The following is a 45,848-nucleotide window of genomic DNA, read 5'->3' on the forward strand; positions in this document are numbered from 1 at the left end:
TTTTATGCGACCTTCCAATTGTCGCGACATCTTTCGTTTTCTCAGGCGCATCGAGCGCCTTCTAAAACGAGCCTCCGACAACCCTACAGCGTTATTTGAGTTACGCGGGTTGTCTGCGGCTTACAGCGCCAAGACAGTTAGCCATATAATTGTTGAAACGCCATTGTGGTTTCGTGCGGCGCATCGAGCGCCTTACGAAACAGACCTCCGCCAGCCCTACAGCGTTATTTGAGTTACGCGGGCTGTCTCCGGTCAGGCAGCGCTCTATTCTTCGACCTCACCAAACTCGTCAATCGTCCTTAAAAAATTCGCGGATTGTCACAAGTCTGGCTCAAGGGTGTTTGACGCAATTCGGTTCGGCATAACCCGCTTCTACCCTTCATTTTTCTTTGCTTTGGCGCCCTTTTGCTGATAGGAGGAGTAAGTCCTTTAATGTCTGTGAAGCAGGAAATGTAACTTGTCGTTGTTACACAACACCAACCGCCGCGGAACTGCCTTTAGCCAGGAGCTGGCGAAGGCTGTTCTTGATGATTTGCGGGCAGGGATGGACAAGGTTTCGATAGCTCGAAAGTACGGTATATCCCGCATGTCCGTTTATCGGCTCATTGAGCGTGGATTGCCCTCAGAAGCGGGCGCTTCTGTTGACAAGCGGGTCTATGTGCGGCTGGCGGTTTCGGATTATGACGCGCTTGCGAAGGTGGCGGCAGAACGGGGGGAGACAATTTCAGCGGTGTCGAGAAGAGTGTTGCGTCGCGCAAGCGGCTTCTTCGATGCGGATCATGAAATCGCGGCAGCAGCTCTGAAGCTTTCCAAGGAGCTGAAAAAGATCGGTACCAACCTCAATCAGGTTGTTTATCAGATTAATCGTGAAGCTGTTCTTCAGGGGAGGGGAGCGCCGAGCAACAAGCACCTTCAGGCAATTACGGATATGCAGACAGCGATTGTTCGAAAGGCGCGGGAGGTCGATCATCTTTTTGTTCGTGCTGGCCGTGTTCGCCTAACTACGGTCAATGAACTGATGGCCAAGGACGAAATCTAATGGCTTCCGTCTACGGCTCTAACCGATATGAGTTTTACAAAAACGTTGGCGGCTTGAGCCACGATATCGGACGCGTTCGAAATAATGTCGGCCAATATGCTCGCAACGTTCGCCGGTTGCCACAAGTGATGTTCAAGGCCGTGAAGACCGGATACGCGAGCGGGTTCATCGGCTTGTCTGCGCAAATGAATTATGTTCTGGGCAAGGCATCGAAAATCATCGATCCATCGGGCGAGGTCGATGGTCTGGACAAGCTGGACAGCAAGAAGACGAACGAGATTGCATCGCAGTGGGTCGATGGATGGAAGAAGTCGGCCAAGGATAATCGCCATTCGATGCACCTTGTCGCCAGTTTTCCGGCTGGCTCACACCCCGGCGCGGTGGAGTACATCGTCCGTGACACTTGCGAGGAATTGCTTTCGCAAGGTCGCGGTCGTTTTGAGTATGTGGCGGCAATCCATACCGATACTGCAAATCCGCACGGCCATATCCTCGTCAATCGCCGTAATGCCGAGGGCGAATGGTTCTATTTGGCTCGCGATCATGAGTTTTCCTATGACGTTTTCAAGGACGCCCTGGTCAAGCACGCCCGGAACTACGGGATCGAGCTAAACAATTCATCGCGGTTCTCACGAGGACTGGCCGACTATCCAGCTGACAAGCGCAATTTCGCGATGCGCGGGCTTGAAGGGAAGATCGTTGATTACGGCCATGCCCCCTATCGCAACCAGAAGAAGGGTTCGGACAGCTTCTATATCACGCTCGCGACGGAACGTTTCGGAGAGCGTACCTTGTGGGGCGTGGGCCTGAAGTCGGTTCTTGAATCGAGCGGCGCTGAAGCAGGCGACACAATCAACATCAAACATGCCGGTAAGCGCGCTGTGACCGTTCCGACCAATGACGGCCAGACGATAACAACGCACCGGAATGACTGGCGCATTGCGTTCAACGGCCTTGAGTTTGGCACGTTCGATGACGTGGATACCGTAACTGATAACGAACGGTCGGTAGCCGACGAGCGCCGGGAAATTGTCTTGTCTGAAGCCGGAAAATATCGTCGGTTCTCGGACGTGATGAGGGGGAGCTATCTCGCATTGGGATTGGCTTTCTCTGCGGCTGCGGAAACATTGCGCAGCGGCAGGAGCGTGGACGTACTTAAAAACTTTATGGAGACAAGCATGAGTGAAGCAGCTGCAATTTCCGATGATGAGATCCGTTCTGACAGTGACGATCTATTTGAAACGATAGCGAAGGCCCGCACCCAACTGGATGCCGTGTGGCAGCGCATTCCTGAAATGAATGCGCTGGACAGACCGCGCATCGAGCAGAGTTATTTCAATGCCGTTGGCGATATGGACCGTCTGCTTGTGGGCGAGCGTCGGCGTGAATTTGAAGAACACGCCACAGGTTCGGTATATTCGGACGAGCACCGCAAAAGACTGTCGCAGCGTTTGTCACCAGTGACAACGCAACGTCTGGAACAGTACGGCATCAACAAGGACGAATTTGCTGCGCGTATGAATGTTGAAAATTGTTCCTTTGCATTGGAATCACATTGGATCGAGCGTGATGCTGAAGCTATTGCACGTCAGAGCGGCCTTGACTTTGAAACCACACAGGGGAGGGGGCAAGCCCTTGAACGGGCCGCTGCGCTCCACGCAGCTATAATTTCGGAACTCGACCAGAAGGAAGAATTGAGCCTTCAGGACTGGAACGAGTTTGCTGACATGCAGGCGATTATAGACCGCGCCGACTGGAACCGCGATTATGACGACGCTGCGAAGGCTTTCGAACAATTTGCTGCGAAATCTCCACTTCATGCCGAAATGGCGTCAACAGTTCTGGATAATCACATTGACCGCATCCCGGCCAATCTGGATGCGCTTTACGTCAGAGCGGATCGCCGCGACACGATGAATGCGATTGTTGAGCCTATGGGTATCACTCTGGACACACCGAAAGGCCGGGCGGATGCGCTGGACACGCTGGAAGCACGCTATCTAGGCGTCGGCAGCGATACCGACACCATCAATGAAATTCGCGATCTTGCCAAAAAGGACATTCTGACTTTCGAGGACAGCAAGCGTCTCACGGAAGGTTTGAACCTTGTTCTTGGCAGGAATGGCATGGACCGGCTGAATGGAGCTGATAGCAGTGTCTTCAAGGATGCTGGAATAGACATTGATCGAGACGAAGCGCTTAGAATTACAGAAAGCTATTCGGCTGCTTTGCAGAAGCAGGGCATCAACACCGAAAGTCTTGATCGCGCCATTGTGGCTGAAAAAGAGCTCGTGCAAACCGACAAGGAAATTCGCCAGCTGCACGACGAACGGGAAAAAGGCAATCTCACACGGACCCGCGACCTGAAGGATGACGAGTCATACGGCCTATAATTAATGGTGTTTTGATATGAATTTAGCTCAAGAGAATAAGAAGCAGATTATTTCCGGCTCCGTTCTCTGCGTAATCGGATTGTTATTCGGTTATGTGATCGCAACCATGATACTTACGGTCTGGCATTCTGAGTGGCGCGTTGATTCACTCTTTCTGCTGAAGAATTATGATATGCTATACAGGCTTCATTACCGCGAGTTTGTCATATCGGCCCTGTTGATTGCGTTGCCGGCTGTTGGTGGGCTGTTACTCAGCACACGCATTGTAGAGCCGTCACTGACCGCTTTTGGGACCACTCATTGGCAAACGAAGGCAGAAATGAAGCGGAAGCATTTCTTTGCCAATCCCGCCACCGGCTTTCTGCTTGGAAAGACTGGAAAGCCGGATGCACAGGGTCAGCATATAGTTTCCGCCAAATTTCCTCATTGTCTACTAGTTGCGCCGACCGGAGCCGGTAAAACAGTCGGTTTTGTAATCCCGAACCTTTTGACGTATCTGGGCAGCGCTGTTGTGCTTGATGTTAAGGGGGAGTGTTTCGAGAAGACGGCCAGATACCGCGAAAGCCTTGGTCATAAAGTATTCCGCTTTGGTCCTCGTGATTTTGATATGCCGAGCCATCGGTTTAATCCCCTGCATCGCATCGCGGCTTATACAAACCCGGCAAAACGAATGGCGGAAATCGACAAGCTGGCGACTCTGTTCCTTCAGGCCGAAAGCTCACAGGCCGCTAGTTTCCTGCCAAATAGCAAGGATGTCTTCATAGCCTGTGCAATCCTGGCCTATGAACAGGGCAACTTTACATTGGGCCACGTCTACAAACTCGCCTACGGAGGCGAGCTGGACAACAACAGCAAGTTCGCAAACTATGGCCGGATCGTAAAAGATGCCAGCGCAAGAGTCCTTTTCCAGAAACTGGCCAACACGGCCAAGGACACATTGAGCGCTTATCTCTCGGTGTTGAGTTCCAGCGGATTTGCGCCATGGGCAAATCCGCATACGTGCGCAGTGACAGCGGCCCACGACTTCGATTTCTCGCAATTTCGCCGTTCGCCCAATACCGTCTATTTCACCGTGCCATATGATGACCTTCGCACCATATCGCCACTCGTGAGAATGTTTTTTTCCGAGTTGATTGCATCCCTTCAGGCCAAAGAGCCGGGACCGGACGAGCCGTTTCCCGTAATGATCCTTCTTGATGAGTTTCAACGGATTGGGAAAATGCCAATTCTTGTCGATAGTCTTTCGCTTCTGCGTTCTTATGGCGGGAATGTCGCTATCGTCACTCAATCAATTCCAGACCTTGACCGCGTTTACGGAACCGATGATCGCAAGGCTATTCAAGCAAACAGTGGCATCAAGCTTTATCTGACACCAAGCGAGGAAGACACTATCGGGGAGCTGTCCGAATCCGTAGGCACGACTACGAAGAAGGTCACAACCAGATCGCGTTCCATAAAGGATGGTGTTTTCGGCTCCAACGTTACCGAACGATCGGAGGAATATCCGCTTCTTACGAAGGACGACGCCCGACGATTGCCTTCCGACGAGATTGTTATCGTAATCAACGGTGACATGCCCATACGGGCAAAACGACTTCAATATTACGCGGATCGCAAGCTAAAGCCGCTTTATGACTCGCAGGATATGAAGAAGCCCGCACCGATCCCAACGCATATCATAACCGAGGCAGATTATGACAGCGCGCCGAATCTGGAGCAGCTCGAACAGGATCGAGCAGACGTTGCAGCCAAGAACGAAGAAAACCGAGCCGAAGCACGAGCCAGCGTTTCAGAGCAGTTAAACCAGCAGAATGTCACGCGTCGCGTTCGCAAGGCTCATACGCCGCGTCCCACTGAAGCAAATCCCGTTGCAGGGTTATTGCCCAATGGGGATGAGGTGAAGCGTATCAGCACCAATATTAGCGATCTATTCGCCGAGGTAAGTTAGAGATATGCCGGGAGGGATTAGTTTCGCTCCCGGCAACGAAGTATGGTTTGACGGCTAGTTCCGTATCTTCTCGCCAACGCAGACACCGTTTCTGTTCCAGCTGATAGAGCTTGGCGAACTTCCTCTTTTTTATCGACGCTTAGGGACGGACGACGCCCCAATGTCTGGCCGTTGAGCTTGGCGCGCAGCAGTCCAGCCGTAGTCCGTTCCACAATCAAATCACGCTCGAATTGAGCAACAGCGTTCAACACTTGCATTGTCATCATTCCGGCCGAGCTGGTGAGGTCTACGCCGCCGAGCGCGAGACAATGGACTCGCACACCCATTTGGGCAAGTTGTTTGACTGTATTCGTCACATCGAGTGCGTCCCGACCCAAACGATCCAGTTTGGTCACAATGAGCACATCGCCTTCTTCCAGCCGATCCATCAGCCGGTTAAATTCGCGCCGCTGAATGATCGGAGTGCTGCCGGAAACGGTTTCGGAGACAACGCGTCTAGGCTCCACTTTGAAGCCAGCTGCGTTGATTTCCTGAATCTGGTTTTCAGTGGTTTGGTCGGTTGTTGAAACGCGGACATAGGCAAAAGTGCGTGGCATGGGGAATTTAAAGCCCAAAATAACCAGTGCGGTCAAATAAAAACGGCGAGCCAAGGCTCGCCGTTTTCGCCCAAATTCTTTCGACTGGAGGTCTAATCGCAAGCAGTCCTTCTACTTGCTCAGTGGGCGTTATCTATTCGTGCCACAGCATCTAAAATTTGTCAAAAGCAAAATCAAACGCCGAAGGAATAAAAAAAGAGGGCCGAAGCCCTCTTTCTTAGCTCAATCCCGTTGGGATTAGAACGAACGCTGGAAGCGAACCATGCCCTGGAATGCATCTTCACCGTCGAGAACGGAGTTTTCGTCATCCCACTTGGTATAGGAAACTTCCGGGGTGATCGTGAAGCCCGGAACCAGTTCGTAAGCAACGTTTGCGGTTGCTGCGAAGGTGCCAGCATCTTCATAAGCGAGCTGCAGGTTGAAGGCAGCCTTTTCGGTTGCCTGGAACTTAGCGCCACCCCAGACAGCCCAATCGCCGCCCCAAGTGCCGTAGAAGCTGTCGTAAAGGCGGATACCGCGATCACGACCATTGGCATCCGTGTAAGCGTATTCGTAGGTGTCGTCGTTAGACTTGTAGCCACCCATTACCCAAACCGAGAAACGGTCGGTAATGTTTACGTCACCGCGAAGCTTACCGGCCCATTCTTCGTTACGAGCGTCGTAAGCTGCAACGGCAGCGATGGAACCCCAACCGCCAGCGTACTTCAGACCGCCAACAACGTGCGGCATGTAGTCCTTGATGGTGACGTCAACGTCGGAATCGCCATTGCCGCCTTCTTCGAACGACAGGATGGCCGAGAAGCCGTTGCCGCCGGTGAAGGTGTAGCTGATGAGGTTGGTGCGGTAGCCGCCAGCTGCGATCACGTCATCGTTGATGACTTCGCCGAGGTAACCGGGGAAGGTTACGAAAGCCGATTCATCGAGACCAACGCGGAAGCCGCCGAGCTGGATGTAGGCGTAACGGAGCGAGCTGTTTTCGTTAGCCGAACCGGTATGGTCTTCTGCGCCGTCGCTACCGCCGGTCCAGTTGTAACGCAGTTCGGTGAACGTCTTCAGAGTACCGAGTTCGGTTTCCGAAGCGGTCGAGAAGCGGAGCGTTGCACGGGCATTCTTGCCCCAAGTGTCACGGTCCAGATCGTTTACACGATATACGCCATCTGCACCCAGAACGCCTGCACCACGTGCATAAACGCGGTCACCGCCCTTTGCGTCGTAACGGACATAGCCATGTACGCGCAGGCAGGTTTCGGTGCCCGGAATGTAGAAGTAGCCAGCGCCGTATGCATCGCAAACGCGGACGTATTCAACGGCTTCTGGTTCTGGTGCAATAATCGCGTCGGCAGCCTGTGCGCCCGAAGCGGCGACCAGAGCAGCAGCGGAGCCGAGAAGAAGGCTCTTGATGTTCATTTCTGACCTCCAGTTAGGTGTTTGTTATTCACACGTAATGTTTATTCGCGTTTGTGAAACATCTGCAACGATTAAAGCGCGGGACAGAATTTTCCAGATAGGCAGTGTGGCGGAATAAACACAGTTTTGGTCCACTTGCGGCAAATGTGGCCGCAATTTGCCCGATAAGCTGTGGAAATATTAACGAGACGTTAATGGCTATTTCGCTGAAATACGGGCGGTTTTGTTCATTATCATTAGTGGATAAACAGCAAAATGTGGCTGTTTTGCCTTTTTTATGAGTTGGCTCACGCGCTCATAAGCATCTCGATTCAACCCGATTTCAGTGCTGTATTCAGTGTCGAACGCATCTGCCCAATTGCATCTTCAACAGCGTTCATGCGGTCATCCAGTTGATGGAGTGTAACCGAACTCACATCGTCGAGGTTCAATCTTCGACGGTCAATTTCTCGCTGGATTGCATCGCGGATCATATCGAGGCGCTTCTCGTCCGTGGACAATACGCCATCGACTGCTTGCAGCAGCTCATCTGTCATCGGCACCGTCACACGGTGCAGAAATTCTTTTTTACGTCCCATGGTTTGCAATGAATGCCTTAGAAAAAATTGCAGTCAATATCGATTATAAAAAAACACGCTGGACCAACCAACGTTAATACGATATATAAATAAACGTATTACCGCAAAACATTTTTTTAAATCGTTATTTCAAGGTGGATACCATGAATAGATCCTTCACCCAGACTTTGATCGTTTCAGCTCTTACAATCGTCGCCTGTAACGCTGCGAATGCCGGTGCACTTGATGCGCCGGAACCAGTCGTCCGTGATTATTCCAAGCCGATGAAGATCGAACCGGGCTATATGACCCGCGAGGAAATTGCTCGGGATATTCGCGGAATCCGATAAGCGCTTGATGCGGTAATACGGATGCAGTTGCTTGGTATGGCTCTTATGGCTATATCGAGCTTGGGCACAACGTGAACGCAACACAATCCCCCCCCAAGCCCGTTCCGGGATCGTTGTGCCCATCATTTTACGACTTTCTATAAGCTTCCAAAGCATCGGTGCAGAGGTCGAAATTATCGGATTTGGCAAGTTGCTCATATCGTAGCATGGCCTTGTAATTCCGGATGCCAAGCCAGCGCTGAACAATATGTAAGTTAAGACCGCTCATAACCAATCTGCTTGCGCATGTGTGACGAAGCACTTGAGGTACAATTGCGGCCTCACCTTGCCATCCAAGTTCATCTTTCACGGCGTTCCAAGCAAGCCTGAACCGGTGTTGATCGACACGGAAAAACGGGCCGCGCGCTTCATGTTCCATGGCTAGGATTGTCTGGTGGGCGCGCTTGGTTAAAGGAATGGTACGGCCTGCTCCCATACTGGTTTCAGGAATATGAAGACGGCCAGCAATCACACTTTCCCATCTTATAGCTATAGCTTCGCCCGGTTTCATGCCCGTATCGACTAAAAAACTCGCGAACTGGCCATAGATTGGATCATGATCGATCAGGCCGGTTACGATATGGCGTTCTTCAGTCAGACTCAAATAGCGTAGACTGTCGTCAGCCTCTTTAATCCGTCGATAGACGGGTACATTAGGAATCAAATTGTCCTTTTGGGCTTTGCGTAGCAGTTTGGTGAGCGCGACCATCTTGCGATTAATGGTGGCGTCAGAATTACCCTGTAAATGCAATTTTTCGACAATGACGCTGAAATCTTCTTCAGTTATGGCGCTGAAGCGGGCCGGAAAGATGCGTCCAATGTCGTTAACATACCCGATGGAGCTTTCTCGATGCCTTCCGGGTTTCCAAAGCTCAGATACATATCTGGCAAGTAATTCGCTTACTGTTACGGTCATTCATGCCCCCTTTATTTTTGCCCACCATTAAGCGGGCAATTGGACGTTTGCAACGTCTATGGGGGAGCCAGTCATTAGTCTTCGATTGCTTTTTCAGTGCGCCAAAAACCATCGGTCATTTCTTCACCTACCAAATGTCGGCAATGCGGGCAATAAATTGGCTCCCGATCCTGCCCACCTGGAACGCCCATTGAATGCTCAGTTATGGTATAGTGGCCGTTGCAACTTGGACACTCGTGAACACCGTTCATATTGCTATCCTTACTGTCACTCATCAATTCCCGTAATGCCGCGATACATACCAGCTGCTACTAGCTTTATCGCGTTCTCGGTTTCATCGACTGACCAACCAGCTTTCGCGGCCTCGTGCAAGATAGATTGGACTCCGGGTATGCCGGTATCCGCGATTGCCGACGCCGCGTCAGCTTCCGACGCTCCCGATAGGGAAGCTTGTTCTATGAGGTCTGCGACTTCCTGCGAGACTGCTTCTTGACAATCAATGTCGCGATCAGGGTAAGCGCCTTCATGTTTCGGTCGCCTCATTTCAGATTCTCCTAGCTATGTGTTGTGCTTCAGACAAGACAATTGCTCGATAATGCCAAGGTCGCGCATCGCGCACTATATCGCGTTCGTTTATGCCAGTCCTCCGACAAATCCGCTCATTTCATCCAACCGTACCTTAGCCAGCCGCACCCGGCCCATGCATCCACGCGCACGACATTTTTCTCGTGTTTCAACCTCATCGATGTAGCGCTGGCTGGCTTCAGCATCGGTGCAAAGGATATGACGTGTGAGATAATGTACGTGCCCACAGCTGCTGCAACGTGCTTCCAGTTTGTCGGTTTCGCTTAAGTCACTGGCGCGCAGTTGTTGTTTCCATCCCATAATATCACCAAAAATCTTCTGCTGAAGGAATACGCGTAAAGCTGATCTTTCCGCCTGCGTGACCGCCTTGTGGCGGACGCCATTCGCCGATGCTGACAACTGTGCTGGCATAGCGGGTATTCAGGCGATCAATAGCCATCGAGGCAGATTCCCATCGTCGGCGCTGTCGGTCATCGTTGTTCAGCAAATCCAGCTGGCGTTCGTTGGCATCTGAAAGGTCATAAAGAGTTACGCCAACCCGGAACACAGTAAGTCCACGCGGATAGGTTTTAGTTACCTCGCCCCACAGTTCCGTCAGAGCTGACAATATCGCCTGGTCGTCATTGACAACTGGCAAGTGTCGCTTGCCCATCCACGATCCGTCCCTGATCGAAAGCCAGAGCCACAGCCCAGATGCATAGAAATTCTCACGGCGCATCCGTCGCGCAGCTTTCGTCAAAAGCAGACGCGAGATTTCCGATGCACCAGACACCGTTCGGCTTTGAGGTGGAAGGACGCGCCCATGACCGAACATGCCCCGCTTAGATGCGGGAGCCTGTATGTCGTAACCATGTAGCGCGTACCACATACGCTCACCGGTAACGTTGCCCCACAGTTTGCGCATATGCTTGGGCTGGATGCTGTAAAGCTGTTCAGTCGTGTAGATTCCGGCCTTGTAGAGACGCTTAGCCATGTTGCCGCCTACGCCGGGGATATCTTCCATATTCACAGCAAACAATGGTGCTGGCATCATGTCTGGACGCCAGATCGAAAGGCCATTGCCGTATCCGCTGCCACTTCGCTTGCTTTCCTTGCATGCCATTTTGGCAAGCTGTCGATTGGCCGCAAAACCCATGCTGCATGTGATCCATGGGCCGACCAGTTCAAAGATCGCATCCTTTACATTCCGGGCCAGTGTCTCCGGGTCCGCACGTGCTTTTTCATCGAGCCGACACGTCAGCTCGTCAATGGATTTTGCCGTATCAATCGGAATGACGGCTTCAATTTCGGAAAGCAAAGCGTTATGGGCACGGCGATACAGGTCTGGCTTTTGAGGCACTAAAATGATGTCCGGACACAAGCGCCTTGCTTCTTCAACCGGCATCACATTCTTGACCCCATGCATCTTCGCCTCACGCGAACATGCGATGATGGCCGTGCGTGTGGTTCCTTCAAAGGGAACAACGCCGACCGGGCGACCACGCAAGCGCTTATCAGCCAGACACTCGACCGATGCAAAAAATCCGTCGAAATCCATATAGACACGTTCAATAGTTTCCGGCTTACGCATTGTTGGCTCCATTATAGGACGAACGGAACCACCCCACCCGCACGGCGAGCAGGAATGAATTCTTTGATTGGGACGATGTTCCTATTATGTTCTCATGTGCGCTGGAGTCAACAGGCAAACGAAAATTCTAATCGTCGGTCGTTTTGGTCCGGTGCAAAAAATTACCGGCTATGGTGACGGGCGCTGTATTTCTGGAAATGGCCCGTAAGTGTGTTGCGACCGGCTATGTGTTGCGCTTCAGCCATGACAATTGCTCGCCAATTCCAAGGCCACGCATTGGCACTATCGCTCTTTCGCCCAACCATTTCGCCAAAGGTTGTCGATACTTTTCACCGGCAAGAATGACAATTTCGCCATTGCCCGGAAGCTGGCGCTCTTGAAATTGCGCTATAACGCGTTGACCCCATGCAACGCGTTCGTGCGATGACATGCCAATCAGGGTCACATCGTATGGCGCAATGACCTCAGTTGGATCGACAAGGCCGTGCAGCGCAGATAGCACGAACCACGGAGCATTCCTCGCTTCAACATAAGCACGCGCTTTTTTAAACCATGCGGATTGATAGAGATCGGCAGCGGGCATTGGCCGATTTGCTTTCGCTTTCACGCAGGCCACCAAGTGCAATGGTGCACCCATTGATTATGCTCCTTTGTTGGAACTCTATCGGTCAAACGCTTGATAAAAGGACGCCAAACAGGCGGAAGCAGCCCCGACGATATTAAAAATTCGCCCGAATATTTCAATTTGCTCTGGTGGATCGAATAATTGGAAAATGGCCGACAAAAACCAAGCTAATCCCGACACTAACCAGCACCCAAATGTCATTATTTTCATTAGGTCCATGCTCTCCTTTTGTGGAATCCGACTACGCATGTGTTGGGGCTTACGCCTTGCGCCGAAGCCCCAGAGCATGACTTAGTATTCCTTTGGGAAGGAAGCTTCTATCTGACGGATGCGAGTAAGAACCTGTTCGGGGTCCGTGATGACGCCATTGTTTATAGCAACGATCAAATCGCCATAATGATTATGAAGCGCGTCTAATCTCTGGGCGTGTTTAGCAAAAGGTACGTTCTCAGGGCCATCATCCAAAGCATAGTGATTTATACTGCTTTGTGCGCTCTGAATTTCCTTTGAAATAAATTTCAGATGTTCTTTCAGCTCGTTCAACATATTATTTCTCTCCATTGTTGGAATTGTCAGGCTTTCTTCCGCTCTGTATCCCGATTGGGCTATCGACTATCCAATCGATAACGTCGTATCTGAATTCTTGGCGCGCATGATCAATGAGCGCGGCATAGATTGTGGAGATTGCGGCTAGGGCCATGACTTCATTCATCTGAATAACGTCAACGTCTTCCCAACCACACTGTTCGATCGAAGTAGCAACTTTTTCCAGAAGATCTTGGGCGGGCACGTGAAGTCCTCCCTTATCGGAATCTTGTCTCCTTTCGTCGGCGCCTTATGTGTTCCAGAACCACCGAGCCTCGATAACAACGATCAGGAACGGTGTTGAAACCCCGACTTTGGAAACAATGTCGGGGTTTAAGTTATTTCTGCCCTTTAAGGTGGCTGAGTTCGGTTTTTAATTCCTCAATCGACGTCTGAAGGCTTTTTATCTCACCGACAAAGTGAATTAGGAGCCTACCAGTAGCAAGCCGCAGATTTGAATCGCGGATTTTGCCTAGTATCAAATTGACTTCTTTCTCAAGGCTGCTCACCATCATTTCCCCCTCCCTTGTTGGAATGCACTCGCAGAAATTGCCGCCAGTCAGCTAGAACAGATTCGCATAAATGAAGCGGTGGCCTTCTTCGGTGATGAGGTAGTACATAAGGGCGGGAGCTTCGCATTGAATTAGGATGCCGCCCTTGACTAATTCATCAACGATTAGCTCTGTCTGTTCTACTTCGATGCCGTATCGATCAAGAATATCAGCGTCTATGGCGCTGTTGAATGCAATTTCACCTATCCTGATATTGGGATAATTCGCCCGAATATAGTTAAGCACAACGGCCTTATCCGATGCTGCAATCATGCTGCCCCTCGCTCCTTAATTGTCATCCAGTTTTGACACGTTTTCTACGGCCAACGCAGCTCGCAACGTGTCCGCGTGGTTGTATAGCGTTGATTTGCTGATACCGACGCGGGGGGCTATTTCCTCAAAGGATAAGCCGCCTTTCATGAGGTCGATGATTTCGGCCCGTTTTTCTGGCGTCATTTGGGACCGTCTACCTGGTCGTCGTCCACGCTCGGCAGCAGCCGCTTGACCGGCCAAAGTACGCTCAACGATCATGTCTCGTTCCAATTGAGCAAAGACGCCGATCATATGGAACATTGCCTTTCCGAAAGCAGACGAAGTGTCAATTTTCTCCGTAAGCGACACTAATTCTGCGTCCTTCTTTCGGATCGTGTCGGCGGTCTGGATCAGTTCGGATAGATTTCTTCCGAGGCGATCAATCTTCCAGACGACAAGCATTGAGTTTGGCCGCAAGGCTTTGAGAGCTTGTTTCAGGCCTTCTCTACCGGCGATGCGCCCGCCGCTTGCTCGATCAGTGAATATTCGATCAGGGGCAACGCCAAACCGCTTGAGAGCGTCAAACTGAAGATCAAGGTTCTGATCCTCGGTCGATACGCGAGCGTAGCCCCATTTAATGATTTCATCGTGTGCCATAACTCAGGTCATAGCATCAAAAATCGGAATCCAAAATCGATTTCTGGATTATATTTCTGGAATTTTTGTTGACCTCAATTAATTGTTGGAATATATTATTGGAAACAACGCAATGAGGTCATAATGCCAACGCCGACAGATTATAAGCGCGCTGCCGAAATGAATTTATGGGCTGCGAAAATGATGCGTCGGCAAGGTGACGATCGTTCGGCAGACAATCATCTCAATATGGCCGATTTTTATATCAAGCAGGAATTGCGCCGTGAGAAGGAAGGGGCGGGCAAATGAATTACAGCTCATGGCTTCAGAAAATTAGGGATGACGCGCAAGCTACGATTGCCGGTCAGTGTTTTTTGGATGCCGGATTTCAAGTAGTAACTACAGGCGGAACTTGCACGGCGTGGTCTAAGCCGCTGGAAAATGGTTGTTATCTGCTTGTTACCGATTGCGATGGCCTTGATCATCGGCTTTCGGATGATGATGCAGGGTGGCTAGTCGGCATATACGGAAATGACGAGCTGGCCGAGCTAGAGCCGGTTGAGGCCCAGAGCGTAGAGGAAGCGATTGAACGTGCCCACCAGTTCAGGAGTAAATATTCTCCATTCGGGGAGCAGACGCCTTGAAAGCTATTAGTCCGAATGAATTGCCTACGCTCCCCCAAGGTGCGACAGGTTGGGCCAGATCAACGAAGCGAGCGGGCAGCATGTTTCATGCGCACGTCCTGGGAAGTCCCTCTTGCGGTGCGCGGCTCCTGCTTGATCGGTATGCATCCGAGGAACCCAACGGCTTAGGCTCTTTCCAGTATTGGGGCGTTTGTCCGCGCTGCTATCGATTGACTAAACTTGATGAGCAACCCACAGGAGGCAAATATGCCGCTGTCTGAAAAGCAAATGAACCATCCTCGTTTTATGGCGTTCTCCGACATTGCCAATGAAGCAATTGCCGAAGCCGTGAAGCGCGCTTCACTCAATCCAGCAAAGCTACAAGAACTTGATGTTCATGCTGGCCGTGTTGTTGATGAAATCACGGCACTTCTAATGCGTGTCGATAAAATTAGCTAATTCCATTAAAAGCCGGAGCCGCTGAACAATGACCACTTTCGCAATTGGTGTAGGCGTAGATCAGGATGAACTCTACGTCATGGAAACAGAAGACAATTTCGGAGCTTTTGTAACCAAAGAAGCGGCAGCAATACGGGTTATCGAAATGGTTGATGCACGAATGGAGGCGCTGCGCAGCTCGAAGGCAAAGGCTCGCCGGATTGTCCGTTCGGCCAACACTTCGAAATAAGGCCGAGGACCGAATGTCATATCTGGACCGCTTAAAAAAGCATAGGCGAGTGGAGATAGTGAGCGACGAACGCCGGATCGGGAATGGCGTAATCGTTACACTTAAGCGCGGCTGGAGCTTTGATCCATTGGCCGACAATCGAGTTACCGGGGAAGATACGCCTTCAGTTGCGCTAGCCTCTGTCCGGCGGGCATCAGTTTACACCGGTCCCTTTGATGATTAAATCCAACACCGGAGGAACAATGGCGAACCTGGCCGACTATGACACGCTGGAATGTCTTCGTTGCGGTAAACCGACGATGCCAACTAAGGTGAATGCTGGCGGATCGGTACGCTACCGCTGCGACTGTGGCGACGGTATCCAATATCGCTGGACGATAAATCGTGCGGGCGAGGTCGTGCGCGAAACGCAAACACTAAGCTCCAAATAGCGCCGGAAAACAACCAAATATTAGAGGATTGCTGGAATGCAGTTGCAATACAATAAACAGACTTTCTCGAAAGGCTTTCTAGCGATATTGGCGGCAGCATTGGCTTTCTTAGTCTTTGTTGTCATGTACTCGGATCATATAAAGACTGACGTTAGGATTACGTTCTTTTGCACCCTTTTCGCTACTGGTTTGTGGACACTAACGCGCAGGGATGAACATGGAGCACTTTCAAGCCGCATTTTTGTAGTAGTGTTATGCACGTTGATCGCGGAAATTGTTCTACTTCAGGTCGCTTAAGGCCACGGCGCGCCCGGAGGACGACTATCATGAAAATGCCCTCGCCTTACTGGTCAATGAGCTATTCTGCCTCGCGCCGTGCGCATAATCATCGCTGCCGCGCTTGTAGCAAAATTATAAAGGATGACGAGCCTGTTTTGATGGCGCGTGTTGTCGGAAGGGCTACCAAGTGCATTCATGCAGCTTGCGCCGACCGGCTGAGCTTCAACGGTTTCAACGAGCGGGAATATTTGGAAGCGCACGGCATGGCCTATCTCGCCGCTTGTGGCTGGAAGGATGCTCAGCGTTTCATGGAAACGGCTCCCATCTGCCGCGCCTTTGCCAATTCCAAATAATGCCGGATTGATATCATGAAGCTCACCGCAATAATTTAAGCCGAGGAAACTCGATGAAAGATGAACAGCAGCGGTTCGCAATAGTTAGTAGAGTCTGCAATTTTTTTATTATCGTGGGCGCAGTGGTCGCCATCTTTGCTTCGTTTAAAGGCGCTTTGATTTTAGCTGGGGTGGCCATAGCCGTGTCAGTTGCCGGGATGACGTATCGTGCAATTGCCTCAAGAAGATTTATGAACAGTGTCCCGGACAGCGTTATCGAATCTTTCCGCCAGTCGGAATATGGAGCGCAGGATTGGGTTAATGACGAGCTTGATCGTCGCAAAAGCAACCACAAACGACCTGAATAAAAATGCCACCCATCGCAATAAACCGGGGCGAACAATGACCAAAGTGGGTGATGTTTTTCTTCAAGTGGGTGACGATGATACCGGCAAAGTTTCCTGGAACGAGTATCATGTGAGAACTATTCGGAAAGGCCGTGTGTATGCAACACTGAAGGCGAAATTTACGTGGGGCAAGGTGTCAACCAAGAATGGCGATTTCGGTTGGCTTGATCCCGTCCCGACATGGTGTCGCGAGAGCTGGCAGGATGGCAGCGAACCTCCTATGGATTTGGCCAGAACCCGTATCGCGGCGCTTAAGAAGGCTATTGCGTCTCATGAGAAGTTCTCGGAACCAGACAACTACCCTGATCCTGCTTTATACGACAAGACTTTGACTACCTTAAGAAAGATGCTCGTTCGTGAGCAAAACGCAGCCAAAACCAAACGCACCAGTTCCAAGAAGCGTGCCTAACATACAAGGAAATCGTGTGATCTTGTTCCACAGCGGGAATCTCGTTGATAGCACATCGTTTTGGCCGCTTACCCATTTTGGCACCCGAAAAGCGGCGACGGCGCGCGCCCACAAACGCTGCACAGACAGCTTGAAAAAGAATCTGCCTCCACCGGCCACTTATATGTATGAATGCGAAGTGGATTTAAGCACTTGCAGGATAATTCATACAGATCATGATTGGCTATGGCCTAACGGCCTAGCCCTAGTAGTCGAACTGTTCCGGCTGAAGCATCTTCCGAGCGACGATGAAGGCGTAAAAGCTACACGCCATATTCGTTTAGGTCGGGGAGATGCACGGCGAGAGCGCGAATTATGTTTCGACTTATTGCGAGATTTTGAGATTGGGGCGATTAGCTATGTGAACGATGTAGAGGATCGTGGTGCCATTTCCTATTGCGTCATCAATCCCGCGCTTATCACGGTTCTGAATCGCGAGGAATTATTAAATTGTCCGTAATTGTGTCCGAAACTGGAGGCTGTCCGAAATGTGGCTTCTGTTAATATTCGGACAGGCTGCTAAAGACTGTCCGTAATCGACCATTAACGGACACTAACCCGTCAGCTCCAAATTGGTGCCTGAACATTAATGGGCCACAGATATACGGTAGATAGTTCATGGGGGAATTGAATTGCGTGGAAGGCGATTGGGGCGGGGCCGAATCCTACGTTATGCTCGTTCGGCATAAACGTACGATTCTGAACTAATCTTGTTCTGCCCTCTGATACGCGGCTCGATTTTCGCTTAGGGTATCATTACGCCGCACGCCGGAACCAACATCACGTCGCGTTCTCAGTCCGTTCGTTGAGTTGGCCAAAATCGCAGCTTCGGGCCGACTAGGCCAATTACCAGCCAATCGGACGATAAGAATTACGTAGTCGATCCATACTTGCCTGCACTGCGTTGCTAGGGCGTACCCACCGCTTTTTCCATGCTTTTCGCAATGCCACAGCGGCGGCAACACTACTTACGGAAAATACGGATACAAAAACGATCCAGTCAACAAGCTGGACTTTTCCGGCAGACAGACCCGAATAGAAGACACAAGCGAATATGACCGGCAGCGGGACCACTATAAAAACCGCAAGCGCAATCGGTCGCAAGCTTCTCTTATAGCTCGCGCAGCACGTACTACAGAATGAGGTAGGTGCGGAACAAGCCGTTCCACAGCAATCGCAATGTCTGGTCATCGATCAATACTTTACAAAAACATATATAATATCAAGCATTATCCTACGTTTAACGCCGCTTAACGTCAAGCGAATTACCCTCCCTGCAATTCGACCAGATTGTTTTCTACCGCTGCAATATTGAGTTCCAGTTCCGCAATTTCCCGTCTGATCCCCTTGTTTGGTATTCTCGATTTTGCCGCTTCCATCAAAAGGCGCGTTTGCTCGGCTCGTAATGAGCGCGAGAGGCTTTTGAAGTTCTTGATGGTTTTGGAAATATCGGTTGTTGTCATTGTCGCCCTCAGTTTTTTCGTGATTGTACTGCCGGTAGTTCCGGCCACGGCCCATCTTCGATAACCCACTTCCACGCGGGAATTTCGGTTTCAGTGGATAGTTCATCGATGATATCCGAATGAATTATGTCGGAATCCGGGTAGAGTAGATACAGCCCTACAGGAGGCTTTAAGTCAGTAAGCAAGGCGCTAGCCAGTGGTTTATCTCTAGCATCAAATCGGAGCCCTTTCAGGAAACTACGACGTTGCGAAGTAAGCGCCTCGATCAGCGAGTATTCTTCCAGTGTTTCGCATGGAATCCAGTTTTCATTGACCAACATCAAGCCAATTTCTTCCACTATGGCCGAGTTGGCCTCGTTGACCGAAGCGGTTGCGATCATCATCAAATGCGAATGCTCGTATGCTTCAGCTAGTGCAAACTCCGTTGAAAACCGCTTGCGTAACCGTTCATGAGCCTTGTCATCGAGGAAAACTGAGAACTTGGGAGCATGTTTCACTGTAATCCGCGAACCATATCGCGAAGCTCCGATTTCCTTGACCTCGCCGACGATCAGTATCAGTTCTCGCTTGCGCGGATCGCCTGACCGGAAGCGGTTGAGAAAACTATTCCGGCGATTATCAATGTCGTCCGCATGTTCGGAAGAAAACGCTTCCGGCACCAATAGTCTGTCCAGCAAGGCCATCTTGCGGGAGGTTTTTTGTGCAGCGGCCTCTATCAGTCGATTGCGAACCGTTCGCCAGTTTCGCTTGCCAGAAAACGCCGGAATCCAACGATGAATATCAGCTTCGTGCCACAAGTAATGCAACAGGCCGAGTAAGGAGAGCTTTGAATTGTCTACCTTGATTGTAGCACTCGGATTATCAGATGGTTTGGGCGGCGCTCGACCCGCTGCCTTGCTAAGCGAGAAATCGAATTTCAGCGCGGTTGTTCCGTCTGTCTGGGGCTGAATAGCACGCCCCATCACTTCACCTAAACCAGACAGGCCAGCTGGCGGTTCAAAATGCTCACATGCGGAATCGTGTTTAGAGCCTGTGCCTGGCATTCGCTTGATGAGGAAGCGGCCATCAAAGCGGGCTACGTACATTTCAACGGGTTCGCTTTGACAAAGGCACAACGGGCGCACTTTAGCGCCATGCGCGTCTTCAAGGTATTGATGAAAATGTTCGCTATCGCTCGAAAGCTCACTTTGCCGTATTTTATATATTGGCATATCGATCCCCCTGCACTTGGTGGACGTTCAGAAGCGGAACGGATAGAACAGGAACGCGGTCAAACCGCGTTCCTGATTGGCGGCTTAGAACAAGCCGGTTGGCTTTTTCGCAGGCGCGTTTTTGGCTTCCTGCTGAGATTTTGCTACCGGCTTGGATTTCTCACGAGCATGTTGGCGCGGTGCCGGTACGGGCTTAGCCTCACTGGTTTTCTGCACCGGCTTTTCGGCTGTGGCTTTTGCCAGCGCTTCACGCCCAAAAGGATCTACTGCAGCGGCGTTCAGTGCACGAGAAAGGCCGTCCATCGGGCCAGACAGTTCGACCGGCTCTGAAGCACCGTCTGCTGTTTTCAAGGCAAATGAAAATTTCACTTCAGGCGAGTTCGTGATTGCGGCCTGCAAGAAGCCCTCATAATTGAAGCTCGTGAGGCACATTGAATTGGTGCAGAACCAGTTCTTTTCCGGCAGGGTTTTTTCCAGACCAGAGAAAGAAAGCCGCATACCCTGTTTCAGATCGAGGTTTGTTGGAGCGCTAATAAGCAGAAGTGGTTTGTTATCTTCGCTCGGCGCGATTTTCCAGACCAGACCCGCATTCCCGTCGACGGTTTGCTGCTCCACGGAACAAACCCGCTTGTTGGCCGAAAGGAGCCATTCACACCGCAGCACCCAATTACCAAAGGGCCGTGAAATCGAAACCAGATCACCGTCTTCAAGGTCGGGCTTGATAAGTGATAACAGGCGCGGCAGCGCCACTTTCGTTGCCTCAATCGCCTTTGGTTCGTCGGCGGGTGGTTCGCTGGCTTGTGCATTAGTCGCCGCAATACCGGCCAGCATGGCTGCGATAATCAATTTCTTCTTCATAACAAAATCTCCTATGGCGGATGAGACGGTTTACGCCGTCACCGTTCCGCTAATCAGTTCAAGGTGAAAGACGCACCGGCATTCCAGCTGGTGTCATTGGTTGCGAATGAGTGCGCAATTCCGGCGTTAACGCGCCAGTTGCCATCTTCTGAAGTGTAACCGAAACCGGTTGCGATAGACGTTGAGCCTTTGAACCCGCCGATGCTGCCAGCGATAGAAGCTTTCCCCGGACGATCATCAAATTTCAGACTGGCCATAGCCATTGCTGAAGCCACGCCAGCACGCAATTCGGTTCTGGTCTTCGAGATTTCACCGGATAGTGCGGCGAATTGTGCCGAACTATCGTGGGCGAGTTCACTAATGCGTTGATCGGTGTAATCAAAACTGTCTTGGCGCGCTTTGTTGACCTGGCGCACAGTTGCCGCATCTGAATCCGCTTTACCGTCTGCGAGATTATGAATGCTTACAGGGCCAGCTCCACCGCCAGTAAGAGTGATCGAGTTGGATCGGGAACCATCCGAATTGCGGTCATATGAAATATTGTCTTTCACCTGTCCGTAATTCACGGCATCGCTGTCAGCGGTTCCGGCAGCAACGTTCGTAATCTTGACCGGGCCGGTCCCGTCGCCGGTAAGAACAACCGTGTTCGTGGGGTTTCCGTTTTCGTCCGGAACATACTGCACACCTAGTTTATTGGTCGCCTTCAGGGCATCGCCAACATTATTATAATCGACCCCGCCGACATTGTAGGACGGACCAGTGACCGATCCATCTTCATTGATCTTTGCGCCGCCGCCCAAGCCATCGAGAGCACCGGACAACTGGTCAACATTCGTGGCGTCCGTGCCCCCCTTGCCCGCAGCAACATTGCCCAATTGGACTTCCTTGCCCGTCCCGTCATTAAGGGTCAGACCACCTGTTTTATTGCCATCGGCATCGCGATCATAAAAAACTGCGTTGTCGGAAACGTCTTTGATATTCTTCTCCGATTCCGTAATGCGCCCTTCATGATCGGCCAAAGTAACGTCCTGCTCGGCGTTCTTTTTCTCCGTATCGGTGATGCGCCCTTCATGGTCGGCCAGAATAACGTCCTGTTCGGCATTCTTTTTTTCCGTTTCCGTGATGCGGTTCTCGTGATCAGCCAGTTTGGCATCCTGTTCCGCATTCTTCTTTTCGCCTTCGGTAATGCGGTCTTCATGGTCGGCTAGCAACCGATCATGCTCGTCCAGTCGCGCATCCTGTTCGGCATTCTTCTGTTCACCGGCTGTAATGCGGTTCTCGTGATCGGAGAGTTTGGCGTCCTGTTCAGTATTCTTTTTCTCGCCATCACTGATACGGCTTTCATGGTCAGCCAAAGTGGCATCCTGTGCCGCATTCTTCTGATCGTTTTCGCCAAGCCGCTTGTCCACGCCATCAAGGCGCGTGTCTTGCTGAGTGTTTTTTGTCTCTACGTTATTCAAGCGCGTGTCTTGTTGGGTGTTTTTCGTCTCTACATTTCCCAACCGGGATTCAGCATTGCCAAGTCGCGTGTCTTGCTGGCTGTTCTTGGTATCATTGGCATTCAGTCGATTATCCTGCTCAGCGTTTTTCGCATGAATAGCCGATAGATCGGGTACGGCATTGTTTACGCGCTGATCGATATAGTTGGTCAAGTCGGTCCTAGCCTTATTGACCACATTATTGATGTAATTTTCCTGTTGCTGGAATGCGCTGTTAACCTCACCAGCACTTACATAGCTATTGTAGACCCAGCCGTTACCATTCTCACCATTCGCGCCGGGTTTACAAACATCGGCTGTGACTTGTTGTTCAGAACCGCCCGGACCGGGTATTCGTACAACATGGGTCACTTGCTGGCCGTCGCCAGCAATACACCCGGCCCTGCCGTTTACGACTGGCGCAGCGTTAGCATCAGTACCGCTCGCGGTTAAACCAATAAAAAGACTAGCGGTGCTAGCCAAAAGCACCTTTATTCTAAGGTGTGATCGATTAGACATTCTTAGAATCCTTGAAACTTGGTGTGACAGCCGGTTTTCTGGATAGCCGGTTGGAGTGCTGCAACACTCCAACCGGCACATTTCTATGCATCGAAATTCGCTCCTATGGTTTGCCTCTCACGCGGCTTGCGCGGGCTTGCATCCGGGATGGAGCGCCCTGAAAACTGCCTTGTGAAGCCGCTGGCGAGGGAGTTACCGGAGCTGGCGAAGCCGGTTGCTGTGGAGCGGGCGGCGGCGGTATTCTCGTCGTACCGGGAGCCTGCCGACTTGCGATTGCGTATATGTTGGCCGCAGCGCCAGCCAGATGTGCGGGCGAAACGTTCTGAATCATGCCGGAAAGTCCGGACACGATTATCGGAATGAAAAAGATGATAACGATCATCATGGTAGAAACGGCGATGAACGGAATGAAGCCCGCAATCGTTTCTATTGGCTGGCTGCTGATCTTGGAGAGATAGGTGTAAATGACATTGTACGTCATCCCAAGCACTCCCGCCGTAATAACAGGGTAGAGCGTATAGGTCACAGCACCTTGGACCCAACGATAGAAATAGTCTTTCGTCGCGTCGAAGATAAAGCAAGCGATGAACAGCGGTGCGATGCAAACGAACACGGCAAACATCACCTTTGAATAAATGATGATGAGCGCGCCGAGGCAACCAAGGAGGCTCAGCTGCCACGTAATGAGATTCGACATGATTGCGCCCGCAAACCAACCGGCGCGCTGTCCAACTTCATTTCCCTTTTCCGCTAGCGTGTTGATGAGACTGTCAATCGCGCCAGCGATTGAATGCGCCTTGGTCGGCGCCGTCATCGTCAGCAAATTCGCGGCCACTGAGTCCATGCCGCTTTGAATGGCGCTGGCAGCGGCATCAAAATTGCTCCACCGCATCCCGATTATCGCAATGGCCATAAGCTTGATCATCAAGCCCAGAAAACGACCAAGCGAAATTGCTTGCAGTTGCAGGAACTGGTTGAAGGCGAGCGCGATAATCGCAATCACGGAGGCTGCAACCGTCGCTGAGCGGACCGCATTCAGGACAGCCATAAAGCCTGACTGTCCAACCGAATTTATCAGACCATCTGCTGAAGAAACAAAAGCGCCGACGAAGGAATCCATTATGCGGCCCTCCTGTCCGGTCGGTAAATCTCCACGATCCCACGATCAGCACCTTTACGGCCTGCCTGAATAATCACGTCGATTGTTCGACCGATGTAATCCAGCAAGTTTTCGTATGTCATGGGAACGCCGGAGCGGGCCGCTGCAATCGCAAGGCGATCTAGTGCGAGTTCCGGTGTTTCAGCATGAATGGTAGACATGGAACCACCATGGCCGGTATTGATCGCCTCAAGGAAAGTCATCGCTTCCTTGCCGCGAATTTCACCAACGATCAGGCGATCAGGTCGCATTCTAAGGGATGCTTCCAAAAGCCTATCGGTTGAACGAATTTCCGAACCACGGTCCGCGATTAGCGAAACGCAGTTAGGTTGCCCCGGATAAAGTTCCGCCGCATCCTCAATAGTGATTATGCGGTCCTTCTCATCGATCAGGGATATGATCTTGCGAAGTGCCACGGTCTTACCCGTATCGGTTCCGCCTGCGATCAATATGTTAAGCCGATTTGCGACACAGAATTCCAGAGCTTCCATGAGCCTGGAACCGGCAATGAGATCGTCAAGCTCGGCCATTTTCTTGGTGCGCATTTCGGTCATCGACTGAGACTTGCCGTGCAGATAATTCAATTGAATCTGCCCAATATCGAGCGAGGAATGCAGACGTAAGGCAATCGCGCCTTTCCCACCATGAACGGCGGGGGCAAGCAACCCTTGGGCACGGATCGAACGGTCATTGTAAACAACCGAACCAGAAATCAGCAGTTTGTCATTGCCGACCTTGGCGTGGGTTTTTGCCGCCATCTGCTGAATAAGGCCGGTAATCTTGTTGGCCTCCAGCTTTTTCCCGGTTTCCACCATGGCTATGTCACCACGTCGCAGCACCCAGATTTTGCCATCCGGGTTAACAGCTATTTCGACCATGGCGGGTTCAATCAGCCATTCATTCAAAGCGGAAAGACTGTCTGAAAGATAATCCATCAGAAAATCTCCAAGTCTCGATCAACAAAGATCGTGATGTTAGCGCCCTGCTTTACGCCGATTGTGGGAGGTCGGTTAAGGTACTCACCCACGACACCACCCAATGACGATTGCATGTTCTGCGATATGGCATTGGCAAGGTTAGTCGCATCGTTGTAGCCATTGGAGTTGTTGGAATTGTTGTTGTTCCGGTTGGACAACGATGCCGTTGCTACAGCCGGTGCAACTCCAATAACGCTAATCAAAGTGGCAGAGCCGAACCGTTCAAAGAAATGCGTGTCAACTTTGCCCTTCATACCGGCCTGCCCGATTGCATCAGCCCCATATGAATTGATGGTGACAGTCTGGTTATCAGGCAACAAAAGCCGATCCCAGATGACCATTACGCGCTTCTGACCGAGGGTTACATTGTCGGAGTATTTGCCGAGAACCTTAGCGCCACGCGGGATCAAAATCCGGCTTCCGTCAAGCGAATGCACGTCTTCGGAAACTACTGCCCGGATCATTCCCGGTAGATCGGTATTGATCGCTGTTTCCAGCGAGGCCTGTATGACGGTGCCCTGCAGAACGGTATTTGCCGGATTGGCAACAATCTGGGCGCGTTCCATTGGTGCTTGCTTGGTGGCATACCGGGCAAACAGTTCATTCTGGCTCATGCGCCGCATGTCCAATTCGGTATCCGGCGCTCCAGCTTTCGCCCCATCGTCGCCGCCACCAGACGTTCCAAGAGGATTAAGCGGCGATTTCACGCGCCGTTCCCAAAGCGCTTCAGCTGCTAGCCTCTTTGCATCATCATTTTCCGATGGCTGGCCATTGGCAATCCGCATGGCATCTAATTGCGCCTGCAAGCGTTGCGCCTCAATATCCTTGGCATGCAATGAGCGCTGATAGTCGGCTTGCGCGCGCTCCATTAGCCTTTGAAGCTCGTTGAGCTGGTCATTGAGCTTCTGGATTTCGGCATCGTCGCGCACTGTTTCCGGCTTACGGTTTCTTAATTCCTCTATTTGCGCCTTCAAATCCGCAATTGTCTTCAGATATTCCGGGTTTGGGTCAACCGGCTTAGGCGGCACCGGCTTGTTCATATTGCCGAACGCATCGCCCTCGTGACGAACAAACGAAGTGCTTTCGCTTGTCTTGAGGCTGCTATCCTGACTTGCAGGCCAATTGATATAAGCCAGCAACCCGCCGCCGATGACAACCGATGCCGCCAATACCGCGAACTGTTGCATACGGACAGGGTTCGACTTGTTCTCCGTTTTCGATGCGGAAACACTTGCGGCCAGCTCGCTTGCCTTCTCTTCCGGCGTTTTATCGGTCATGAGTAACCTCCACAACTTTCTTGACGGGCTGTCCGGGCTGCATCCGCTTGACTACGGTTTCCATGTCTCCCGAACGCAGGATCCAGTAATTGGATATGCCGCTGACACGCATCACCCGATTTTCGAGCATGGTGCTGTTGACGGTGATTTCATCACCAGTCAGTGTTTTGAAAATTGCTGGCAGGGGAGCAGTGGGATAAAATGTGAAGTAGGTATAAACACCATCATCGTAGACGCTTGTTGGCGTGATGGCATTTTTCACATTGGCACCATAACGCATGTATGCGCCGGTCGGCTGGACCTTTTTGCTGTCAGGGTTCAGCTGATCCTTGATTGTGTAACCGCCATTAAAACGCACCGTGAAATAGGTCGTCGATGGCTTCTCGATGACATTGAGATAATACGCGCGGCGGTTCGTGTAGAGGGTAACGTTTGTATTGATACCCTTCATTACCGGCTTGATCGCCACCACTCGGCCACCGGGAATGCTTGTGAATTGCAAGGCTTCCGTGTCGCCTGCAACCACGTTATTAAGAATTTCTCCGGCCGGAAATTCGATCGTCGTGGTTTTCAGTACCGATGTGTAAACACGATATACCTGCCCATCGACATAGCTTGCTTCACGCACCCGATTATCGAGATTGTTTGACGGCGGCACGGCTTCAGCCATAGCGGAAGCCGGGATCGCGCTTAGAATTGCTGCAATCAGTAATTTCCTCATGGCCCCTCACCCCCTCTCATATTGTTGAGCTGCAACCCGGTAATTCGTGACGACGAAACCGAATGGGTTCTTCCAGACTGCTTCAAGACTGTCTTTTCGTTCTGGCGTCAGTTCGTATTCAAGCGTTACGAGGAATGCGCCTTCAGTCACACCTTCTGGAGATGTCAGGCGTTTGCGAATCTGGATTTGAGCGCGACTGTCTGAAAGCAAATTGATGCTCGAAATCGCGACATCGATGCGGGCTTTATCGCTGTACTGAGCGGGTAGATAATCTGGGCTTCCGCTATTCCATAGCTGGTTCAGCGTATCCCTCGCCTTACCGGTTGAACGGGAAGCCACAGTCCCGATGCGCAGATCATTATCGAACGCATTGTAAGTCTCGCGATCACCGACATAGGAATAGACCAAGGATTCAATGATCGCGTCTTTCTGTGTCGTGGAAATCGAGCTGACTTTGACATTCGGTAGAACAACGCCATTGCGCACATCGAATGGCACCAGTTCCGGCGCGGGCTTATCAACGGAAACGGCTACGGCACCGGCCATAAGACAGCCCAAAGCGCCAAAAGTCATCGCGCAATACGATATGCGACGCCAACGACGCTCGCGATCCATTGCGCCAAATACCAGTTCGCTTTCCAATGCTGGATTAATCTTTGCCATGACTGCCCCCTTATTCCGCATTGCCGAAGGAGAAGAACTTGCGTTCTTCTGCTCTTTCGGCAGCAGCCATTACACCGCCCTGCCCGTTGTAAGCGGCTTCGATAGATGCAATCTCAAGGGACTTTGCGAGCTGGATTGAAAGCTCGGCCAACATGCGGGTGTTGTTATCAATCGAGCCTTTAATGTCTTCGCTGTTCTTGGTGTCTTCCAAGATTTTCTCGACACGCTTTAACGACTGTCCGGCTTCCTTGTAGGATTGTTCGGCGGTCGCGGCCAACGCGGCCCCGCTCGCGGCTTGCTGTGCAACCCGTTGCTGTCCCGGAACCGACGATGATGACCACTTCGATATGGTTTCCTGAGAAAGTCCCGCTGATTTCAAACTATTATCGATAGTCTGCTTCATCGCTGTTGATTTGCCAGAGGTAAGCCCTGACCAATCGCCCGACGCACCGGCTTTGAAGGTAGAGATAATGCTGCCCAGATTGCCGCCGAAATTGCCGCTCAATATGCCGTTCAGCTCGCCCGGAAGATCGAGATTGGCAATGTTGCGGACGCCATTAATCATGCTGTAAATGTTCTTCAGCTGACCTAGCTGTTGCTGAAGATTCTCAAAATGCTTCATCGCCTGGTCCAGAAGATTGTTCTGGATGCCCAGATTATCCAGCATCACTTTCAGCTGTTCGACGGTTTTGAGGATATTCGTCTGGTCGATGACCGGAACACCTTGTGCGTGAACAGCCGTCGAGGACGACGCAAGGAAAATGGATAAAGCAAGGATTCTGGCTTTTACTTTCATTATTGGAACCGTCCCGTAAAATTGAAGAATGCTTTTTCTTCGGCATGATCAGCCGCTTCCTGAAGCGCTTCAGCGCTGACTTGGCGCGTCTCAACTGCGAGCATCCGCATGCGCAGCGACATAATCCGAACCATTTCTGCACGCGCGTAGGTGTTGAGGACCCATGCCTTGGTTGGGTTCTCATTGGCTTTCATCTGAAGCATTATGTCTTTGAGACGCTTTGCTATCAGCGCAATGGTCTGGGCGCTCGCATCGCCATATTCCATGGCCGCATCGCTGGCCATTGCGAGGTTTGCGCCCGCCGCCAATGTCGGTTCGATAGTGCCTTCCGCGTCAGCGCCGCCTATTTTGCCGAGATATTCATTGTACTTTTTAGGAATGACGACGACATAGTTGCGTGTCTCTTTGAACGGCGGAACTCCACCGTATTTCTGAACGTTTCCCGGTCCTGAGTTGTAAGCTGCAAGCGCATGAACCACGTTGCCGTTAAACCGCTTCAGCTGTTGTGCAAGATAAGTCGCGCCGCCCTTCACCTGTGCATACGGATTGCTCTTGTATTCTCCGGCTACGCCGAGGTCCGCAGCGGTACCCGGCATGAGCTGCGTGAGGCCGTAAGCTCCTACAGGCGACCTTGCATGGGGATTAAATCGGCTTTCCTGCCAGATGAGCGCCTGTACCAGTGCGCGCCATTGTGCTTGCGAAAGACCGGCTGAAGCAACACCCGGATGACTATAGGTATCCTTGGCACCCTGAATAATGACTTGCTCAACAGTCATTGCAGCATCGCCAAATGCCTTCGACGCAGCAGGGTTTTTGTCTTCAGAATTGTAGAGATTGGAAGCGGCGGCTTTTGGATCTCCCGAACCTTGTTCCAGTTCTTCGATAGAGACTTCCGTCGATTGTTTCGGCAACTTTGCCGCTTCAATGAGTTTGTCCAGCTCCGCGATTATTTCATCGTCGGTGCTGAGAATCTTATCATTCTCATCCTTGCGCTTGTTCTGCGTGGTCAGGTTGGACAGTTCAAGCCGCAGCTTTTCGACTGACTTTTCAAGAAAAGTGCTATCTACGCCCGGAACGCCTTGTGCATGGACGTGCGAACTCAAGATGGTCGAGAATACCAATGCGGCAACGCTAGTTTTGAACAGCTTCATGCGGAACGCTCCAAAGCTGGTCAATCGGTGTAAAATTGCAAGTCACGCGGCCCATCGAAAAACAATCCGATTTCGCGGGCTTTACGCTCGCGCAGCCGCCAAGCACTGAAATGAATACAAGTGGAATAATGATTTTAAACATTGGAACCTCTGGAAATGTATTTCTCAAGAGCGACGATGCCGCTTGGCCCACCGCCAAGAATACTCAGGTGATCGCCCAAATTACTCAGGTCGATATTCACGGTCACCGAATCCACATCGTTGCGGATGAGCGCAACGCGACTGCCGGGAGGACTGTGCAGAACGGTGTGCAGCTCCCGATGATTTAAGTCGATTGCCTGATAATTTTCCGCCTTGGCGCTGTGGTTCGGCAGGACAATTTGCGAGCGGATAGCCTGAAGTATCCCGCTTCCTAGACGTGACCCCGTCAACTGTGACGGAAACTGTGTTACCAGCAATACGACCGCATTGAGCTTGCGGACAGTCACTAGCCAATCCTGCAATTTTCCAGCGAAATAGTCGGTGTTAAGAGCGCTCCACGCCTCGTCAATAACAATTAGTGTGGGCTTTTTGTCCTGAAGCTTTTTCTCAATCTGGCGGAACAGATAGCCGAGAATTGCCGTCTTCTCTTTTTCCTGTCTGGAATCGAGAACCGTTGTCATGTCGAAACCCATCACTGGATTGTCCAAGGCAAAATTCTCAACATCGTTATCGCCAAAGACCCAACCATGACGACCGCCAGCACACCATTCATTAACGCGCTGCTGAAGCTCTTCTTCATCGTCCACGTGCCCAAAGAGGTCATGGAAATTCTGAAAATTACGCAAATGCTCGCGCGCTTCCGCATTTCGGCTCACTGCGTCCGAAATCGCCTGCCGTTGCCTTGCTGTGAATGGGTTGTCCGCACGATCCAAGAGCGCAATCAACCAATCGGTAAGCCACGCTTGCCCGCTTTTGTCGATTTCCGTGTAAAGTGGGTTAAGGCCCGTTGGCTTTTCCGGCGAGATTGTCGTGTACGTACCGTTCAGGGCACGAACCGCCGTTTCCATGCCCCGCCTGTAATCGAATAAGAACGTCCGCACATTCTGGCGACGTGCTTGCGCCGCCAAGAACGTAATCGCTACTGTTTTACCCGACCCCATCAAACCGAACATCGCGGCATGGCCCGCCGGAGGCTCTGAGTCCGGGCTTCCTTTGGGATGGAAACTGAACTTGTAGAGACCGCCATCAAGCGTCGGAAACGCCGTAATCGGCGCACCCCACGGCAGATCGGCAGCATCAAGTCCAGTAGGAGTACGATGCAAGGCAGCGAGGCTCGCGAATGCGAAATTCGAAATCAGACCTGTTCTTGACCTGAAGTCAGCGTTACCGGGCCACTGAGCAAAATAATGCCCCATGCCTGCAAACGCCTCCGTAATTACTTTTGCGCCCACCTCTTGCGCGACTGACCGAATTTCTGCCGAAGCCCGTTCAATCGTTTCCTTGTCATCCGCATAAATCGCAACGGTCATGTGATGATAACCAAGGCTTTCAAGGCCACTGGCGATCTTGTCCCGGCCCTCCCTCATTTGCGCCTGGTCCGTTTCAGCCACGTCGCCAATGCTCGCACGTTGTGCAAGGGTTCTCCGCAAAAGCTCTTTCGCCTTGTCATCAGAAATAGGCGTGAATGAATTGGTTATGACCAGATCGAGCGGCAGTTTCATTTCATCGAACATTCCCGCAAAAGCTTTCCGGGGATAGTTCTTGATGGTGAAGATGCGCCCAAAGCGATTGGGAACGGACCCGCCCGATATGGTTAGCATCGTGCCGTTCATGGTAGGTCTATAGTTCGCGACAGCGCGAGCCAGAACGGCGCGTTCATCGGTAGGATAAGTCAGGGTTTCGGTTCCACAACCGATACTTTCCAGAAAACCGAGCAGTTCGCCGGAACTTGCCTTCAGCAACCGCGCATTCTGGCGCGCAAATGTGGACTCGACCAGAGCTGTAAATTCCGTAAGGCGCGAGCAGCGTTCTTTCAAATCTGCCTGATATGCCTCATATCGGTCATCCGCTACCGCATCACCGCGAAGCTGTCGGAACCGGTCAACAATGCCGTTGAATTTGTTCAAAAGCGACGGCTTCGAAACAATTGAAATTGTAATGGTTACATCGCGATGACCTATATCGCGAAGATAGTTCAACCATTTTTCATCGCACTCGCGAGCAAACGCATTTCCGTCAATTGGGGCGGGTTCGTATTTAATGTTCTTCGCGATTTTGTGGACATAATAGCTGAACTGGTCTTCAGCATTGAAGACGATTTCCGCGAACAGATTTTTCATCGCATTAATGGCATCATCACTTGCAGAAGCCGCATTGATGCCATCCAGCCGGACAAACTGGATTAACTGCCGAGCTTTAGTTTGAATCGTCTTGTCATCATCCAGAAGAAAGGCGTAAGGCAAAAAGTCTTCAAACTGCTGTTCTTTGGCCATAGCACGCGGAAAAAGCTTCGCGCCTGCCGTTGATTTGAACAAACCCTTGAACGCCGGAGACGTTTCTTTGGTAGACTTACGGCTCATAGGAATGCCCTCCCCAGATCGAAAGATTTCTGTTGCGGGGCACTTTGGAAGAAGTCACCCAAAGGACTTCAAAAAAATTGTGATCCCATTTAGTTGCAACAAATAGTGCTAAGTAAATAAACGCGACGGGTATCAAAATATAAAATGATTGAACCCACATGAATATGAAACCGAGGAAAGAGAGCCATAATACAAATGGCAGCAATGGCAGACCCAATATGGAAGGTTGCCTTAATAGTCCTCTGTAAATCTCGTGTTGCTCAACCATCTATTCCCGCCCAAACTAAGATGAATGGAGAAAGGCGTTACCGCCTCTCTCATGTTTTACGCACGATCAAGCACCCCAAAGGCTGTTAACGATGGTGACAGCAGACGAAATGCCGACAACAGCCACGATGCACCAGATCAGCTGTCGAAAATCGATAATTCCAAAGAAGAACGTAACCAGAGAAGCAATAACCGCTAGCGTAGCGGCAGACTTTCCCATGCTTCCAGTAAACGCACTTACGATACTGTTAAAGAAATTGGTGATCGGGCTTAGATCAACCGCATTTGCTGCAAAGCTTGGCTCAGCCATTGCCAAGTAAACCGCAGCCATTGATAGAGCCACTAGTGCACAACGCCCCAACGGCCCGCGCAGATTATTGCGAGACAATTTGGATTTCTCCCTCTTGTTGAGTGTAATCTTTTCGCAACCGAAAGAAGGCACTAAGCACCTTACGAACGTGTTCACGAGTTTCATTGAAGGGCGGTACGCCGCGATGTTTCGCGACCGCCTCTGGACCGGCGTTATAAGCAGCCACCGCCAGATCGGGGGAACCGAAAGATTCCAGCAACCAGAGAAGATATTCCCCGGAGCCTCTAAGGTTCTCAACGGGGTTGTTAATATCCACTTTCAGAAATGCGGCGGTATCGGGCATTAACTGGCCCAATCCCACCGCTCCAGCGCTACTGACTATTGTCGTGTTGTAGCCGCTTTCGATTTCGATATTTGCCCTGAAAAGGGCTACCCATTCCTCAGTAGTCAGATTGACGTTTGCCAGTATTTGGGGATTGGCAAGCTTAAGTGCTGTTGCTTCAATCGCCGCAAGAACTTCCTTGGAAGGTTGAACGGCATTTGCTGGCTGGAATGTTCGCTTTTTGAGGGAAGTTGTTTGAGAAGAATTGACAGAGTTATTATTTTTTTCTGGTTTATTAACCGGCACTAACTCACCGGTTTCAACATTCAATTGCAGTACAAGGCCATTCGCGAGCGTTTGGCTACACAAAAACACACTTAGGGCGGAAGAATATATCGCCGTTTTTATGGATTTCACAACCACTTTCGCGCTCACTAGGTATTCCAACTACTGGGTAATTGTAACGTAATAAACTATTAATAAGTCCATCCGAAGTCACGAACTCGCGAGTAACTATACGTTTGTTCTCAAGCTTAGACTTGACGAATGGTTGCCATGAATTTTCATCAATATTAAATGCATATAGATGCCACCGCCCGCTAAATTTAGATGCCTTATTCTTAATCATTGCCTTTGCGCAATAAACCAGAATAGCCCCGTTGTTTCCTATTACCAGTTCGTGAAAGTATTCTTCACGAGTGTAATTTCCAACGTTGTAGGTATGCATGTGAATCAAGCCTGTTCGGTTCCCTTAAACAGAACCTTGTAGCTAATCCGCTTGATCCTCGCCATGAATCTGCCATATTATAAATCCGACGTCAATTTATAAATTCGCGGGACATCATGAGAACATTTATCATTAATGCTTTATCAACAACCTGTGTGGCAATGGTTCTTGCAGCAACGCAACCAGATAAAGCCGAGGCTTATCCAATTGATTGCGCAATATTTCTTTGCATGGCAGGCGGATTCCCCGCATCTGCCGAGTGCACAGCTGCGAAAGCAGAAGTAATAAGAAGAATAACCCCGATCCCCGTCGAACCCCCGTTACAGATTTGGCGTTGCCCCATGGGTATTGATCCGAATGTAGCGGCGCTAATCGGACTTGACCCGAGCCAAATCAGTCCGGACGGCTATACAAAATTCGTTCTCGATATTCAAAACGGTATCGAGATTTTTGACATTAACTATCGGGTAAATCGCAACTCTGGCGAGATAACATACACGGAATCCACTAAGCAAAATGTCTGGGGCCGTGGAAATATGGGTTGGATGCCAGCAAGTTACGCGAAAGGCCCCGAATGGCTTGCAACCGCTACGGGTGGATATAGAAAACCTGTGTATGAATATGGCGGCAGGGATGGAAATATCAAAAAACTGGTGGGTTACGTGAATGCACGGCAGACCAGTTTCAAAGGCATAGTGATGCGTTGGGCTGATCATGAAGGCCAGTATCACTACGAAACTGTGTATTACTAGCGCAAATGGACCAAATCACTTACGCTTGCTAATCAAGCGTCTAATTCGAATCAAAACGAGGTATCAACGAGACACAAAAAAACCGGCGTGGAAGCCGGCTTTCTGTAGGAAATGAGCTACAAAGAGGACCAACTCTTTGTCTACCCGTAAGAACTTAAGTAGACGGTAGCTTTTCTTTCCTGACATTGCAAGCAAAAAAGCGCTTCCGCGCCACGGCTTTGTGCGCCTTGGCGAAAGGAAAGAATATGACCAGTTTCGCAGTCATGAGCGACCAGCTCATGGGCTTGCGCTTGCCGTCCGAGATCGACACATTCTTGGCGAAGGCGAAGTATTGGCTTGAACGAAACGTTCTATCAGATGAGCAATTCCTGCATTTGCTGGATGCGTCACAGACTGTTCGTGCGCGTCTTCAAAATCTAGGCAGGCATCCCCTTCAACGCTTGTGCGCCAAAGTCATGCAGTCGAGCAGATCAGCCGCGGCAGTTGGTAAACGCGACCCGATAAAGTGGGAGCGCAAACGCAATCTCGGTTCTTCGCGGATGCTTCCACTGAGTGACGAACTCCGCGCCAAATTCACTGAAGGCGAAAGAGCCGTTCTTTACATCATTATCGCAGATTGTGAAAAATCCGGGCAGTGCGCCGATTATATGGAAAGTATAGCCCGACGAGCTGGAGTAGGTCTTACCACAGCTCGCAACGCTACGAGAAAAGCAAGATCACCGGAAATTGGTTTGCTAACTGTCCGTCATCGCCCACGTCCCGGTCAAAAGAACCTCACGAACATAATTACTGTCACCGCCTGGAATAACGCCGACAAAGCCGGAAAACCGCGCTCTAGATCGATCGGGTTGACAGGGTTCAAATTCGCGTCGGCCATAGAACATAAAATAATACATAACAGTCCAAAACAGATGCTCACTGGAAAAATCGGGCGGTTATTGAAGCTATTGCCTGAAGATACACGGTCATTACCTGAAGACTGCCTTCAGATATGACGCACTAATCTGCAAAAAACCCAGACTTTCATCAAATCAGTAAGGCTTTTGAAAAAAAAGCAGTGGGTTCGTTTGCCTGTTCCACATAACGAGAATCCGAAAAATATCAATCGGATAACACAAGACTGCATTGACAATAAGGACATTTATTTCTATTCTGTCTTTATCAAGGGCGCTTAGGCCCGCTCATCAGGAGACGACGATGCGAACAACTTTCCCACGTGAATTCCACCTGCCCAAGGGCGCTATCAAGGTATCGGACAAGCTCAGTGATGCCGTTGCCTATCTCTACAAAACCAGTTCAGGGAAGCTCGCCGCATCCGTGTTCTTTGGAAATCAGTCCAAGCCTGTTTCCAGATTTTCATACGAATCCGAGGATCATCGGCGCCGAGCTATATCAGCCGCATTTCAAGCCCGCAGAAACAAGCTTGCCTATAAGCTTGAGCAGCGCAATTTGCGCAACGCAACTCCCCGTACTGCCGAGGTAGGCGCAATCTATTATACCTCGTGGGGCTACGATCAAACCAACGTGGATTTCTATGAAATAGTGGATCTGGTCGGCAAACTTAGCGCGAAAGTGCGCAAAATTGGATCAATAAACGCTAGTGATGGGTCAGAGGGATGGGGGGCAGGAAAGAGCCTTCCAGCTGCTGGTGAATACAAGTCTGAAGCTCAAACGGTTCGTATCACCGGCGACCGGTTCAAGATCGATGGCAACCGTGCTCATCGCTGGCATGGTCGGCCTGTGAGCTGGACTAACTACGCGTGACCGGGGCGAAAGCCCCCTCACCCACTCCTGATAACATTTCCAGCGAATTAAAATGTCGAAGATTGTTTATGTCGTAGTCGAACAGGCCAATGGCCAGTTTCCTATTGAAATCCATGAAGCCGAAAAGCACTGGCAAGCGCTTGAGTATATCGCAGTCAAATATGTCGATGATGAATTGGTTACACTAAGCGTTGATGTAGCAATTAAATTACCGGATGGTTCACTTGATTTCGATTGTTAGCGTTCTCAGTGATCAACTGATTTTTAGGTGTCCCATCGTGGCAAGAGGATGATAAACAATGAGAGCATATTGTTACCGTTCTGGTGAAATCGGCTTTGGCAACTCGACACCACAAAGAGCGCTTGAGCTGGCGCATTCGCGACGTTCCCGCGAATTGCGCAAAATTATAGAAATAAACGCACGACATGGAAAAACGGGCTCAATTTTACTTGTGCCGGGGGTTCCTGAAGCTGATAGCGACACCGAGGCATTAGAGGCTTGTTTGCGCTTCAAAAAACTGGTTGCTATGCGACTTGCTGGCGAGAAGGGATGGCCTGCCGCTATCCCGCGTGAGGATTGTTCTAATGGTGACACCTAATTCTAAGATTCGCAGTCGCCTGGATTCAGGTGCTGATTTAGCCTTGAAGTCCGCATTGCAGCTGGCGCAGGCAGAGGGCCTGACACTTGATGCATTATTGGGCCGCGATCAGCCAGAACCTGCCCCCGCTGCGTATCGGGAAAAGCCGCTCTATTTCGTGGCACGACATATGAACATATCGCAGCAGGAATTGGCCGACCGCAGCGGCGCGAGCCTACCAGCAATCCATCATGCTTTCCGAGGCGATGATGTGCGTTTGTCCACTGTGATCAGTATCGCAGAGGCCCTGAATTGGCCGGTTCAGGACGTGGCTAAGATGATTCTGGCTCCGGTGGAAACACTCGATTCCGAAGAACTTGCGCGACGACTGGACAAGATCGAGTTGAGTATTGAGGAAAAAGCTAAAGCCTTGAAAGTGACCGGCAGGACTTTGCGCCGCTGGCTACAGGAGGGAAGGCCGATACCGGCTGGTATAAAGAACGAACTGGATAATCTGGGTTGGTAGTATGTTCTTCCACAAAGCACGTTTGATGATTGGGGCGGTTCTGATGTGTGGATTGCTGTCGTCGTGCCAGACTACTAATACGACCACGGCTAAATCCCAAATCGGTTCTGAAAGGCTATGTAATGCAGGCAATGCCAGACTAACTGCCAGTGGTAAGATAACCTGCTAGAGTAGTACGATAATTAAATATCTTCGAGACCGGGCCGCTTTGCCCGGTTTTTTTTATCATAATGTTTTCAATGAGATGAGCCATTTTTACGCTTTTTCGTACTAATTTTTTTATTTTTTTGGTAGTACGTTATTGACGGCTTTGGAGTAGTACGATATACATATTTTCGTACTCAGTAATTAGAGACAAACACAACGTCTCACCGAAAACCGAAACCGAAAGAAGGAAAACTGAAATGAACAAGCTCATCGCAATCGCAGCCCTCGTCGCAACTGTTGCTGGTGCAACTTCTGCATCTGCCAGCGGTCGTCTGGATGCTCCAGAGCCGGTTGTGCGTAACTACTCGATCCACGTTGAAATCGAGCCGGGCTATCTCTCCAAGGCCGATATTGCGGCTGACATTCGCGGCGGAGGTCGTTCAGACGCTCACTAACTACCCGCCTGTTTTTAAGCACCAGCCATTTTTCATTACGTCAAAGCCCCTGCTATTAGCAGGGGTTTTATTTTGTTGGCGTAATTGACAACACTACGGATTGTTGGCATAATGGACAACATGAAAGCGATAAAGATAACCGAGCTAAAAAGCATTGAGCCAGACGGCAGTATTATCCAGTTCGTTATCTGGAAAGTATCGCCACCAGTTCCGCCCACGACGCACGGTTTCAAATATCGTATGGTCTTCATTCGAAATGGTCAGCGGATCGTTGGCTTCGACAATGAGCGAGGCAAAGGCGATCATATGCATCTGGACGGAAAAGAATATCCGTATCGCTTTGTTTCCCTCGATCAACTGATGGAGGACTTCATGAGCGAGATTGAGAAACGGAGGTAGCTATGAGAACATTAACAGTTACAATCAATTCGGACTGGAAAACGGTTCTGCGAGAAGCGGGAGCAAAAGCGCAGGCTGGTTTAGCGAGCGGTACCTATCAAGGTGAAACTCTGAATTTTGCAACACCCGGTCAGCTCTTTTCGAGCCTTTCTGAAAAGCGCTGGAATCTCATTGACGTATTGCTCCATTCCGGCCCGATAGGTGTAAGGGAACTTTCCCGCCGAGTGCAACGCGATGTGAAGCGCGTCCACGAGGATGCCGCCGCGCTCGTGGAGCTTGGATTGATTGAGAAGGACGCGAAAGGCGCACTGAGTTGTCCCTTTGACGAAATCCATATTGATATGAGAGCTACACGACATGCAGCGTGAGCCGCGAGCGGGTTTACTCAGCCCGCTTGTTCAGCTTGCGCCGAGCTTGTTTCCATTGCCCTCCGGTATATGCATTGCAACGCTTGTGCCGGGAGGTATATCAGGCCGAAACGGCGACTTTATTAGCAACACGTTGAAACTGCGAGCTTATTGGTTTGATGCTTAATCTAGCCAAGGATTGAGTTTCGCTAGTATCCGCTCAATTTCCGGTATTCCTGCACGTCATAAAGCCTTCTTTGGCTATGAATTGAATGCCAGGCCGAAACCTACCACCAAGATCGATAAGCGAGTGGTGAAAATAGCATATTTCCTAAATAATATCATAGGCATAGCTCATTTATTGTTTGACTTTAAGGACAAATTTTTCTAATATGTCTCCATCAAGGGCGCTTAGGCCCGCTCATCTAGGAGACGACGATGCGTTACACGATCAGAGCAACCGACAACGAAAAATTCCTGATAATCGACAACGAAACCGGCAAGCCTTACGGCGATCCCTTGGGCACTCTGGCTGAAGCAGCCGGAGCACAGCGGATAGCAGAAGGCATGGCGATGCAGGATCGCATTGCAGTGTGCCAGCGCGGCCAGTGCAGCATATAAACCGGGAGAGTCGATGATGCAGCTCAATCTATTCGACCTTCTGCATAAGCCTGCCGTAATCAGACCTGTGAGCTTTGAAGCAGGAGTTATTCAAGGCGAAGCAGCGGTTACATTGTTTTTGCCTCATAAGCGGATGGCGTGGCATCAAGCCGAAATTGAATTACATCCTCACACGGACGGCTCTTGGATGTGGTCTACCAGCTATCAGACCTCCAACCGTGGAAGCGGTTATAAGGTTGGCGCAAAATGGGGAAAATTCGCACAATCCAAGGAAGACGCATTTTTTTATGCTTGTAAGGAGATGCAGGAACAGCTGAAGGCCATACCCGGCCATGAGGTGAAATTGATTTCCGAATGGCTTAACAGTCTCAGTTTAAACAGTTTGGCAGTGTGAGGCGGTTATGAATGATATGGTTCGTTACTCTCTTGCATGGCGCAACCCTCACACCACGCCCCCCGGCCCTCGCGTTTTAATGGCCATTATTGTTCCGTATGGGTCGAAGTGCCCCCCCGAAATTATGAGCAAGTTTGAACCGGGTAGCGGATACGCGATCACGTGGGAGCTTGTCATGCAGCGCCCGATACGCCGCTGGAGCCGGGAAGCAAGGTCGAGAGTAAGACAGCGAAACTTGAAAAACCGGATCGATAAAAAATTTCCGTTGTTTGCTGAAATCTTCATTGCGTCTGAGTTGGAGAAGCGACCAGATTATTATGCGGGTTTGTATCCAGAAGATATGAGCAGAGAGTGAAACTCCGTTGTTACGGTGCGGCGCATCGAGCGCCGACCGTAACAAGCCTTCGCCAGCCCTACAGCGCTATTTGAGTTGCGCGGGCTGTCTTCGGCTTTCAGCGCCCTATTCTTCTTCGGAATGAACGGCGTCCTGGTACTCGACGATCTGATCTGCAGCTATCGTGTCCTGCATTGGATCTTGTATGGCTTTTGAACAAAAGCTGTCATGCAGCTTGCAAATAATAATCAAATAAATTCAATTATTTGACCGTTTTTCAGTTGACATATCGGACGTATTTTTCTATTCTGTCTAAGTCAAGGGCGCTTAAGGCCCGCTCATCTAGGAGACTGATTAATGACCGTTTATGCCAACACTGCTCGTTTCGATACTGGCCGCGCACTCACAGAAAATGAACTGCGCAAATTTGCTCCTTCGATTTTTGCCCGCACGGCTCATGAAAGCCGCTCAGAACGTTTCCAGCCAATCCCGACAATCGAAATTCTCAATGCACTGGCCAAAGAGGGCTTTGTTGCTGTCGGAGCCAAGCAATCAGCTAGCCGCATCGAGGGAAAGGCCGACTACACAAAGCATTTGATCCGCTTGCGCCGTGTGGATGATGGAAAGACTTATTCAGTAGGCGATAACGTTTGTGAGATTTTGCTGAAGAACGCCAATGACGGCACAAGCGCCTATGAGCTGATGGCCGGACTTTTCCGCATTCGTTGCCTCAATTCCCTTGTTACCCAGACCGGCACCATTGACGCAATTAAGGTGCGCCATTCCGGCGATGTGGGCGCAAAGGTGATCGAGGGCACGTATAGGGTTCTGGAGGAAGCAGAGCGCACCCTTGCGGCACCGCAAGACTGGTCCACGCTGACACTTAATCAGGACGAACAGATGATATTAGCCGAAAGCGCCCATCTGTTGCGTTTTGCGGACAATGAAGGCGAGATTAAAACACCGATCCAGCCAGAGCAGTTGCTTGTTCCCTGCCGTCGCGAAGACCGTAGCAATGATCTTTGGACGGTATGGAACACCGTTCAGGAGCATTGCATCAAGGGAGGGGATCGCGGCATTACCCGCGACCAATTCGGACGCCGCCGCCGTGTAACGTCTCGCGCTGTCAACGGGATCGATCAGGATATCAAGTTGAACAAGGCTCTTTGGATTATCGGGGAGAAAATGGCGGCGCTCAAGAAATAGTAAATGCGAATGGTGTTAGGGCGCTGGCTATTGTTAGCGCCCTCTCCCCCACAGATTCAGGCAGACAGCCGAAAGAGGCAAATTCATATGCATGATTTGAGCGTTAAAGATTTGGCCACAATGATGGGATTGCGGCTAGTCGTGCGCGCAGCGCGGCTTGAATGTAACACCGAAGTACAACGCGATTTGCATCAACGCCTATTGAATCATCTGGAAATGAAGATCGAGGAAATCAGGGAAATCATTGAATTAGGACGCTCTGAGGATGAAGAACTAGGGCGGTATCATTATGAAGGGTGGTTAGGTTCGTATTTCCATTACGAGGAAATCCCGTTGCTAGATGAGGTGTATGTAGACACGGATACGGGGGAGTATTGCGTGAATGATGGAGAATGGCGTTTCGGCAGGCCGACGCGAAACAAACTTTCGAAAGAGGAATTAGGACCGCTTGCCGATTTGTTCGCACTGATCAGGAGGGAGTCGCACTTTTATGTGTCGGCAACTCATATTTTCTAAGCGGACCAAAAGATCATGAAAGGATACCGGCAAAAACCGGTTTCCTTTCTTAAAAAGACTCATTAAATCAGTCGTTTATTCAATTTTCCACTTTACATATCGGACATATTTTTCTAATATGTCTCCATTACAGGGCGCTTAGGCCCGCTCATAATGGAGACTGAAAAATGGCTAAACTCACCAAGAAACAGCGTAAGTGTCATGCGGAAGCCGAGGCACTTCTAAGCCTAGATCGCCGGTTGAACGATGAGGAAACCCGGTTTGTTTTCGATCATTGGCACGAAGGCGCTGACTTCAATAATGGTGCAGCGGGAGCTTTTTTTACACCGTATGACCTGGCTGCCGATTTCTCTCTAGAGGTTGGCGCAGGCCGCATTATCGATCTTTGCGCCGGTATTGGTGCGCTATCCTATTTTGCCTATCATCGCCACCAGTACAATGGCCCAACGCAGTTGACCTGTATCGAGCGCAACCCGCGCTATGTCGAGGTAGGCAGGAAGCTATTACCAGAAGCCGAGTGGATACTTGCAGACGTTTTTGACTGGCAGGACTGGTTTTATAACGATCTGGGCGGCGAGAAATTTGACTGGTCGATTGGCAACCCGCCCTTCGGCAAGGTGCGGCGCTCTGGTAATGCGCCGCGCTACCAAGGAGCGGATTTTGAATATCATGTGATTGATATTGCTGCCGAGATTTCAGAATCCGGCGCTTTCATTGTTCCGCAACAATCAGCAAATTTTCGCTATTCGGGAGAGCGAATGTTTTCCGAGTTGCAAGGCGGTCGCGCTGCGAAATTCTGCAAACAGACCGGTTGGATCATGAACCCCGGACTAGGAATTGATTGCAGCATTCACAAGGATGACTGGAAAGATACGAACATCATTACTGAAGTTGTGTGTTTCGAATTTGATGAAGACCGCCAAGTACAACAGAAAATCCAATCCTCGCGCATTGCAGCCGCGCCGGTGGCTAGCAGCGCATCGGCGCAACAACTGGCCCTTTTCTAAGGGGCCAGTCATGCGAAACAGATCCAATGCAATTGATGTTTTTGATACGCCGTCTGGACTAGGTGGAAGCCACACGGTTTCCATCGTCTGCGAGATCGATGCAATGACGGTAGATGTGCGGGTCTGGTACGGGCGCGCTACCTCCCATGGTTGGGAAGCGTGGAAAGATTGGGACGGATACCAGTTTCGAACTACCCGCGACCAGCTCACCAATCCGCGCAAAATGCTATTGTGGAAGCGATAAACGGAAAAAGGGGATAGATTTCTATCCCCTTTTGCTTATTGAACGATGCCTAATCGCTCGCCGATGCCCATAAAGGGCTTCTGAGAGGCTTCAGCCAGCATTTGGGCCGTGTGTTCATTTTTAAGACCAGAAACGCTGTAGCCCCTATTTCTGACCGTTTCCAGCAAGCTATCCAAGGTCGGGAATTCTTCAAGGAAAGCGCCCAACCAGATTTCCGGCTTTTGGTCGTTCTCATCTTCCTGAATAAAACCCTGCAGAAAGAATGTTCGCAGTGCTTTATCATATCCTATTGCACCGTCTGAATCGGCCATAGCGCCAAAGTGAACGGTTACTTGAAATCTGCTCATTGCCCCTCCCCCTTATTCCGTTTCGAGTTGGCAACGGGTTTTCATGGGTTTGGTCACATCGAGCGCGAACTTATCCTTGCCCGCCCCGATGCTGATTTTGCCGGGTTCCGAGATTGTTGCGATAAGCTTATTCCATGTTTTCTTATCACTTGAAGCGACGAACGCACCGCCTGGCGAAGCCATGGAAGCATCAAAATCGCTGGCTTTGATCGAAAGCGTATCACTGTCCAATCGTTGATTGTGGCGCGAAACAAACACGTAATATTGCGGGCTTTGCTTTTGATCCTCTGCGGCCCAGATATTTTCAGGATCGCAAACCATCGTTAATTGACCCGTTGCCCCATTGCCGAGAGTGTAAACCAATAATCCCTTGTCGCTCGCCTCGTGCCATTCAGCTGCGGTTGCACTGTTTACTGACCCGGCAATCACTACCGAGGCGAAGAAAATTGCTAAACTATGATTCATATCTTTCTTTCACTTCCTTCAGAAAATTAGCGGCTATAACGTCGAGCGCCGCGACTACGGGAATACGTAAAATATACCCGTCAGAGCGCAAACCGAGAGGATCACGCACATTCCTTGCAGATGCTATTATATTGGATGGAACGCTCAATAGTACGCGCAGGGATGGCCCTACACGCCCCTTAATTTCGGACGTGCTCAAATCCAAAAGGTCCGGGTCGAATCTTTTTGACACTGCCAAGATTAGGTCTTCCATTTTGCATGGAATTTTAGCAGCCAATTCCTGTGCAAGAGGATATAGCTCATAGCTAAATGCATATGTGAACGGGAAACGTGCTGCGACTTTATCCCCTGCCCCGGCTTTTGCCGGAGCAGTATTGATGTTGATCTTGGGCGATACCGGCGAAAGGTTTTCCGTTTTCTGCCTGATGATCGCAGCAGCTTCAGAAGAAGCTACTGCTTCCGAGGCGGACGAACGTTGATTTTCAGAATTGTTTTGCGTGAGGGGTGACGGAGCAGACAAGGGCATATCACGGATCAATGCGAGTTTACCGCGTCCTGACGATAATGGTTCTTTTTTGAACTCAGTCATTTCATTGCCTCAATATGTTCGAGCGTCTGAAGCGCCAATTGCAAATCTTCTGTTTTATTTCTGCGAACTATTGGGTTTGCAATCACTTCAGGCTTTTCTAGCTCTAGATGCAAGATAATTCCTTGATCCAACGTGTCGAACGCGTTGCGTTCAGGAATATAGAAATCAGCAACGTTGGGGTCTTCTTGTACTGTTGCCAAGGCCTGCTTCTGTTCAACTGTCAATCGTTGCTTGTGTGACCAATTGTTTAGAACCAATCGAAACGATGGCCCCTCATAGCCATTAGTCGCAAGCGTATTTTTAACATTGTGCGCCACCTCGACTGTGGCGAGTTGCGATTCGTATTCCTTCAAGACTGGACGGAAGGGAATAAGAACTTTGTCTGCTTCAGCAAAAACAAACTTTGTTAGTTCAGCGTGAGAACCTGCAGTGTCAATCACAACATAATCATAGTTTTGTTCATCGGCATTTTCTATTGCCTTTGTCAGCTCGCTTTCATCGTTTACCCAAACACAAGAAAAGCGGTTGGCTAATTCGGGATAGTTTTGAATAACGCGGGTATAAAAGGCCATCGACGAGCCTTGCTTGTCGGCTTCGATCAAGAGCACTCGATTTTCACTGTGTCGCGCAAGTGCGGCGTTGACCGTGACTTGAGCTAGAACGGTTTTACCCACCCCGCCTTTTTGTCCGACGAAACCGATAACAAGCATAGTGACCTCCAGTCCTATTTGTTCTCATCAGAAATCCGATATCTACTAGTTAGATATACAGACGAATGTTGAGCTGTACAGTAACACGTAACATACTACCAAACAATTAAATAACATACCAATATCTGCAAAACGTTAAATTAATACGTTGGAATGACAGATGCGCAATCATACAATCAGCTAACCGAACGTAAAAACGAATTAACGTAATGCCGAATACGGATAACAGATAACAGTTAAACATTTATACAGCATGACATATGCACATATAAACACACCAACAGCTATACAGATGAACATTTATGCAACACATTGCAATGCGGAAAACTGATAACCGCATTACATTATGTTGTGTAAACGTTTGGAAACATTCCGGAAAATGTCATGACAACTTGTTGTCGTGTCATTTAGCCCAGCCCTTGGGCTGGTCCAAAGGCGAAGCTAGAACGCGTAACTAAATAACGCTGTAGTGATAGCGGAGCCTTTGCTAATTGGCGTAAAAGCAATGAGATTCGATGTCAGAATCATGCATTTATTAGTAAATTCAATGAGTTTGTAACCGGCTTAAGCCGGTTTCTTTTTGCCAGCCGGAGGCTGGCGCGGCGTAGCTGGACCGCGTAACTCAAATAACGCCGTAGGTTCAGCGGAGCCGCTTTTATGCGACCTTCCAATTGTCGCGACATCTTTCGTTTTCTCAGGCGCATCGAGCGCCTTCTAAAACGAGCCTCCG

The 45,848-nt window shown here is 50.4% G+C and carries 63 protein-coding genes; 30 read left to right on the forward strand and 33 right to left on the reverse strand.

The window, feature by feature from the left end; all coding sequences use genetic code 11:
- The 4 genes from FG152_RS24205 to FG152_RS24220 form a co-directional block, all read left to right on the forward strand.
- Positions 1 to 232: hypothetical protein (locus tag FG152_RS24205; protein WP_498988852.1), on the forward strand; the 232-nt coding region annotated here is incomplete at its 5' end.
- Positions 233 to 457: 225 nt separating this feature from the next.
- Complete coding sequence (locus tag FG152_RS24210; RefSeq protein ID WP_498988854.1) at positions 458 to 1,039, forward strand: hypothetical protein; 582 nt, start codon at positions 458 to 460, stop codon at positions 1,037 to 1,039.
- A complete protein-coding gene (locus tag FG152_RS24215; RefSeq protein WP_498988856.1) occupies positions 1,039 to 3,432 on the forward strand; it encodes a relaxase/mobilization nuclease domain-containing protein in 2,394 nt (797 codons plus the stop codon). Before FG152_RS24210 ends, FG152_RS24215 begins: the two co-directional genes overlap by 1 nt.
- Positions 3,433 to 3,448: 16 nt before the next feature.
- Positions 3,449 to 5,380, forward strand: a complete 1,932-nt coding sequence (locus FG152_RS24220; RefSeq protein ID WP_498988860.1) for a type IV secretory system conjugative DNA transfer family protein — start codon at positions 3,449 to 3,451, stop codon at positions 5,378 to 5,380.
- A gap of 17 nt (positions 5,381 to 5,397) precedes the next feature.
- Here the strand turns inward: FG152_RS24220 and FG152_RS24225 are convergent, their stop codons facing one another.
- From FG152_RS24225 to FG152_RS24235, 3 genes are all read right to left on the reverse strand, one after another.
- Positions 5,398 to 5,976, reverse strand: a complete 579-nt coding sequence (locus FG152_RS24225) for a recombinase family protein (RefSeq protein ID WP_498989010.1) — start codon at positions 5,974 to 5,976, stop codon at positions 5,398 to 5,400.
- 237 nt (positions 5,977 to 6,213) lie between these two features.
- Positions 6,214 to 7,383 (reverse strand): porin, encoded by a 1,170-nt coding sequence (locus FG152_RS24230; RefSeq protein ID WP_498988862.1) that lies wholly within the window; start codon positions 7,381 to 7,383, stop codon positions 6,214 to 6,216.
- Positions 7,384 to 7,694: 311 nt separating this feature from the next.
- Positions 7,695 to 7,961 carry a YlcI/YnfO family protein gene (locus FG152_RS24235; protein WP_498988866.1) on the reverse strand — a complete coding sequence of 89 codons (267 nt, stop codon included), beginning with the start codon at positions 7,959 to 7,961 and terminating at the stop codon, positions 7,695 to 7,697.
- 143 nt (positions 7,962 to 8,104) lie between these two features.
- Between FG152_RS24235 and FG152_RS24240 the strand changes: the two genes are divergently transcribed.
- A complete protein-coding gene (locus FG152_RS24240; protein ID WP_498988869.1) occupies positions 8,105 to 8,290 on the forward strand; it encodes a hypothetical protein in 186 nt (61 codons plus the stop codon).
- A 127-nt stretch (positions 8,291 to 8,417) separates the two neighbouring features.
- On the opposite strand, the gene FG152_RS24245 is transcribed toward FG152_RS24240, so the two are convergent.
- The 10 genes from FG152_RS24245 to FG152_RS24290 all read right to left on the reverse strand — a co-directional run bounded on the left by FG152_RS24245 (position 8,418) and on the right by FG152_RS24290 (position 14,070).
- Positions 8,418 to 9,245 (reverse strand): tyrosine-type recombinase/integrase, encoded by an 828-nt coding sequence (locus tag FG152_RS24245; RefSeq protein ID WP_498988872.1) that lies wholly within the window; start codon positions 9,243 to 9,245, stop codon positions 8,418 to 8,420.
- A 267-nt stretch (positions 9,246 to 9,512) separates the two neighbouring features.
- The gene (locus FG152_RS24250) at positions 9,513 to 9,788 is read right to left on the reverse strand and encodes a hypothetical protein (protein ID WP_498988875.1); all 276 of its coding nucleotides are present in this window, start codon (positions 9,786 to 9,788) and stop codon (positions 9,513 to 9,515) included.
- Positions 9,789 to 9,878: 90 nt separating this feature from the next.
- A complete protein-coding gene (locus tag FG152_RS24255) occupies positions 9,879 to 10,130 on the reverse strand; it encodes a hypothetical protein (RefSeq protein ID WP_498988878.1) in 252 nt (83 codons plus the stop codon).
- 4 nt (positions 10,131 to 10,134) lie between these two features.
- Positions 10,135 to 11,400 (reverse strand): Y-family DNA polymerase, encoded by a 1,266-nt coding sequence (locus tag FG152_RS24260; RefSeq protein ID WP_498988881.1) that lies wholly within the window; start codon positions 11,398 to 11,400, stop codon positions 10,135 to 10,137.
- A gap of 223 nt (positions 11,401 to 11,623) precedes the next feature.
- Entirely contained in the window at positions 11,624 to 12,037 is a 414-nt protein-coding gene (locus tag FG152_RS24265; protein ID WP_498988884.1) for a DUF6884 domain-containing protein, read from the reverse strand.
- Positions 12,038 to 12,316: 279 nt separating this feature from the next.
- Positions 12,317 to 12,571: a hypothetical protein gene (locus FG152_RS24270; protein WP_498988887.1), complete on the reverse strand. Its 255-nt coding sequence runs from the start codon at positions 12,569 to 12,571 to the stop codon at positions 12,317 to 12,319.
- 1 nt (position 12,572) lies between these two features.
- Complete coding sequence (locus FG152_RS24275; RefSeq protein ID WP_498988890.1) at positions 12,573 to 12,815, reverse strand: hypothetical protein; 243 nt, start codon at positions 12,813 to 12,815, stop codon at positions 12,573 to 12,575.
- A gap of 133 nt (positions 12,816 to 12,948) precedes the next feature.
- Positions 12,949 to 13,125 (reverse strand): hypothetical protein, encoded by a 177-nt coding sequence (locus FG152_RS24280; protein WP_498988893.1) that lies wholly within the window; start codon positions 13,123 to 13,125, stop codon positions 12,949 to 12,951.
- A gap of 48 nt (positions 13,126 to 13,173) precedes the next feature.
- Positions 13,174 to 13,434, reverse strand: a complete 261-nt coding sequence (locus tag FG152_RS24285; protein WP_498988895.1) for a hypothetical protein — start codon at positions 13,432 to 13,434, stop codon at positions 13,174 to 13,176.
- A 15-nt stretch (positions 13,435 to 13,449) separates the two neighbouring features.
- Positions 13,450 to 14,070, reverse strand: coding sequence for a recombinase family protein (locus FG152_RS24290; protein ID WP_498988898.1), 621 nt, complete (start codon positions 14,068 to 14,070; stop codon positions 13,450 to 13,452).
- A 123-nt stretch (positions 14,071 to 14,193) separates the two neighbouring features.
- On the opposite strand from FG152_RS24290, the gene FG152_RS24295 reads away from it, so the two are divergent.
- The 9 genes from FG152_RS24295 to FG152_RS24335 all read left to right on the forward strand — a co-directional run bounded on the left by FG152_RS24295 (position 14,194) and on the right by FG152_RS24335 (position 17,717).
- Positions 14,194 to 14,358 (forward strand): hypothetical protein, encoded by a 165-nt coding sequence (locus FG152_RS24295; RefSeq protein ID WP_498988899.1) that lies wholly within the window; start codon positions 14,194 to 14,196, stop codon positions 14,356 to 14,358.
- A complete protein-coding gene (locus FG152_RS24300; protein WP_498988902.1) occupies positions 14,355 to 14,693 on the forward strand; it encodes a hypothetical protein in 339 nt (112 codons plus the stop codon). The genes FG152_RS24295 and FG152_RS24300 overlap by 4 nt, the downstream gene beginning before the upstream one ends.
- A gap of 246 nt (positions 14,694 to 14,939) precedes the next feature.
- Complete coding sequence (locus tag FG152_RS24305; protein WP_258125188.1) at positions 14,940 to 15,131, forward strand: hypothetical protein; 192 nt, start codon at positions 14,940 to 14,942, stop codon at positions 15,129 to 15,131.
- Positions 15,132 to 15,159: 28 nt separating this feature from the next.
- Complete coding sequence (locus FG152_RS24310) at positions 15,160 to 15,360, forward strand: hypothetical protein (protein WP_498988904.1); 201 nt, start codon at positions 15,160 to 15,162, stop codon at positions 15,358 to 15,360.
- Between the two features lie 242 nt (positions 15,361 to 15,602).
- Positions 15,603 to 15,791 carry a hypothetical protein gene (locus FG152_RS24315; protein ID WP_498988907.1) on the forward strand — a complete coding sequence of 63 codons (189 nt, stop codon included), beginning with the start codon at positions 15,603 to 15,605 and terminating at the stop codon, positions 15,789 to 15,791.
- Between the two features lie 326 nt (positions 15,792 to 16,117).
- Complete coding sequence (locus tag FG152_RS24320) at positions 16,118 to 16,423, forward strand: hypothetical protein (protein WP_498988910.1); 306 nt, start codon at positions 16,118 to 16,120, stop codon at positions 16,421 to 16,423.
- 53 nt (positions 16,424 to 16,476) lie between these two features.
- Positions 16,477 to 16,770, forward strand: a complete 294-nt coding sequence (locus tag FG152_RS24325) for a hypothetical protein (RefSeq protein ID WP_498988912.1) — start codon at positions 16,477 to 16,479, stop codon at positions 16,768 to 16,770.
- Positions 16,724 to 17,218: a hypothetical protein gene (locus FG152_RS24330; protein ID WP_498988915.1), complete on the forward strand. Its 495-nt coding sequence runs from the start codon at positions 16,724 to 16,726 to the stop codon at positions 17,216 to 17,218. Before FG152_RS24325 ends, FG152_RS24330 begins: the two co-directional genes overlap by 47 nt.
- 16 nt (positions 17,219 to 17,234) lie before the next feature.
- Positions 17,235 to 17,717, forward strand: a complete 483-nt coding sequence (locus FG152_RS24335) for a hypothetical protein (RefSeq protein ID WP_498988918.1) — start codon at positions 17,235 to 17,237, stop codon at positions 17,715 to 17,717.
- A gap of 805 nt (positions 17,718 to 18,522) precedes the next feature.
- Here the strand turns inward: FG152_RS24335 and FG152_RS24340 are convergent.
- The 15 genes from FG152_RS24340 to FG152_RS24410 all read right to left on the reverse strand — a co-directional run bounded on the left by FG152_RS24340 (position 18,523) and on the right by FG152_RS24410 (position 33,425).
- On the reverse strand, positions 18,523 to 18,768 hold the full coding sequence (locus tag FG152_RS24340; protein ID WP_498988922.1) for a hypothetical protein: 246 nt from the start codon (positions 18,766 to 18,768) through the stop codon (positions 18,523 to 18,525).
- On the reverse strand, positions 18,729 to 19,931 hold the full coding sequence (locus FG152_RS24345; RefSeq protein ID WP_498988925.1) for a DUF1173 family protein: 1,203 nt from the start codon (positions 19,929 to 19,931) through the stop codon (positions 18,729 to 18,731). Before FG152_RS24345 ends, FG152_RS24340 begins: the two co-directional genes overlap by 40 nt.
- A gap of 84 nt (positions 19,932 to 20,015) precedes the next feature.
- Positions 20,016 to 20,789, reverse strand: coding sequence for an invasion associated locus B family protein (locus FG152_RS24350; protein ID WP_498988928.1), 774 nt, complete (start codon positions 20,787 to 20,789; stop codon positions 20,016 to 20,018).
- Between the two features lie 53 nt (positions 20,790 to 20,842).
- Complete coding sequence (locus tag FG152_RS24355) at positions 20,843 to 22,786, reverse strand: YadA-like family protein (RefSeq protein WP_498988931.1); 1,944 nt, start codon at positions 22,784 to 22,786, stop codon at positions 20,843 to 20,845.
- Between the two features lie 103 nt (positions 22,787 to 22,889).
- Positions 22,890 to 23,906, reverse strand: a complete 1,017-nt coding sequence (locus FG152_RS24360) for a TrbL/VirB6 family protein (RefSeq protein ID WP_498988934.1) — start codon at positions 23,904 to 23,906, stop codon at positions 22,890 to 22,892.
- Positions 23,906 to 24,880, reverse strand: coding sequence for an ATPase, T2SS/T4P/T4SS family (locus FG152_RS24365; RefSeq protein ID WP_498988937.1), 975 nt, complete (start codon positions 24,878 to 24,880; stop codon positions 23,906 to 23,908). The genes FG152_RS24360 and FG152_RS24365 overlap by 1 nt, the downstream gene beginning before the upstream one ends.
- Positions 24,880 to 26,199, reverse strand: coding sequence for a TrbI/VirB10 family protein (locus FG152_RS24370; protein ID WP_498988939.1), 1,320 nt, complete (start codon positions 26,197 to 26,199; stop codon positions 24,880 to 24,882). Before FG152_RS24370 ends, FG152_RS24365 begins: the two co-directional genes overlap by 1 nt.
- Positions 26,189 to 26,869 carry a TrbG/VirB9 family P-type conjugative transfer protein gene (locus FG152_RS24375; protein ID WP_498988942.1) on the reverse strand — a complete coding sequence of 227 codons (681 nt, stop codon included), beginning with the start codon at positions 26,867 to 26,869 and terminating at the stop codon, positions 26,189 to 26,191. Before FG152_RS24375 ends, FG152_RS24370 begins: the two co-directional genes overlap by 11 nt.
- A 57-nt stretch (positions 26,870 to 26,926) precedes the next feature.
- Positions 26,927 to 27,583 carry a VirB8/TrbF family protein gene (locus FG152_RS24380; RefSeq protein ID WP_498988944.1) on the reverse strand — a complete coding sequence of 219 codons (657 nt, stop codon included), beginning with the start codon at positions 27,581 to 27,583 and terminating at the stop codon, positions 26,927 to 26,929.
- Positions 27,584 to 27,593: 10 nt separating this feature from the next.
- Positions 27,594 to 28,379 carry a type IV secretion system protein gene (locus FG152_RS24385; protein WP_498988947.1) on the reverse strand — a complete coding sequence of 262 codons (786 nt, stop codon included), beginning with the start codon at positions 28,377 to 28,379 and terminating at the stop codon, positions 27,594 to 27,596.
- A complete protein-coding gene (locus tag FG152_RS24390) occupies positions 28,379 to 29,530 on the reverse strand; it encodes a lytic transglycosylase domain-containing protein (RefSeq protein ID WP_498988950.1) in 1,152 nt (383 codons plus the stop codon). Before FG152_RS24390 ends, FG152_RS24385 begins: the two co-directional genes overlap by 1 nt.
- Positions 29,531 to 29,664: 134 nt before the next feature.
- Positions 29,665 to 32,091: a VirB4 family type IV secretion/conjugal transfer ATPase gene (locus FG152_RS24395; protein ID WP_498988952.1), complete on the reverse strand. Its 2,427-nt coding sequence runs from the start codon at positions 32,089 to 32,091 to the stop codon at positions 29,665 to 29,667.
- Complete coding sequence (locus tag FG152_RS24400; RefSeq protein ID WP_498988954.1) at positions 32,081 to 32,359, reverse strand: VirB3 family type IV secretion system protein; 279 nt, start codon at positions 32,357 to 32,359, stop codon at positions 32,081 to 32,083. The genes FG152_RS24395 and FG152_RS24400 overlap by 11 nt, the downstream gene beginning before the upstream one ends.
- Before the next feature lie 66 nt (positions 32,360 to 32,425).
- On the reverse strand, positions 32,426 to 32,833 hold the full coding sequence (locus FG152_RS24405) for a TrbC/VirB2 family protein (protein WP_498988957.1): 408 nt from the start codon (positions 32,831 to 32,833) through the stop codon (positions 32,426 to 32,428).
- On the reverse strand, positions 32,733 to 33,425 hold the full coding sequence (locus FG152_RS24410; protein WP_498988959.1) for a lytic transglycosylase domain-containing protein: 693 nt from the start codon (positions 33,423 to 33,425) through the stop codon (positions 32,733 to 32,735). The genes FG152_RS24405 and FG152_RS24410 overlap by 101 nt, the downstream gene beginning before the upstream one ends.
- A gap of 408 nt (positions 33,426 to 33,833) precedes the next feature.
- Between FG152_RS24410 and FG152_RS24415 the strand changes: the two genes are divergently transcribed.
- The 16 genes from FG152_RS24415 (at position 33,834) to FG152_RS24490 (ending at position 43,007) form a co-directional block, all read left to right on the forward strand.
- Positions 33,834 to 34,469, forward strand: a complete 636-nt coding sequence (locus tag FG152_RS24415; RefSeq protein ID WP_498988961.1) for a hypothetical protein — start codon at positions 33,834 to 33,836, stop codon at positions 34,467 to 34,469.
- Positions 34,470 to 34,714: 245 nt separating this feature from the next.
- Complete coding sequence (locus tag FG152_RS24420; protein ID WP_498988963.1) at positions 34,715 to 35,464, forward strand: hypothetical protein; 750 nt, start codon at positions 34,715 to 34,717, stop codon at positions 35,462 to 35,464.
- 202 nt (positions 35,465 to 35,666) lie between these two features.
- Positions 35,667 to 36,233, forward strand: coding sequence for a hypothetical protein (locus FG152_RS24425; RefSeq protein WP_498988965.1), 567 nt, complete (start codon positions 35,667 to 35,669; stop codon positions 36,231 to 36,233).
- A 52-nt stretch (positions 36,234 to 36,285) separates the two neighbouring features.
- Positions 36,286 to 36,474, forward strand: coding sequence for a hypothetical protein (locus tag FG152_RS24430; RefSeq protein ID WP_498988967.1), 189 nt, complete (start codon positions 36,286 to 36,288; stop codon positions 36,472 to 36,474).
- A 58-nt stretch (positions 36,475 to 36,532) separates the two neighbouring features.
- Positions 36,533 to 36,832, forward strand: coding sequence for a hypothetical protein (locus FG152_RS24435; RefSeq protein WP_498988968.1), 300 nt, complete (start codon positions 36,533 to 36,535; stop codon positions 36,830 to 36,832).
- The gene (locus FG152_RS24440) at positions 36,819 to 37,337 is read left to right on the forward strand and encodes a helix-turn-helix domain-containing protein (protein ID WP_498988970.1); all 519 of its coding nucleotides are present in this window, start codon (positions 36,819 to 36,821) and stop codon (positions 37,335 to 37,337) included. Before FG152_RS24435 ends, FG152_RS24440 begins: the two co-directional genes overlap by 14 nt.
- Positions 37,338 to 37,741: 404 nt before the next feature.
- Positions 37,742 to 37,939: a hypothetical protein gene (locus tag FG152_RS24445; protein WP_498988972.1), complete on the forward strand. Its 198-nt coding sequence runs from the start codon at positions 37,742 to 37,744 to the stop codon at positions 37,937 to 37,939.
- A 111-nt stretch (positions 37,940 to 38,050) separates the two neighbouring features.
- The gene (locus FG152_RS24450; RefSeq protein ID WP_498988974.1) at positions 38,051 to 38,338 is read left to right on the forward strand and encodes a toxin-antitoxin system TumE family protein; all 288 of its coding nucleotides are present in this window, start codon (positions 38,051 to 38,053) and stop codon (positions 38,336 to 38,338) included.
- Positions 38,339 to 38,340: 2 nt separating this feature from the next.
- Positions 38,341 to 38,706: an HVO_A0114 family putative DNA-binding protein gene (locus FG152_RS24455; RefSeq protein WP_498988976.1), complete on the forward strand. Its 366-nt coding sequence runs from the start codon at positions 38,341 to 38,343 to the stop codon at positions 38,704 to 38,706.
- 417 nt (positions 38,707 to 39,123) lie between these two features.
- Entirely contained in the window at positions 39,124 to 39,306 is a 183-nt protein-coding gene (locus FG152_RS24460) for a hypothetical protein (protein ID WP_498988979.1), read from the forward strand.
- A gap of 13 nt (positions 39,307 to 39,319) precedes the next feature.
- Positions 39,320 to 39,700 (forward strand): hypothetical protein, encoded by a 381-nt coding sequence (locus FG152_RS24465; protein ID WP_498988981.1) that lies wholly within the window; start codon positions 39,320 to 39,322, stop codon positions 39,698 to 39,700.
- A gap of 7 nt (positions 39,701 to 39,707) precedes the next feature.
- Positions 39,708 to 40,055 carry a hypothetical protein gene (locus FG152_RS24470; RefSeq protein ID WP_498988984.1) on the forward strand — a complete coding sequence of 116 codons (348 nt, stop codon included), beginning with the start codon at positions 39,708 to 39,710 and terminating at the stop codon, positions 40,053 to 40,055.
- Between the two features lie 336 nt (positions 40,056 to 40,391).
- On the forward strand, positions 40,392 to 41,240 hold the full coding sequence (locus tag FG152_RS24475) for a DUF932 domain-containing protein (protein WP_498988987.1): 849 nt from the start codon (positions 40,392 to 40,394) through the stop codon (positions 41,238 to 41,240).
- Between the two features lie 87 nt (positions 41,241 to 41,327).
- The gene (locus tag FG152_RS24480) at positions 41,328 to 41,756 is read left to right on the forward strand and encodes a hypothetical protein (protein WP_498988989.1); all 429 of its coding nucleotides are present in this window, start codon (positions 41,328 to 41,330) and stop codon (positions 41,754 to 41,756) included.
- Positions 41,757 to 41,923: 167 nt separating this feature from the next.
- Positions 41,924 to 42,763, forward strand: coding sequence for a methyltransferase (locus FG152_RS24485; protein WP_498988991.1), 840 nt, complete (start codon positions 41,924 to 41,926; stop codon positions 42,761 to 42,763).
- Positions 42,764 to 42,773: 10 nt separating this feature from the next.
- Positions 42,774 to 43,007 (forward strand): hypothetical protein, encoded by a 234-nt coding sequence (locus FG152_RS24490; protein ID WP_498988994.1) that lies wholly within the window; start codon positions 42,774 to 42,776, stop codon positions 43,005 to 43,007.
- A 35-nt stretch (positions 43,008 to 43,042) separates the two neighbouring features.
- On the opposite strand, the gene FG152_RS24495 is transcribed toward FG152_RS24490, so the two are convergent.
- The 5 genes from FG152_RS24495 to FG152_RS24515 form a co-directional block, all read right to left on the reverse strand.
- Positions 43,043 to 43,354 (reverse strand): hypothetical protein, encoded by a 312-nt coding sequence (locus FG152_RS24495; protein ID WP_498988996.1) that lies wholly within the window; start codon positions 43,352 to 43,354, stop codon positions 43,043 to 43,045.
- Between the two features lie 12 nt (positions 43,355 to 43,366).
- The gene (locus FG152_RS24500) at positions 43,367 to 43,819 is read right to left on the reverse strand and encodes a hypothetical protein (protein ID WP_498988999.1); all 453 of its coding nucleotides are present in this window, start codon (positions 43,817 to 43,819) and stop codon (positions 43,367 to 43,369) included.
- Positions 43,809 to 44,408 carry a hypothetical protein gene (locus tag FG152_RS24505; RefSeq protein ID WP_498989002.1) on the reverse strand — a complete coding sequence of 200 codons (600 nt, stop codon included), beginning with the start codon at positions 44,406 to 44,408 and terminating at the stop codon, positions 43,809 to 43,811. The genes FG152_RS24500 and FG152_RS24505 overlap by 11 nt, the downstream gene beginning before the upstream one ends.
- The gene (locus tag FG152_RS24510; RefSeq protein ID WP_498989004.1) at positions 44,405 to 45,118 is read right to left on the reverse strand and encodes a ParA family protein; all 714 of its coding nucleotides are present in this window, start codon (positions 45,116 to 45,118) and stop codon (positions 44,405 to 44,407) included. Before FG152_RS24510 ends, FG152_RS24505 begins: the two co-directional genes overlap by 4 nt.
- A 524-nt stretch (positions 45,119 to 45,642) precedes the next feature.
- Positions 45,643 to 45,848, reverse strand: a 206-nt coding sequence (locus FG152_RS24515; RefSeq protein ID WP_498989009.1) for a hypothetical protein, incomplete at its 5' end; no start/stop codon positions are given.

This window comes from Ochrobactrum sp. XJ1, from assembly GCF_024701725.1.
Classification (GTDB): domain Bacteria; phylum Pseudomonadota; class Alphaproteobacteria; order Rhizobiales; family Rhizobiaceae; genus Brucella; species Brucella anthropi.

Bases quoted from the DNA above. Each gene is read 5' to 3' on its own strand.
- FG152_RS24215 (WP_498988856.1), top strand. From the start codon at position 1,039: ATGGCTTCCGTCTACGGCTCTAACCGATATGAGTTTTACAAAAACGTT.
- FG152_RS24220 (WP_498988860.1), top strand. From the start codon at position 3,449: ATGAATTTAGCTCAAGAGAATAAGAAGCAGATTATTTCCGGCTCCGTT.
- FG152_RS24225 (WP_498989010.1), bottom strand. From the start codon at position 5,976: ATGCCACGCACTTTTGCCTATGTCCGCGTTTCAACAACCGACCAAACC.
- FG152_RS24230 (WP_498988862.1), bottom strand. From the start codon at position 7,383: ATGAACATCAAGAGCCTTCTTCTCGGCTCCGCTGCTGCTCTGGTCGCC.
- FG152_RS24235 (WP_498988866.1), bottom strand. From the start codon at position 7,961: ATGGGACGTAAAAAAGAATTTCTGCACCGTGTGACGGTGCCGATGACA.
- FG152_RS24240 (WP_498988869.1), top strand. From the start codon at position 8,105: ATGAATAGATCCTTCACCCAGACTTTGATCGTTTCAGCTCTTACAATC.
- FG152_RS24245 (WP_498988872.1), bottom strand. From the start codon at position 9,245: ATGACCGTAACAGTAAGCGAATTACTTGCCAGATATGTATCTGAGCTT.
- FG152_RS24250 (WP_498988875.1), bottom strand. From the start codon at position 9,788: ATGAGGCGACCGAAACATGAAGGCGCTTACCCTGATCGCGACATTGAT.
- FG152_RS24255 (WP_498988878.1), bottom strand. From the start codon at position 10,130: ATGGGATGGAAACAACAACTGCGCGCCAGTGACTTAAGCGAAACCGAC.
- FG152_RS24260 (WP_498988881.1), bottom strand. From the start codon at position 11,400: ATGCGTAAGCCGGAAACTATTGAACGTGTCTATATGGATTTCGACGGA.
- FG152_RS24265 (WP_498988884.1), bottom strand. From the start codon at position 12,037: ATGGGTGCACCATTGCACTTGGTGGCCTGCGTGAAAGCGAAAGCAAAT.
- FG152_RS24270 (WP_498988887.1), bottom strand. From the start codon at position 12,571: ATGTTGAACGAGCTGAAAGAACATCTGAAATTTATTTCAAAGGAAATT.
- FG152_RS24280 (WP_498988893.1), bottom strand. From the start codon at position 13,125: ATGATGGTGAGCAGCCTTGAGAAAGAAGTCAATTTGATACTAGGCAAA.
- FG152_RS24285 (WP_498988895.1), bottom strand. From the start codon at position 13,434: ATGATTGCAGCATCGGATAAGGCCGTTGTGCTTAACTATATTCGGGCG.
- FG152_RS24290 (WP_498988898.1), bottom strand. From the start codon at position 14,070: ATGGCACACGATGAAATCATTAAATGGGGCTACGCTCGCGTATCGACC.
- FG152_RS24295 (WP_498988899.1), top strand. From the start codon at position 14,194: ATGCCAACGCCGACAGATTATAAGCGCGCTGCCGAAATGAATTTATGG.
- FG152_RS24300 (WP_498988902.1), top strand. From the start codon at position 14,355: ATGAATTACAGCTCATGGCTTCAGAAAATTAGGGATGACGCGCAAGCT.
- FG152_RS24305 (WP_258125188.1), top strand. From the start codon at position 14,940: ATGCCGCTGTCTGAAAAGCAAATGAACCATCCTCGTTTTATGGCGTTC.
- FG152_RS24310 (WP_498988904.1), top strand. From the start codon at position 15,160: ATGACCACTTTCGCAATTGGTGTAGGCGTAGATCAGGATGAACTCTAC.
- FG152_RS24315 (WP_498988907.1), top strand. From the start codon at position 15,603: ATGGCGAACCTGGCCGACTATGACACGCTGGAATGTCTTCGTTGCGGT.
- FG152_RS24320 (WP_498988910.1), top strand. From the start codon at position 16,118: ATGAAAATGCCCTCGCCTTACTGGTCAATGAGCTATTCTGCCTCGCGC.
- FG152_RS24325 (WP_498988912.1), top strand. From the start codon at position 16,477: ATGAAAGATGAACAGCAGCGGTTCGCAATAGTTAGTAGAGTCTGCAAT.
- FG152_RS24330 (WP_498988915.1), top strand. From the start codon at position 16,724: ATGACGAGCTTGATCGTCGCAAAAGCAACCACAAACGACCTGAATAAA.
- FG152_RS24345 (WP_498988925.1), bottom strand. From the start codon at position 19,931: ATGCCAATATATAAAATACGGCAAAGTGAGCTTTCGAGCGATAGCGAA.
- FG152_RS24350 (WP_498988928.1), bottom strand. From the start codon at position 20,789: ATGAAGAAGAAATTGATTATCGCAGCCATGCTGGCCGGTATTGCGGCG.
- FG152_RS24355 (WP_498988931.1), bottom strand. From the start codon at position 22,786: ATGTCTAATCGATCACACCTTAGAATAAAGGTGCTTTTGGCTAGCACC.
- FG152_RS24360 (WP_498988934.1), bottom strand. From the start codon at position 23,906: ATGGATTCCTTCGTCGGCGCTTTTGTTTCTTCAGCAGATGGTCTGATA.
- FG152_RS24365 (WP_498988937.1), bottom strand. From the start codon at position 24,880: ATGGATTATCTTTCAGACAGTCTTTCCGCTTTGAATGAATGGCTGATT.
- FG152_RS24370 (WP_498988939.1), bottom strand. From the start codon at position 26,199: ATGACCGATAAAACGCCGGAAGAGAAGGCAAGCGAGCTGGCCGCAAGT.
- FG152_RS24375 (WP_498988942.1), bottom strand. From the start codon at position 26,869: ATGGCTGAAGCCGTGCCGCCGTCAAACAATCTCGATAATCGGGTGCGT.
- FG152_RS24380 (WP_498988944.1), bottom strand. From the start codon at position 27,583: ATGGCAAAGATTAATCCAGCATTGGAAAGCGAACTGGTATTTGGCGCA.
- FG152_RS24385 (WP_498988947.1), bottom strand. From the start codon at position 28,379: ATGAAAGTAAAAGCCAGAATCCTTGCTTTATCCATTTTCCTTGCGTCG.
- FG152_RS24390 (WP_498988950.1), bottom strand. From the start codon at position 29,530: ATGAAGCTGTTCAAAACTAGCGTTGCCGCATTGGTATTCTCGACCATC.
- FG152_RS24395 (WP_498988952.1), bottom strand. From the start codon at position 32,091: ATGAGCCGTAAGTCTACCAAAGAAACGTCTCCGGCGTTCAAGGGTTTG.
- FG152_RS24400 (WP_498988954.1), bottom strand. From the start codon at position 32,359: ATGGTTGAGCAACACGAGATTTACAGAGGACTATTAAGGCAACCTTCC.
- FG152_RS24405 (WP_498988957.1), bottom strand. From the start codon at position 32,833: ATGAAACTCGTGAACACGTTCGTAAGGTGCTTAGTGCCTTCTTTCGGT.
- FG152_RS24415 (WP_498988961.1), top strand. From the start codon at position 33,834: ATGAGAACATTTATCATTAATGCTTTATCAACAACCTGTGTGGCAATG.
- FG152_RS24420 (WP_498988963.1), top strand. From the start codon at position 34,715: ATGACCAGTTTCGCAGTCATGAGCGACCAGCTCATGGGCTTGCGCTTG.
- FG152_RS24425 (WP_498988965.1), top strand. From the start codon at position 35,667: ATGCGAACAACTTTCCCACGTGAATTCCACCTGCCCAAGGGCGCTATC.
- FG152_RS24430 (WP_498988967.1), top strand. From the start codon at position 36,286: ATGTCGAAGATTGTTTATGTCGTAGTCGAACAGGCCAATGGCCAGTTT.
- FG152_RS24435 (WP_498988968.1), top strand. From the start codon at position 36,533: ATGAGAGCATATTGTTACCGTTCTGGTGAAATCGGCTTTGGCAACTCG.
- FG152_RS24440 (WP_498988970.1), top strand. From the start codon at position 36,819: ATGGTGACACCTAATTCTAAGATTCGCAGTCGCCTGGATTCAGGTGCT.
- FG152_RS24445 (WP_498988972.1), top strand. From the start codon at position 37,742: ATGAACAAGCTCATCGCAATCGCAGCCCTCGTCGCAACTGTTGCTGGT.
- FG152_RS24450 (WP_498988974.1), top strand. From the start codon at position 38,051: ATGGACAACATGAAAGCGATAAAGATAACCGAGCTAAAAAGCATTGAG.
- FG152_RS24455 (WP_498988976.1), top strand. From the start codon at position 38,341: ATGAGAACATTAACAGTTACAATCAATTCGGACTGGAAAACGGTTCTG.
- FG152_RS24460 (WP_498988979.1), top strand. From the start codon at position 39,124: ATGCGTTACACGATCAGAGCAACCGACAACGAAAAATTCCTGATAATC.
- FG152_RS24465 (WP_498988981.1), top strand. From the start codon at position 39,320: ATGATGCAGCTCAATCTATTCGACCTTCTGCATAAGCCTGCCGTAATC.
- FG152_RS24470 (WP_498988984.1), top strand. From the start codon at position 39,708: ATGAATGATATGGTTCGTTACTCTCTTGCATGGCGCAACCCTCACACC.
- FG152_RS24475 (WP_498988987.1), top strand. From the start codon at position 40,392: ATGACCGTTTATGCCAACACTGCTCGTTTCGATACTGGCCGCGCACTC.
- FG152_RS24480 (WP_498988989.1), top strand. From the start codon at position 41,328: ATGCATGATTTGAGCGTTAAAGATTTGGCCACAATGATGGGATTGCGG.
- FG152_RS24485 (WP_498988991.1), top strand. From the start codon at position 41,924: ATGGCTAAACTCACCAAGAAACAGCGTAAGTGTCATGCGGAAGCCGAG.
- FG152_RS24490 (WP_498988994.1), top strand. From the start codon at position 42,774: ATGCGAAACAGATCCAATGCAATTGATGTTTTTGATACGCCGTCTGGA.
- FG152_RS24495 (WP_498988996.1), bottom strand. From the start codon at position 43,354: ATGAGCAGATTTCAAGTAACCGTTCACTTTGGCGCTATGGCCGATTCA.
- FG152_RS24500 (WP_498988999.1), bottom strand. From the start codon at position 43,819: ATGAATCATAGTTTAGCAATTTTCTTCGCCTCGGTAGTGATTGCCGGG.
- FG152_RS24505 (WP_498989002.1), bottom strand. From the start codon at position 44,408: ATGACTGAGTTCAAAAAAGAACCATTATCGTCAGGACGCGGTAAACTC.
- FG152_RS24510 (WP_498989004.1), bottom strand. From the start codon at position 45,118: ATGCTTGTTATCGGTTTCGTCGGACAAAAAGGCGGGGTGGGTAAAACC.